Origin of the sequence: Aeromonas sp. 11P (assembly GCF_051920165.1) — a bacterium.
GTDB lineage: Bacteria > Pseudomonadota > Gammaproteobacteria > Enterobacterales > Aeromonadaceae > Aeromonas > Aeromonas veronii.
On record NZ_JBQBDJ010000004.1, the window covers coordinates 1,900,197 to 1,957,867 of the forward strand.

The following is a 57,671-nucleotide window of genomic DNA, read 5'->3' on the forward strand; positions in this document are numbered from 1 at the left end:
GAAGTTACACACAGTGGTGGTACTTTCATAGTCATTGGAGCCATCGCTCTGCATGCTGAACATGCTGTCTACATAGAAAGTCATGCCATCCTTGTTGTAAACCTCCTGACCAATACCAATTTCGGTATAGGTATCGCTTTCGTTGCCCAGACGGCCGACAAAGTTCTGTCGACCGGTTTGCATATCACCGTCTTGGGACACACCTACGCCAGAGCGGAAATAGCCTGTAAAATCAACAGCATTAGCATTCAATGCAGTCATTGACAGAGCGAGGGCAACGGATGTCGTCAGTAGTTTCACTTTCATAGTTATTCCTTTATTCCACTGTTGCATTGTTATCTTGATGAACCGCTTACCAATCCATAGGGAAAGCGCTTTCACTGTCCGGTGGGGATTATAGGAATATCCGTGCCATCACTGACATGACGAAACTCACAAAACTGTAATTATTACATAAGTATTGCTATGGAAACACTTGATAAAAACATCACTAGCAACTTAAGTTGTTGAAATTAAAGGACTCCAAAACAATAAATTTCGTGTTATCGATTACACTTTTAATGGTGATGTCTACACCTGAGATAACCATGGCTCGACCAGACTCATCGCAGCAGACATGACCTCCTCGTGCAGGGCATAGGAAGGCACCGTGAGACCTTCCCGACCCCACAGGGGTGAGCGACAAAAGAGAGAGGAAGAAGATGAGGCACTAAAAAGGCAAGGCCCCTAACGGGTAACCTTGCCTGATGGCCGATGAATTCAGGTTGCCAGAATGTCGATCAATCGATACTGCGGACTGAATGACGGCGAACCAGAGTCGGGCTGAACATATGTGTCGTCTGGGGCAAGGGCCCACCTTTTGCCAGAGCAATGGCCAGCTCGGCGGCCTGGGTCGCCATGGCGATGATGGGATAACGCACCGTAGTCAGACGAGGGCGCAAGTAGCGGGATATCAGTACATCATCAAACCCCACCAGAGATAGCTCCTGGGGAACCTCGATCCCGTTGTCGCTAAGCACGGACAAAGCTCCTGCCGCCATCGAATCGTTATAACAGACGACCGCCGTCATCTGTTGCCCCCGGCTCAACAACTCAGTCATCGCGGCTTCACCTCCCAGCTCATCCGGACTGCCACGGGAGATCAGGCGCTCATCGACCGGGATATTGTGCTCTTGCAGCGCATCCAGATACCCCTGCATGCGATCCTGAGAGTCAGAGATCTGATGATTTGAACACAGAAACCCTATCTTCTTGTGCCCTTCCTGGATCAGGTGACGAGTTGCAAGCCAGGAACCATAGCGATCGTCCAGCGCCACACAACGGGACTCGAACCCTGGAACGATACGGTTGATTAGCACCATGCCGGGAACATAGCTCATCATCTGGATCAGCTCTTCATCTGGCAACATTTTGGCATGAACCACCAAGCCAGAGCAGCGATGCCCTATCAACTGCTCTATTACGTGCTTCTCTTTGGCTGCGTCGTGGTAGCCATTTCCGATGAGCAGAAAATTCCCCGTAGCCTGCGCCACCTGCTCAACTGCCTTAACCATGGTGCCAAAGAAGGGGTCAGACACATCAGCAACAATCAACCCCAGCGTTTCGTTGTTCTGATGGGCCAGGGCTCTCGCGTTCGCGTTGGGGTGGTAGTTGAGTTCATGCATCGCCTTGAAGACGGCATCGCGTGACGCCTGACTTGCCTTTGGCGAATTATTGATGACACGTGAGACTGTGGCGACGGATACGCCTGACAGGATTGCTACATCTTTGATGGTTGCCATGAATTAGCTTTTCCGGTGAACGGTATAAATAAAAACCTGTGCTTTACAGGGTAAGGATACTACCGATATTTCCAATGCCTGACACGGCTTTCATACCAAAAGCGGGAGCATTCTATCAATACGAGCGCCTCGCCGTGTAATCATCTTACATACACCATTCTTCATTATCATGCTAATCGCGGATAAAAACGTGACAAAAGTCACACAAAACAGAGGTGCATCTTCCCGGCCTGCTTTCACAAGCGCAGAATAAGGGTAAGCGGTTACACTAAGCAAAGCCTAATTAAAACGAGCACCAAGGAGAGATTCATGTTGAAGATACTCGTCACAGGTGGAACTGGTTACATAGGTAGTCATACCTGCTTGCAGCTTATCGCTGCCGGGATGACCCCCATCTTGTTGGACAATTTGGTTAACAGTAAAGAAAGTGTACTAGAACGTATCCACACCCTCAGCGGGCAGCGTCCCCTGCACTATCACGGTGATGTGCGGGATGCCGACCTGCTGGATCGTGTGTTTGCAGACCAACCGATAGATGCAGTGATCCACTTCGCAGGCCTCAAGGCCGTAGGAGAATCGGTAGAAAAGCCTCTCGAGTACTATGACAACAATGTCAGCGGCACCCTGGTGTTGCTGCAGTCAATGCGACGCGCCGGGGTCAAGACCTTACTATTCAGCTCATCTGCCACCGTTTATGGTGAGCCAGAGAGCATGCCCATCACCGAGGAAACGCCAACCTTGAGCGCCACCAACCCTTACGGTCAGAGCAAGCTGATGGTGGAGCGTCTCATCAAAGACTTTGCACGATCAGCTCCCGATTGGTCATTGACCCTGTTGCGCTATTTCAATCCGGTGGGAGCCCATCCCAGCGGTCTAATGGGCGAAGATCCCCAGGGCATTCCTAATAACCTGATGCCTTATATTGCCCAGGTGGCAGTGGGCCGCCGTGCCAAACTCGCCATCTTTGGTGATGACTACCCGACACCGGATGGTACCGGTGTGCGGGATTACATTCATGTCATGGATCTAGCCGATGGCCATGTTGCAGCCTTGAAACATACTCTTGGGCAAGCTGGCGTCCATGTGTACAACCTGGGCACTGGGCATGGCTACAGCGTCCTAGACATTCATGCCGCCTTCTCCAAGGCCTGTGGTCGCGAGCTGCCTTATGAGATCGTGCCCCGCCGTGCCGGGGACATAGCGCAGTGTTGGGCCGATCCAACACGGGCTTACAACGAGCTGGGGTGGAAGGCTAATCGCACTCTTGATGAGATGACGGCCGATACTTGGCGCTGGCAATCCCAAAATCCGAACGGTTACCCCCTTCCATGAATGTACAGAACGAGACAGGCCTTCCTATGCAATTTGAACCAACCGATCACCCCCACCGTCGTTACAACCCATTGATCCAGCAGTGGGTTCTAGTTTCTCCCCACAGGGCGAAGCGCCCTTGGCAGGGGCAGCAGGATGAACCTGATCGCACCCAGCGATCCATTCACGATCCGGATTGCTTCCTCTGCGCCGGCAACACTCGCGTCACTGGTGACAAGAATCCAGATTATAAGTCGACCTTCGTCTTTACTAACGACTTTGCAGCCCTGATGGTTGATACCCCGATGGCCCCAGCCAGCGAGGATCCCCTATTCCAGCTAGAGAGTGCACGCGGCACCAGCAGGGTAATCTGCTTCTCACCAGATCACAGCAAGACCTTGCCCGAGTTGTCCGTCCCCTCCCTCACAGCCGTGGTCAACACTTGGTGCGAGCAAACTGCAGAGCTGGGGCGCGACTACCCCTGGATCCAAGTATTCGAAAACAAGGGGACCATGATGGGGTGCTCCAATCCCCACCCCCACGGGCAGATCTGGGCCAACGACTTCTTGCCCAACGAAGCCCTGCGGGAAGATGATGCCCAATGGGAGTATTTTTCCAAACATGGTCGTGCCATGTTGCTCGATTATGCCGAGCGCGAACAGGCTGACGGCCGTCGTACCGTAGTGGAAACGGAGCTCTGGCTGGCAGTGGTACCATATTGGGCAGCCTGGCCCTTTGAAACCCTGTTGCTTCCAAAGTTTGCGGTAACACGTCTACCTGCCCTGACAGCACAACAGCGTGAAGACCTCGCGCTTGCGCTCAAGAAACTGACCAGCCGCTATGACAACCTGTTTCAGTGCTCCTTCCCCTATTCGATGGGATGGCATGGTGCGCCTTTCAATGGCGAGGAGAATGACCACTGGCAGTTGCATGCCCACTTCTACCCGCCACTGCTGCGCTCTGCGAGCGTACGCAAATTTATGGTGGGATATGAAATGTTGGCGGAAACACAGCGTGACCTGACGGCAGAACAGGCGGCCGAACGCCTGCGTTCCGTCAGTGATATCCATTTTCGTGAACAGGTTTGAGGTTGAGATATGAGTATTGAATCCCCACGCAGCGTGACTGAACGCACTTTTTACACCAAGTATGGTTATCACCCTACCCTCGCTATTCAGGCACCTGGGCGTGTCAACCTCATCGGGGAACACACGGACTACAATGATGGCTTCGTGCTCCCCTGCGCCATTGACTATCAGACAGTGATCAGTGCGGCCCCCCGACAAGACAGCCTGATCAGGGTGATTGCTGCCGACTATCACAACCAGCTGGATGAATTTGACTTACGCCACCCCATAGAGCCGCGCCCGGAATACCTATGGGCTAATTATGTGCGAGGAGTTGTCAAATATTTGCTATTACGAGGCTGTCAACTGACCGGGGCTGACCTGGTGCTCAGTGGCAATGTTCCGCAGGGAGCCGGTCTGAGCTCTTCCGCCTCTCTGGAAGTGGCAGTAGGACAGCTTTTCAAAGAGATGAATCACCTTGAGATCAGCCAGGCAGATCTCGCCCTGAACGGACAACTGGCAGAAAACAGATTCGTCGGTTGCAACTGCGGCATCATGGATCAGTTCATCTCCGCCCTGGGTCAGCAGGATCATGCCCTGCTGATCGATTGCCGCAGCCTAGAAACCCGTCCAGTGAGCATGCCGGCCGACATCGATGTGGTTATCATCAACTCGAACGTACGCCGGGGCCTGGTGGATAGCGAATACAATACCCGCAGGGCACAGTGTGAAGAGGCCGCACGGCATTTTGGAGTCAAAGCACTGCGCGACCTGACGATGACCCAGTTCACCGAGCGAGCCAAAGAATTGGATCCTGTCGTCGCTAGCCGTGCACGCCACGTTATATCCGAAAATGAACGAACGCTTGCAGCGGCCGATGCGCTTGCCAATCAAGACATGGTCATGATGGCCGAATTAATGGCGCTGTCCCATGCCTCCATGCGTGATGATTTTGCCATCACAGTACCCGCCATTGATGCCTTGGTCGAGATCATCAAAGAGATCATCGGCAGTCATGGTGGTGTGAGGATGACTGGTGGTGGGTTTGGGGGTTGTGTGGTTGCATTGATTCCACAGTCACTGACTGCAGCAGTGTGCGAACAGGTTAATACTCGTTATCCCCAAGTAAGCGGTCTGGCCCCGAGCATCTATATCTGTAAGCCCTCAGCCGGAGCCGGCCCACTCTGATATGTTCGCTGACGCCTCAATATTGTAGTGGTCACGTATTTCCAGACTGGTCATGGTATAGCCGCCCTGCTAGACGGTGAACGCTCGACTTAGTTGAGTTAAACAACGCTCTCTGTGAGCAGCTGTGGTTAACATGTAGATAATACAATTGAACCAAATTTCAGACATGTGTTATCGCAATGAGCCTAACTCAGGGATTGCTTCGGCAGTCCCCTTTTCCTTTGCTGTAAATGTTCGCTTCATTCAACAATCCTCCGCAACTGCATGTTTTTACATGGCTGCCGCGTTACTCCATTGAATCCACAACTCCCTCCTTTAAGATGTTGCGCTCCCCTCGGTTAATTGACCCAGATCGGTTTTCAAGCAGTGTATCTCGGCTTGCAGACTCTTCGTGTTGCTACTCTGCAGGCTTGCCGTATTATCCTACCAGTAGTCCGATTAGGTATGCCTTAGTCCGATAATGAATCGCCCCCAGTTCCCTAGACACCTCACAGCCTTAAAATGAGGCAACTATTGGAGGTGTTATGACCCGTCAGCGTTATCCAGAAACATTCAAAATCGAAGCCGTTAAACAAATCACCGAGCGCGGACGGCCGGTGGCTGACGTTGCACGCGCCCTTGGGGTATCCAGCCACAGTCTGTATGCCTGGCTCAGGCAGTACGCTAAGCCCGCTGACCAGCAGTTCGAAGAGTCTGCCTTGCAAGCCGAGATCCGCCGCCTGAAAGCCGAACTGCGCCAGGTCACCGAGGAGCGCAATATTCTAAAGGAGGCCGCCGCGTACTTTGCCAGCGAGTCAAGGAAAGGTACGCGTTCATAACCTCCCGACTCGACCGGTATAGTGTCGTTACCCTGTGCCAAACCTTGGGGGTTCACCGAAGTGGCTTCTACGCGTGGCTGAAACAGCCCGTATCGCCACGACAGCGGGAGGACGAACGGCTGATCGGATTGGTCAAACAATCCTGGCTGGAAAGTGGTGCTGTCTACGGCTATCGCAAGATCTATCGCGACCTTCGTGACGCAGGGGAAGCCTGCGGCAAGCACCGTGTGGCCAAATTAATGAGGCGGGAGGGGCTGCGTTCGCAAACAGGCTATCAACGCCGCAAGGGGCGTTATGGGGGTGAAAGCATGCAGGCGGCCCCAAACACGCTGGCACGTCAGTTTAAGGTGCCAGCCCCCAACCTCTCCTGGGTGACTGACATTACCTACATCCGCACTCAAGAAGGGTGGCTGTACCTGGCGGTGGTGCTCGACCTGTTCTCTCGCCAGATCGTCGGCTGGGCGATGAAATCACGCATGACGGCAGACTTGGCGGTGGATGCGTTATTGATGGCCGTCTGGCGGCGCAAGCCCAAGCAGCCGGTACTGGTGCATTCGGATCAGGGCAGCCAGTTTACCGGTGGGGAATGGCAGGACTTTCTGAAGGCTCACAACCTGAGTTGCAGCATGAGCCGACGGGGCAACTGTCACGACAACGCTGTCGCCGAGAGCTTCTTCCAGTTGCTCAAACGGGAGCGGATCAAGCGCAGGATTTACGCGACAAGAGATGAAGCCCGCAGCGACGTATTTGATTATATCGAAATGTTTTACAACCCAATCAGGCGTCATGGTTCCAATGATGGGCTGTCGCCGGTAGAGTTTGAAAGGCAGTTTTTTTTCAGCAACAGAGTGTCTAGAAAACCCGGGGCGATTCATTCAGCTCCAACTACGCGCTCTATGGAGATATGTCTGGCAGGGTGATGAGCACGTTGGAGACCATGGCCCCCGAGCTGGAGGTCTACTCCATCGATGAAGCATTCCTGTCACTGTCGGAGTCGTTTGCCGGGGACCTGACAGCCTATGGACAACAGATCCGGCAGCGAGTGTGGCAGTGGACCGGACTAACGGTAGGGGTTGGGATCGGCCCCACCAAGACCCTCGCCAAGCTGGCCAACTATGCAGCCAAGAAGTGGCCTGCCACGGGCGGCGTCGTGGACTTGCGTGACGAGCTGCGCCGTGCCCGGCTGATGGCTATCACCCCGGTGGATGAGGTGTGAGATAGCGCTACCTGCTGCACCAGCGGCAAACTTGCCGCCGGTGATTTCAGCGATCGCGCCGCTAGTGACGCTGTAAGCGATAGTCTTGCCCACCTCGCCTAGAGGTCAGCAGGATAGCCTCAAATGCATCAGAAAAGTGGATGGTGCCATTGAAGGCATTACGCTTAGCTAATCGAGCGTACGGGCCTAAATCTGACAGCATTTAAGATTTGTTAAAAATCTCATACACCCATTGAGCCAATACTTCCGGTGATGTTGTTTCTTTCCTTAGGCATTCTTCGCCACGATCCTTTGCCACAATGGCCAACTTCCCAGATTCAGAAATTTCAATATATGGAGCACCAAACTCATCAACCTCAATTCCTAAGGGGAATTTCTCATAAGGATTTCCATGTTCTTTTGCGTATTTGAAAAAGTAGTCTGCTAATTGCTCAAGTGTCATCACTACCACCTTTGACTTATTTTATTGGCTTGATGAAGCCTTCCTTAAGCAACTCATCAATACTCATAGGCAATTGATACTGAGTCCCTTTGCCAGGCTTTCCAAACCAAGGTGCCGCGTTTCCGGCATTGACCCCAGGGATCGGTTTTATAACTTCATACTTTTGATATGGTGATTTCAAACTCGAGTCAGGCAAAGCTCGTTGTTCAAATGGCACGTCTTCCGGCGCAACAAATTTACCTTGATCAGTAAAATTACCTTTCTCATCAAAGCGGCCACCATATCGATCAAACGTCTGGCCAGGCTGAAGTTCAGTAACCTTCGGCGGCCCATCAAAACCCCCATCAAAACCATTATTTGCTTTCGTTGGCCAATCAGGACTTCCATCAGCTTTGACCCATCTAGGATCAACACCTAACTTCTCAGCTGTAGCCAACTGAGCTGGGGTCGGATTGACTACTGCTGCACGGACTTTTGAACCTGCAGTTACAGCCTCAGCAACCCCCTCCTTTACTAACTTGGCCGTGATCTTCTCAGTCAGCAGCGCCCCGCCTTTGATTGCGCCTACACCCCCAGCGACCAGCGAAGCCCCCTCGGCCAGCAGTTTGCCATACTCCACACCCGCATTGAACGAGCCGCTGGCTCCTGCCTTCTGGTATTGGGCCTCTGCTGCCTCAATCCGAGCCAAATAACTCTGCTTTACCGCCTCCGTTGCATTACCAAGGATTTCGCCACTGTTGATTAATTCCTTCAACGCACCCAACGTCTGAACAGGATTCAGTCCCAGTTGCACCAACCCTTGTACGCTATCCACCATACCAGCGGGAACACCTGCCAACAGTCCGGCACCATAGCTGGTTTCTTGCAAGAGATTGATGGCGTCCCACTTTGCGCCATGTTGGGCGATACAGAGCAACTCTCCCTGACACGAGGCAAAATCCTGTTCACGGGTCGCTTTCTGTTGGTGGCTTAAGTAGTTATACCGATGCACCGTCTCAGCCCGGTCAGCGCCGGTATCAAAGTCAGCAGCATCTCCTGTAACCGCCGCGGCAGCAAGGCCACCCAGTACCTTGTTAAGGGCAACTTGATACTCTTCGTTGTCTTTAAATGCCCCCAGGCTCCAGTTGCTGGCCAGCTCTGACATGGCGCCACCTGCTGCGCCAGCCTCAAACTTGCCACCGGTGATTTCAGCAATGGCGCCACTTGTGACACCGTGTGCGATGGTCTTGCCTGCCTCACCCAATGCATCGGCTTTATCGCCGATAACCCCAGCCACTGACTTGCCCACTTGCCCCTGAATATTGGCCAGCAGGCTGTCTTTAAACGCATCCCCAAAGCTGCCGCCATTGATGGTGCTGTTGATACCCGCACCAATGGTGGCGTGGCCGGTTACCCGGTTGAAGGTGTCCCAGCTCATCAAGTCCGCCGCACCCGGCTGGGCAAACGGGTTGTTGGCTTGTTTGGCCGCGCTGTCGAGCCCAGCCCACTGGTCAAATCCGGTCAATGCACCAGCGGTCGCTACCGAGGCGGCAAGCTGCTTGATATTGGCGCTGCTGCCAAGGTCTTTGAGTACCGCAGAGAGGTCACCACCGTGCAACACCATGGACTGGGCTGCCTGAGTCGCCAGCGTGGCAAAAGCGGTGTTGGCCATGGCTGTGGTCGCGGCCGTCTGTGTACCCAGCAAGGCAGCACCAGTACCACCCGAAGCGGCCGCCACCGCAATCGCAATCACTGCGGCCACGATGGGATTGAGGCTCTGCTGCTTGTAATCCCACTGCTCATAAGCCTCTTGTACCGCCTCCATCTTCACGCCCGGCATCTGGCTGACCTGATTGACCCAGGCCATGCCCGGTTCGCTTGCCAGCGCCGTGAGATTGGCTTGCAGGGTTTCCCCTTCACGCTGGCCCACTTGCAACAACACGCCCTGGCCTGCATTGATGGTGATGTCAGCACCTTCGAGCTGGTTTTGCCGCTCGGTGGTGGAGCTGGTGCCATTGCCCTGAGCGGTGACGGTGAAGCCCTTCTTCTGCTCGTCTTTGCGGTAGAAGTGCTCGTCGGTCGCGGTTAACAGGTTGAGCTGACCAGCGGTGTCAATAGCAAGGCTATCTATGGCCTTGATATCGCTGCCCTTGAGGGTCATGTCCCCTTGGCTGGACAGGTTCACATTGCCACCGGCGGTGATGGTGGTGCCCTGCGCCGTGACATCTCGCTGCTCTATCTCGGTAGTTTTGGACTTGAAGGTGCCACTGCTCTTGCTCTTCTCGTAGTGGTACTCCTCGTTATCGGCCGTGGTCAGTTGCAGCTCGCCACCGGCTTGCAAGCTGGCATTGCCTTGCGCCTCGATGGTGCTGGCCTGGGCCAGCAGGTTGTTGCCTGCGCTCAGGCTCACGTTATCACCAGAGACAGTGGCGCCAACCTGTGTGGTAGTGCGGTCGATGGTGTGCTTGTTGCCCTGGTGCACATCATCGCTGCTCTGGTTCGCTTCGCTGGCCAGTACCAGGTTATTGCCTGCACTCAGGCTCACATCGCCCTTGGCGTCAGCCGTTGAGGCCACCAGACTCAGGTCATTGCCTGCGTTGAGGGAGAGATTGCCAGCGGCATTGAGCTCGCTCATCAGCTGGTCGATGCGCGAGAAGCGGTTTTGTCCCTCCTCCCAGGTGTGGCGATTTTCAAGGCTGCCGATGGTGATATCGTTACCCGCCTGCAAGGACATATTGCCCCCCGCCAGCAGCTCGGCGGCGGAGAGGTTGATATCCTTGCCCGCTTGCAACAACAGATTGCCTGCAGAGGTAATGCTGGCAGTGTCACCGATGTCGGTGCGGCTAAAACGGGTCTGGTCGCTCAACACATCGGAGAGGATGCCGTTGACATCCACATGACGCTGCGCAGTCTGGGTCTGGTTGGTGATGCTGCCGTTAGCACTGGCAAGGGTCACGTTCTGGCCGGATATCTTTCCCTGATTGAGGATGTCATCCATCGCCAGCAAGGTGAGGTCGCCACCGGCTTGCAGAACGCCTTGGTTGGTCAGGGTACTGCCGCTTTTAAGGGACAGGGCGCCATCGGCCAACAGGGTACCGCTGTTGTTGATGCCACCGGCTTTGAGGTTGATATTGCCTGCTGTGATGACGCTACCCGAGAGGTGGCGCTGGTCAGCCTCGGTCAGATAGAGCTTGGGTGCGAGCACAATCTGGCCGTTGAACCAGACCGGCTCCCACCACACCATGCTGCGGCCAAGCTGCGCCACTTGGGCGGCCGTCAAGGCGACGCCCGGCGTCAATCCCAACTCGCGTTGGTTTTGCGCGGCGTTATCAATCAGCCAACGCATCTGGGCCAAGTCCGAGCCCATCTCGCCATTGATAAAGCGGCGACCCGTTTGCGCCAGTACCGCATCGCGGATAACGCGGGTATCGAAGGCGGCATCCCCCAACAGCTTGATATCGCGCTCCGGGTTATAGCCAAGCTGCGCAAAGAAGTAGTTGGAGCCCAGGAACTTGCCCAGGTCTGTCCAGGTCGGGTTTTGCTCGACAGAGGGCGCGAGCGTCAGTGCGGCGCTATTAGGCAAAGCGCCGGGCTGCGCAGTGTTAATGGTCTGCCAGCTATCCCATTGACCACTGGCCTGCGCGGCGACAGCCAGCGCCTGGTCGATATTGGAGAGGGCCGCATTACCTGCCGAGCCCAACTCGCTAATGAGTGGGTTAACGGCTATCAGGTATTGGCTATCGGGCTTGTCGGTGACCACAAACAGACCATTGCCGCCGCCCGGCACTGGATAATCCGGCAACGGCACCCCGTTGGGTTCGCCCACCGGAGTGAAGATGACCTGCTGAGCATTGGTGCCTGCCTGCCAGGTCGGGCCATTTGGACCATCAACCGCAACATTGGCAAGCTCGGGGCGGGGAGTGGTACTGGAAACCGGCCCCGCATTGGCTTTGATGGTGACGTTGTCAATCATCCCGGCTACAGTGCCGGTCAGATTGCCGCCTGCGGAAATAAGGGCGTTGATGCTACCGCTCTCAGTCTGCTCTTGATGTGTGCCGGTTAACTTGTAGTAGAGCTCTATATCACGCAAGCGCCAGGATTCGGGCTCCCCACCAGAAGTGGTGACATAACCAAAGTTGTTAAGATACTGGTACTCATAATCCGCATACTCAATGTGACTGCCAAGGGCATATGACTTGTTTAGGATCGTGCTTGCCTGCACATTTATATCCCTTCCCGCACTAATCGTGCTTGCATCATTGATGAGTGCGCCAGCCTGAATAGTGAGGTTACCACCAGAAAGAATTGTACTAGCGTTACTGCTTTCTCTTACCTCCTGCGTCTGCTTAGAAAGCTGAAGCTTGAAATTTTCCTCAGATGAGAAACGTACAACAGCATACCAATCATGACTGTTACTTGGACGAAACCCAGCGTAGGCCCACCCAAGCTGATGCTCTGGCAGTCGTTCGTCCCCCGACTTTAAATACAAGTCCAGCGGCAATGGCTGACTTGATGATTCTTGGGTGGTCACAACATCAAACACGGCTCGCTTATTGATAATATCTTGAGCGGACAACCACAGATCACCACTCCCCGCATCAATGGTGCCTGATGCATTAATAAGCTGGCCGCTATTGACCTTGAGTGATGCTCCCCGCTCGGCAAGCAAGGTGCCGTACTGGTTGGTCAGATTGTTGTTGGCGGTTAGCGACAAATTGCCGCCGCTGTAGAAGGTGCCTTCGTTATAAAGCGTATCGCCCGCCCAACCTTGGCCTCCCAAGCTGGCTATCATGCCGGTGTTGCGCAGCGCACCACTGGTATCAAGGCGTAGCGTACTGCCCGCCTGCAGGCTGCCGCTGTTATCAAGACTGCTCGCACCCACTTGCATGGCGCCATTACTGATAAGCTTGCCACGGTTATCGAGCGTACCTGTGGCGGTGACGCGCAGGCCGCTGCCTGCCACCCACTGCCCCTGGTTTTGCCAGTCACCCTGCACGTCCAGCTCAAGCAGGTTCTTGGCGCTGATGCTCCCCTGGCTGACCAGACTGCTGCCGACCTTGAGGGCCAGGTCGCCACCGGAAAGCCATTGACCTACCTGGGTTACGCGTCCGGTGTCGATGCCTAACTTGCTGCCCGCCAGTAACTGGCCACTGCCATCGAGGGTGGCACTGGTGACCAGCAGTTGGCGCAAGCCAAACAGGATGCCAGCACTGCTCAGGTTGCTATTGGCTTGCAGGCTTAACGTGTCGGCACTGATAAGGCCGCTGGTTTGGTTGCTCAGGGTATTGCCGCTGATGTGCAGGGCGCCTTGAGCCACCAGTTGGCCTGCGTTATCAAGTTGCTGCGCGTTGATAATGCCATTGGTCTGGCTGCGCAGTTGCGCCCCTTGGCCGTTGGCGAGGTTATTGAGGGTCAGGGTTTGCGCCCCGGCTTGCCACAGCCCCAGGTTGTCCAGTCGTGTCCCGGTGAGGGTCAGCTGGTTTTGCGCCAGCACGCTGCCACGGTTGCTGGTTTGGTCGGCGTGTAGAGTGATATCGGTGGCCTGCAGTTGACCGCTGTTATCAAGCTGCTGACCCTGATAGCTAAATTGCCCGCCGCTGAGCCACTTGCCTTGTTGGTTGAGGGTGCGAGCAGTGACCTGGCTGTTACCTGCAATGACTTCGCCTTGCTGGTCCAGTTGGTCGGCACCGAGGGTGAGACTCTGCTGCCCCATCAGCGTGCCCAGTTGCTGCAACATGCCTTGTACGGTCAGCGCCACATTGCCTTGCCCCAGCAGCTCACCACGATTGGACAGCGTGTTGGCGGTGATGCGGATATCGCTGTTACTGCTGACACGGCCACCCAACTCGCCATGACCCGTGAGCGTTGCATCGATGGTGCCCGCAGCTTGGGTAACGCCCTGCGCCTGCCAGTTATCTGCGTTGAGCTGCAGCTTGCCGCCTGCCACTAGGTCACCTGGTTGAGTGAATTGGCCAGTGATGACAGTGGCATCAGAGCCTGCTTGCCAGCGCCCCGCTAACTGCAGGGTGGGCGCGGTTACCGCAAGCTGAGTGCCTGCGATGACCTTGGCACTGTCGCTGCCACTCACGGAGGAGGTGGCGTTCAAGGTCAACCCGGCCAGCGCAGCCAGGGTGCCGCCCAGTTGCAGGCTGTCGCCGGTGAGGCTTGCGCTCTCTTTGGCAAGCCAGGTGCCGCCTTGCGCAAGTTGGTTCGCGCTCACATTGAGCGCTTTCTCGGCGTAGAGGTCGCCACTGCCATCGACTCTCTTGGCACTGACCGCAATCTGGTTGGCGTTAAGGCGGCCGTTGTGGTGCAAAGCGCCACTCAACTGCAGGGTGGCATCTTGCCCACTGGTGAGGGAGCCACTGAGAGTGGCATCACTGGCGCGAAGTGTGAGGCCCCCCTTGCTGTAGCCAGTGCCAGCCAGGGTCAGTTGGTTGGCATCAAGGGTCAGGGCATCATCGCTGTGCAGTTGCCCATTGATATTGAGGGTGGCAGCCTTGAGCGTCAGCGGGCCATTTGCTGAATACGTACCTTGCCCGGTCAGGGAGGTGGCATCAATGGTGAGGGCGCTGTTACTGGCGGTGATGCCGGTTTGTCCCTGCGTGACGGTGCCAGCTTTGACACGCAAGACATCCGCGGCCACCCACTTGCCATGGTTGGTCAGTGTAGTGCCCTGCAGGGCAAGGGTAGAGCCTGCTGCTGTCGTGCCGCTGTTGGTGAAGGTGCCGGTGGTAATAGCCAGCGCCAAGCCGCTGATAAGCTGATTGCTATTGAGCAGTTCTGTGGTGTTGAGGGTGAGGTTACCGTCTGCCTGCAGGCGCCCCTGGTTGTCCAGGGTGTGGCTGGTTATCTGCCCTGCTTGAGCGGCCAGCAGCAAGCCGCTGCTGCGCAGTTGCTGCGCCTGAACATCCAGCGATTGGGTTGAGACAGTGCCGCTATTGACCAGGGTGTTGCCCTGATAGCGCAATGCTGCATCGCTGGCCAGGGTGCCACGGTTGAGCAGGGTAGCGATATCAAGCCCCATCTCCCCTTTGGCGGCCCAGGTTCCCTCTTGCACAGCCTCGCGTGCAGTGACCTTGAGAGTGGTTTGGGAAAGTAATTGACCGAGCTTGCCACTGGCTATCTGGTCCGCCTCAAGGGCGACGCCATCCCCTTGCAAGGAGCCATCAAGCGCCAATTGGTTGACCTTGATAGCAACCTCTTGCCCTTTGGTGATGCCACTTAATAACAGCAACTGGCTGCCAATGGTGAGGACACCATCGCTCACCAGCTGTCCAGCTGAAGAGAGCTCTCGCCCGGTGAGCACAATGCCATCACGCCCAAGCAACATGCCACGGCTGTCCAGCCGGTCAGTACCCAGGGTCAGCCGGGCTCCCCCCAGGGTGCCGGTATTGAGCAAAGCCCCTTTATTGGTGAGCGCCAAGGCGCCTTCGCTAACCACCTTGCCCTGGTTGGTCAGGGTATCGCTGGTGATAGTCAACGGGCCCTTGGTCAGTAGTTGCCCAGTTTGCCCATTGCTCAGCTCAGCAAGCACCAGCTCGCCGCTACCATCGGCCGAGAGGGTGCCCTGGTTATCAAGTTGCTCGCCGCGCCAGTCCAGGTGCCCCTGGCTGTGCATGACACCTTGCTGGGTCGCACGCTGCGCATTCACGGCTAACGTTTGTCCCGCAGTGACACTGGCGTCGCTGGTGAGGGTCTTGGTATTGAGCGCAATCTGCTGGCCCTGCATCCTGCCAGACAGAGTGACCTCATCAGCCTCGACCTCGACCCGCCCCTGGCTTTCAAGGGTAGATGCCTTGCCTTGCACCCAGCGGTTACCACTTTTGATGGTCACCGGACCTGCTGCCGCCAGCGTGCCTTGCAGGCTTGCACCGTCACTGGCGGTGATGGTTACCCCGCCACCGCTTTGCTGGCGACCGGCAAGGGCGACTGTTTTGCCTGACAGTGTCAGCTGCTCGGCAGCGCTCACCTCACCTTGCTGGTTCAGAGTCTCTTTGGCTGCCAGCGTAACCGTGCGCGCATCCACCCGACTGTCCGAGAGGGTGACCTGCTTGCCCGCAAGCTGGACAGTGTCAGCAGCCAGCTGACTTTGCGAGAGGGTAACATCACCCGTGGCATTGGCGGTCAGCGCCCCTTGCGCTGCCAACTTGCCACCCAACTCGGCATTGCCCTGCGCATTAACCGTTAATTGCCCCTGCGCTGCACTGTCACGCAGCCGCACGCGGCCATTGGCATCAAGGGTCAAATCTCCTTGTTTGGCCACCACGTTGGCCAGATTGACCCCCACCCCTTGTTCGGTCGAGACCAGCCGGATTTTGCCCGCGTACATCCCGCCCAGCGCGGCTGTGTCGATGGCCACTTCCGGAGCCGGGCCATTGCCAGCCTGAGCAACGATTTCCCCAGTCTGGCGGTCAACCTTGTTGGCACCCGCCACCACATTGACGGTCTGGCCATGCAGTGCGCCATTAAGCTGGACGGCGCGCGCCACCAAGTCGACCGATGCCTGTCTGGTCGCATCCAGTCCCTTGCCACCTACGGTCAGGGTGCCCTGTTTAACATCGAGTGCCTGCAACTGGCCTTGTGCATCCAGTACCGGCTTGCCGGTCGAGAGCGTCACATTGGGGGTATTGATGAAACCGCAGCCATCACAGGTGAGGCCATTGGGGTTGGCCACCACCACACCAGCCTGCTGGCCAGCGACTTCCAGATAGCCTTGCAACTGCGACGGGTTGGCACCCACCACTTCGTTGATGATGAGATTGGCCGCTTGGCCATTGAGGTGGGGGTTGTTTTGAATAAGCCCACCCAGCTGGGTTTGGGTCAGCTGTCCGGTGGCATTATTGAGGATGACGCCCGCCTGGCCAACATTGAAATCCTGATAGAGGTTGTGCGATAACCCGGCGCCGTTGGGGGTGGCAATGTCGACGATGGGCACTCCGTTACCGGCCTGATTGAGGGTGGTATTACCGGTCGCCACCGCAATGCCTTCAGCAAATGCCGGGTGGGCCGGTTGCAGTGCCAACAATGCACATAGCTGATACACCACGGCCCGACATACCAGAGAAAACCGCGGTTCACCTTGCTTCTTCATTGCGCTTGCATCCATCTCAACCATCTTCAATCGTCCATTCACGTCTTGATTGCCATCTCGCGACGCTCGATGCATCGCCATCCTATTGCTAGAACGCCACACTCGCCCGGTAGTAGAGCACCCAGGGATCTGCATTGAGCCAGGCGGGGGCGCTTAACGGAAAGCCCATGCTGACGTTGCCGGTAAAGTGGCGATAGCGTTGCTCCCACCCCACGGCGGTGCCCACCATGCCACGCCACTCATCCCCCTGATTGCCCATGTCCACTTGCCCCATATCCAGCGCCAGCCAGGTACGCCATTGACCGAGCCCGGTCGGGGTAGTTCCTTGCCAACTCAGCTCGTTTCGAAGGTATCCGCCCACATCCCCGCTGATACTCTGCTCTTTGAACCCGCGCACCGATGCCTCGCCGCCCAGCGACAAACGCTCCACGCTATAGAGCCGGTCAGGCGTCCATTGGGCATTGAAGGTCGAGAGCCATCCCCACTGACCACCCGCCGTGCTGTAGCTGCCAAACAGCCCCCATTTCTCAAACTGGGCCTGCGGCCACAAAGCCGAGCGGCCACGGTCGCGGTCCGCTCCGAACCAGTCGGTACCGAGCGTCAAGGCGGGGTTCAAGGTGAAAAAGTGACGCTCTACGCGCGTCGCGAAATTAAGTCCCAGCCGCAGGGAAGAGAGCTGGTAGCTGCTGGTCTCGAGCAGTTTGTCCATGATGAAGTTGCGGCTCTGACGATGAGTCACGCCCAGCACACCGGATATCTTGCTCTGCCCATCGCGATAGAGGGTTCCTGTGGCAGTGCCTGTCGTGGTACGGGTATCACCACGACTTTCATAGACATAGCCGCGAGAGTCGATATCGTTGCGGTAATCGCTAAATTGATAACCGGCATCAAACAACCAGTAGCCATAGGGCAAACTGAAACCGGCCTGCCAGTTGGTGGCGTTGTGGCTGGCTCGCCCATCAGTGCTACTGCCAGCCACCAAGGTCCATTGCTCGGCCAGTGATAGCAGGTTGTCGGCAGTCAACGAAATTCTCCCCTGCTCCTCCCCTGTGCTCTGCTGACCACTGTTGTCGAACTCCAACGCACCTTGTAGCGGTCCCCCCTTGGAGCCCTTCAAATTGACGATGGATTGACCAGGCGCTCGACCTGGCTGGATATCAAGCTGATAAGAGAGCGAACGCAGGCGAGATAGGTGGTCTACACCTTGCTCCAGATCACGCAGATTGAGCACCTGCCCGACCAGGCCAGGGAAGAGGGTACGAGTGATGGGGTCCGGCTCGCCATTAAGCACAATGGCTTCGATGCGCCCTTCAAGCACTGCAATGGTAAGCGTTCCTTTAGCTAAATCTTGCTCTGGCAGGAAGGCTCGGCTGGTGACAAAACCGGCCGCCAGATACCACTGACTGACATCGCGAATAAGGGCATTGATGTGAGAGAGCCCCATGCAGCTATTGAGGTAAGGTGACGCCAACCGGGTTTGCTGGCTGGCAGACAGCTGCGACGCCCCCTCAAAGTGAATGTTGCTCACTTGGAAACAGGGGCCTTGGGCTTGTGGCACTTGTTCGGAAGGTTCACTTGGCAGTGACAGCGGTCGGGCGACCTCCTCGCGTTGGCGAGCCGCCTCCTCCAACAAAGCGCGCTGGCGCTGTTCAATCTCTTGTTGCTCGGCAGGAGATGCTGCAAGCGCGAGTGCACTATGCAGTGCGGATAACGCGAATAACAAAACGGCGCGCCAAACCGACGCCGAGCGCAAAGAAGAGAGAGGACGCATTTATATTAACAACCCACCGACATTATTATTTTTGATGCTTTGCTGGTTACCTACACATGACACACCGTATCCCATAGTCATGTAGCGATAACCCAGCTAACCTGAACGCTTATTTTTAGGCGATTAAATACACCTTGAGCTCAAAAAACAACTTGAAAAAACTGGCGAGGTTCACAAACGTGGAAAATTCAGATGAATCTGACAGAGCAGTCAATATAAGAGATCGTTATCAATAAATAAGTTATTAGCGTAATGGAGGCGTATTAGTAATTGATAGATATGAGGTTATGGTTACGTAAAGTCATTTCGTGACATGAGTTAGCTTAAGGGGATTATTGGGATGGGGGGGCTGGTAAATGACAATGCAACTGTGCCAAAAGTTGACGCATCAATAGCGCGCATTATTTTGATGTATTGGTTAGCAAAGCTTGAGCTTCGTCGCGTATCGCACAATATCGCTGCGTGAGGAGGGAGCGCTTTTCAACTCGCCAACCGCCATATTTTGTTAACCAGCGCCTGGGGCGACGAGGGTCCCAGTTATCGATAGCTTCACGTAATCGCGCATCCAGATCGGCACGCACTGCGTCTATGTCTTTTATGGTTGGCATCGGGAGCGGCTATGAGGAATTCGGTGATAATTGTGGTGCTGGCTACCGGAATCGAACTGGTGACCTACTGATTACAAGTCAGTTGCTCTACCTACTGAGCTAAGCCAGCATCATGAGTATGCTAAAGGATGCTTTGAGTAATGTCATTAGGGCAGACCTCGGTCATTCGACAGAATATTCCGAACGTTCATAATCCATAGCGACGAGATCTGGCATTAATTGAGCCACGAAGCGTGCAAACAGAAAGGCCACACCGTGAGGGCATGGCCTTGTCTATTTAGATGAGGAAGTCATCCAGCTGACGACCTTGCTCGAGTTGCTCAGCCAGGAACTTGGGTGTACGGCCCTGACCGGTCCAGGTTTTCTCTACGCCATTTTCAACATAACGGTATTTCGGTGGACGAGGTGCTCGTTTAGCTTTAGCTGTGGTCGCTGCTGGGACACTGCCTACCAACTCAGTCGGGTCAATCCCTGCGTCAGCCAACATGGCCTGGAACTCAGCCAGCTTTTGCAAACGCTCGGCATTAGCCGCTTGCTCTTTCTCAGCAACCTCCAATCGCTCCAGATAAATCGCTTCAATTTTCTCGTGGACTTCTTTGACTTGCTCCAGAGACAACTCGCGCAGCGCTGCCCGCAGACTGCGCACATTCAACAACACTTTCAGAAATTCACTCATCAACATTCCTCTCAATAGATGGATAACCAAAATAGCCAATTTTATTATACCGGCAATATATATCAACGGACCGGAGACTGTCTTTTTTAATTGATATAGTGCATCAAACGATACCAAACGAGACATTGATGGTGTAAATCGCAGTTAAGATCGAGGCTACGCCCGAGTATTTCACCCCTGGTTTTCTAAATAGTTGCTCCGAATAAAGATCACTGGAGGAAGGGAATTCAGTCCAGTTTGTGCGTTCTCATTAGTCGCCAAACAAAACAAGCCACACCCAAAGGATGGTGTGGTGAAAGCCTCTGCATCAACCCAGAAGGTGAGGGAACCACGGTTAATCAAAGACGTGTTGTATTGAGACCTGGTGGTGATTGGGTGAAGCAACGTGCCTATGATGCAAACTTGAAGGGGTGCTGATCAGATCACTGAGTCATCAAGTTTTCCTGCAAGCTACATCTATTTGGACAACGCCAATTAACGGCCCACTGCGTGAATTAGGACACAATTCCATCACATATCTACAGGGGAGGTCGATGCCTCCCCAGCAACAAGGACCTAAAAATAACCCGCCTCCTGCTTTTTGATGTGACGACCGCAGAAATACTCCGCCTGTGCAGCGTTATCACCGTAAAGCCGGTGGCCACTCATTAGCCATTCGAATACGGTTAGCGCAGTCTCCTCTTGGTCTATACAGTGGTATGCCACACGCCCCAAACCTGGTTCCATTGGAAGTCGCTCAACTTCTTTACAGAAACGAAAGCGCCGCAAGATGCACTCACGCCAGTATTCTGCCACTCGATAGGCAAACCACTCAGGCCTTGCCGCATGTTTACAGTTACTGAATAAGAAGACCATACGCACCAACGTCATGTCGTGAGAGCGACTCACACGACAGACAACACACTCCAACTCTTCAAATAAAGCTCGAGTCTCGGTACTCGATGCCAGCGAGGTTGCTAGCCACTCTGTCGCAATACAAACATCATTAAAATGCCGGGCACCGAAATAGATTTCCAAGCTAACCGCATAACGCGCCGATACTGGGTCAGTCGCCCCCCACCACAATTGCCTTAGAAGCTCCTTCGTCAGAACAGGCTTTAGATCATAATGCGCTAAACCGCCGCATACAGTAGGCATATGCATATACTGCTCAAACTCTGGTTGTGCATTTTCGCCTACTACTTCACTCTTGTTCATTTCCGTCATCTTACTCTCCTGATTTTCCAAAAAGTTGACTACTACCAAAATTACGCTGACCGGGAACCTTTGTTCTGGTCTTCGCTAAATAAGCAGCTCGCAATAAAAACTCGCGAAACACAGGGGAATGTACCGTCGCAGCACGGCGGTCAAATACGTACGCAGGGTTCTTCGGAAAATGCACTAAAGACGCATAGTCCGGATAGGTAAGCCCAAGGGCACTACACCAAGAACGCTGTATCCTAATAGACATATTGTCGTCCTTAGCGTTACGGTAATCTCCCAAGAACGCATAGATGTCTTTATTAAAGAGCAGTACCACGTGGTAATGCTGGCTCTCACTCGTGTCCTGCTCACGTACCCAGATATATGCAGGGAAGGCTGACTGCCCTCGCCTTCCCTTACGGGTATGGTCCGCCAGTAATTGGCTTTTCAGTGATGCAAAGAAACGTGAAATGACCGCTGAGTCCGGCCGAGGAAAGCACAGTGGTATATCAGGCTCCCCCGGCCAATTAGTTTGTGGAAAACGTAAATCAACACGCACGGCAAACACACGTGGATATATATCAAAGCAGCCGGTAATGACCTGTGACAACTTGGTTAAGTAATAGGGTGAAACACTCCCATAACGCTGCTCAGCTGCTGCAAGCAGGTTATTAAGCTCCTCTGGGCTAAGCTGATAGCCCAACGATGAATTCATCTCGCCTCCTTTTCGGCAGGCATGGTTAACCCCATGCCGATTTACATGTAGATTTTGTGGATGAGTCAGGAGTGGCCGTGCAAGTCCACTCATCCATTAAGTGGATGATGTAATTTATTACAGTAGGACGTCAGTGCAGAGGGTATGTAGCCCTAGCGGACATCCCCATTGAGTCAGGACTGAGCAATGCTGCGTAGGCTTTACAGGTCAATAGCCACTTAGTGTGGCTGATATTCCCGTGTAGGGCTGCTGGTATAGAAGAACGTGTTGGTAGACATGTAACGCAAGGTATATTGTTGATAGGTATATTACATATACCGAATAGGTAGAGGTTCAAAACTCTCGACATCCTCAGCACTTTTAACTTAAATGCTACGTAAATACCTTCTTTCATAGACGACAACATACTCTTGAGTTATTACATCTACATTCAGTCACTCAAGGTCTTTAGCTCAATCCAGGTAACTACATCACTTAACCGCCACGCCACAGCTCTTGGCCCCAAAGAAATTTGACGAGGGAATGCACCTTGCTTTATCAAGCGATAAATTGTGGCTTTGGATAACGTGGTCATTTCGGTAACGTCTTTCAGTTTAATGAGTTTCATGGCTTGCTCTCCCGCTATTGGTTCATAGCTGGAGCAGGTCCGTAATAGTTTACGTATGGAACAGGGTTACACCTCATATGGCCTGTTCACAGTCTTGGCTGTTCATCACCTCTAACGCAATCTACTCATACCAAGCCTGCAGAGGGCTGTGCTCGCGATAATGGCTGGAATCAAGAGGGATTGCTCTACTTAAAAAACTCGTGAAAACCATCACAAAAACCAACAATAAAACACACATCAAAAACTACATTGTAGTACTTTGGATTTTTATATTCTGAGGTAATGGCATGGCTGTAAATGGTATAAGGCACAATATCATCCCCAGAGATGATGTATTCATTGATTATCTTTGGTATAGAACCTGTCAGGTTAACAACCACCCGATAACCAAGACACCTGAAAGAGATGAATTAAACAAAAAAACTTCAACACCTAGCCTTTACAGATCTTGCTAAGAAACACATGCAAGAAACTGATGTAAGGAATAAATCAGATTTAAATATTCAGCGATGGATTGATACAATCACTATCGAATTTAAACGAAACTGCTTTCAGCGAAATGACTTCCAATGGCTTGAGGATAATAAAAGACAAACTTGCTATATATGGCGACTACTAAGCCATCTAACTTGGGAGGAATATAGGAGTGGTAATTCAAACGAACATACTCTTAACCATTCTATCCCAATCAATTTTGATGAAAGGAGTGTAAAATGTCATATTGGCATGCAGCATATTGACAACCACACTGTATCAAAGCTAGATATCATCCATTTCATCAACAGACTTAACAGCGACAAAAGCGAGAAGAACATATTTGTTGAATATATCAGAAGCACATCCAATGAGGCATTAAAAAATAAAGAGATGACAAGTTGGTTTGCCAATAATAAAAAACTAAAAACGGAGTGGCTCAGTGAATATCTAACGTCGAATCAATCTGGCTATACCCAGTTAACAATGCCTAGTTCTGTTAGCAGAATGAACGACCTAATATCATTCTTCGATATGTTGTACATACTCAATGAGGACAGATATAAGTGGATGATAATTAATATTAGAAAGGCATGGAATCAGAGAACGTACAGGGAGAGAAATAAAACTAAAAAACAATACAGCATCAATATGAGCCATGATATCGGCTATATTCTTGATCAACTTAGCTTGGCTAGCGATGAAAATAAGAATGCGATTGTTGAAGCACTTATCAGAGCTGAGTATAAAAAACTACCAAGGTGATATATATTACTTGGTAGCATCGCTTAATGCAGCTAGGCTATATTTAATCCTAGCTGCATATAAACCCGAGAGTATATATGGTTACTTTCGACCAAATTTCATTTTTATCACATTGTGAGATACCATATCTGACTCTGGGTCTTGCATAACCTCATCTGCCACTAGCCTCCCCCACTGAATCCATACAAGGCGGGTTTTCTCAGTATGGCGTGAACGATGATAAGTTCTAATCAGTTTATTAATAGGTGTGTGATTCAAGCAAAGTTCAATCACTCTTTCCTCAATATCTAGTCTTTCCGCCCAGTTAGTAGCCGCACTACGCCGTAAATCATGGACAGTAAATGGTTCCATATCAGCTAAACATCTGGCAATGAATCGTCTTAGCGCTCGTGTAATTGAGTCGACTAAAATTGGCTCTATTTCATCATTTTTGGGACGATCAGATTCGAATACGAAATCACCATTGACATACTGCCCCTGTTCCTCAATTACTGATCTCGCTTGAGGAGAAATAAAGACAGTATGAGCTCTACCATTTTTGGTTTCAGGTATGGTCCATATATCATCCTTGATCTGTGAAAAACGCATATTAGCGACTTCACCTCTACGACATCCAGTTAGTATCAATAACTTAATCGCATTCGCGGCAGGTAAAGAAATCGTTGCATGTCGAGAAACGCCACGCCCTCCAGCCGCCAAGCTACCACCACTCCCAAGATCCTCATCAATCGCCTTCCATAGCCTGCGCAATTCGGGGACTGTCAACCATCTCTCTCTTGGCGAACCGGCACTGGCACCAAAATCCTTGGGTCGCAACAGTCTCGCAGGGTTGGCCTCGATCAGGCAGTGAACCACCGCATAATCCAACATCTGGTTCAGCGTGCCCAACCCCTTACGCGTTTCGTCTTTTGTTGCACGCCGAGTGATCTCTAACGCTTGCGCCAAGTGGGCACGAGTCAGATCGATTAAACGAATGTTGCCCAGAGTTTTCTTGAGATGACGATTCCAACGCTCCTGATGACATTGGAGGGTTTTGGGTTTGACGACCTGAGCAATACGCTGTGCATCCAGCCATCGTCCAAGCAACTCATCCATCGTCAGGGCGGTTTCATTTTTAGCCTTTTCACTAGCAACATGCTTGCGTGGATCAATCCCTTTCTTTACCAAGGCAGCCAGTTCTGCATGCTCAAGCCTGGCTCGCGCCAATGACAGCGCCGGGTAATTACCCAGAACAACTGTCGCCTGAGTACCAGCAATCCGATAACGATAGACAAATCGCTTGCTCTTCCCAGCCCTAACTTCAATGGCTAATCCACCGCCATGAGGAGATTTCACCGCATAGCGGGTAATCGAGGCCTCCCCTTGCAAAATCAATGAGGGGATCTCTCGATCCTGAGTTACCGGTTTTCTTGCCATAGCATTCTCTCCCCCCTGTTTGGGGTACCACTTGGGGTACCACAGCAAACATGATATAGGGTGAGACTTCATGAAACTAGCTGAAACCCACAACGATAAAAATAAACATTAAAAACAATGCATTACAATCATTTCATCAACCTTATAAAACCTTCTGAAACACTGCCGACCTTGGCTCCTAAGGGACAGGCCACTGGTTCGACTCCAGTCGGGAGCGCCATATAAAACAAGGGGTTGGCATCATCACGATGCCAACCCCTTGGTCGTTTTTGGCGACAATGAATCCGACCATCCAACCGTAATGACCCTCTCTTTTCTGCGTTCAGAGCATGCGCTCTCTGATAGACTGCTTCTCTTCGGCTTGTCTTTGAGGCCAAGCCCTGTTTCATCTTGCAAAGGAGTGTTGGATGTCCGGATGTTCCTGGTGGGATAGATCCACCGGTTTTGCCTTGCTGACCATTGTGCTGTGGGCTTCACTGGCGGCGCTGACGTCACGGGTCACCAGCGTGTCACCACTGGTGCTGGTCGGGCTGGTGCTGTTTTTCTGCGGGGTCGGGGCCTTGCCGTTCTGGCGCCAGTGGCGAGCCAGCCCGCTCACCTGGCTGATTACCATCACAGCCCTGCTCTTTTATCATTTGCTGCTTTTTATGAGCTTTCGCCATGCCCCGGTGCTGGAGGCCAACCTCATCAACTACCTCTGGCCGCTCTGCATCATTCTGTTCACCCCGCTGTTGTTGCCCGGCCATCCACTCCATGCCCGTCATCTGCTGGCTGGCGCCTTTGGTCTGGCGGGCTCCATGCTGGTGATGGTCAATGGCGAGCTGCAACTGCAGCAGGCCTATCTGCCGGGATACCTGTTGGCGCTAAGTGCAGCTGTCGTCTGGGGAGCCTACTCGGTATTATCACGCCGTCTGCCGCCAGCCCCCGCCGTGGTCACTGCGGCAGCCTGTCTGCCCGCAGGTTTGCTGGCGCTGCTGCTTGCCCGTCTGCTGGAGGGGCCCCTGCCGCTCGCGCAGATCCCCACCAGCGACTGGAGCCTCATCATCGGGCTGGCGCTGGGCCCGATGGGGGCGGCCTTTGTGACCTGGTATCTGGCACTGCGAGATGGCGATCCACGCCGGATCGGTGCCCTTGCCTACCTGACACCTCTGCTGAGCACCTTGCTGCTGGTGTTGCTCAATGGAGAAACGCTGACCTCGCGCCATCTGCTGGCCGGTGCACTTATCATGGGAGGCGCCCTGCTCGGTATGCTGGGCCAACGCAACAGAGCACTGGCATCCCCAGCCAGTTAAGTCGGTAAAATAGGGCCACCTGACCATGCTGTCATAAAAACGCCATCATCCCTGTTTAGGCTCGGGCCACGCTCCCCCATGGTCTGTGCTGACAGGAATTACCCCGTGAAAATCGCCCATTACGCCACCCTATCCTCCCTTGTTTTGCTACTGGTTGCGGGAGGACAGGCGCTGGCCCTCTACCACGGCTGGCAGCAGCTCGCCCATACCAATCAGGCCCAGCATCAGCACGAGACGCTGCAGCAACTGGTAACCGTGACCCTGCAAAACAGCCTGCGTGACTACCTCAACAGCGGCGATCCGCAACAACTGACAGCAGCGGAGAAGATCCGTCAGCAAGCGCTCTCCTCGCTGGCTGCGAGGGATGATGCCGTGGCGGCCCCGCTCAGGCAGCAACTCGAACAGATGGCGCAGCGCATCGCACACGACTATCAGGCCGCAGGCAAGCTCTCGGGCAACAGCCAGCTGCTGCTGCAAAATGCGGAGAGTGAGCTGGGCAGCCAAGCCATGGCGCTGATCCGCTATGGGGAGCAAGGCGCCAGCACAGAACAATCTGCCGCAGCACAGCAATATCGCCGCGGTGCGGCCGAGATCCTGGCGGGCCTGCCGCGCCTCGCCCATTTGCGCCAAAGCTATATGGAGCAGGGCAATGAAAAGCTGCTCGAAGGGATCCGCTTCGAGCTGGAGGCACTGCAAAAACAGGCGCAAGCGCTGCAAGCTCTGCCACTGCTCGGCCTGTATGAAGAGGCGCCCGCCGATGAGTTCACGCTGGGGGAGCCGGTGCGCAAGGAGCTGGGAGAGCAACCACGCAGCGAATTACGCTCGCTGCTGGGCCGCTATCCACAGGAGCTGGCCAACAGCCGCACGGCGCTGCAACAGCAACAGGCTGGCCGCCAGACCGTGCAGCAAGACATCATGGCCATGTTGCAAGCGACCAGACAGATGGGGGAACAACTTGCCCGCGAACGGCAAGCCGTCAATCAGGAGCTGGCCACCATCCTCGGCACGCTGGCGCTCTGTCTGGTGATAGTCGCCCTGCTGTTTGCGCTGGTGCAACGACGCTGGCTGCTCACCCCCTTGTTGCGACTGCGCGGAGCCTTTATGCAGCTCGATCAGACGGGGCAGGCCGAGCCGTTGCCTGACGGGCGCGATCGCAACGAGCTGGCCGATATCGTTGCCAGCTACAATCGGCTGATCGATCGCCTGCAATTGGACCAGCAACAGAAAGAGGGGCAGCTGTCAGCGGTATCCCTCAGTCTGCAAGGGATGGTCAGCCAGGTTGACGAGATCCACCACAGCACCCGCACCACCGAACAGGTGGTCGACGAGAGCGGCCAGATGATGGATGAGCTGAACCAGCTGGCCGGAGAGGTCCATCAGGTCGCCGCCGACATCGCCCAGCATGCCCACCATAACGAACAGGCGATGAGCCAGAGCGAAGATCTGGTGGGGAGCATGCTGTACGCCACTCATCAGACCGGACTGGCGATTGACGAGAGCGATGAAGCGCTGCAAGCCCTTACCCGCTCGGTTGCCGATGTGACGGCCATTGTCGATGTGATCGGTCATATCGCTCAGCAGACCAACTTGCTGGCCCTCAACGCCGCCATCGAAGCGGCCCGCGCAGGGGAACAGGGACGCGGTTTTGCCGTGGTTGCCGATGAAGTGCGCCACCTCTCGGCCAATACCCAGCAATCCCTCAACCAGATCACCGATATTCTGGGGCGCCTGACTCAATCCGGCGAACAACTTGGCACTGTACTGAACCGGATCACCAGCGAATCAAGCCGCCAGCGGGCGCAGGCGGAACAACTGCGCCAGACTACCCAGGCAGTGAGGGAGATCGCCCGCAACACCGCAGTGATTGCACTGCAGGGCGCCGACAACGCCAAGAGTCAGGAACACAAACTGGCCAGTTTTGCCGATCTGATCGCCCGTATCCATCAGCATGCCCGTCAGGTGAGTCAGCTCTCGGTGCAGGTCTCGTCCCATATCCACCATCAGGCGCAGCAGATCCCCCGCATCCTCGGCCAGCAAGGCTGAACCCTATTCGCCCCAAATCTTTGCCAGCTCACTTTCCCTCGACCAGAGGGAAAGTTTTTTTGTAGCACAAAATTATCTGTTATCGGCAGGTTAACTGACACCTCTTCCCCCGTACCGGATGAAAAACCGCACTGGCGCTGGCTGCGGCCTCAAGAAAACGCTCTCATCACCGCGATACCTGCCATGAGGCTGTTTACGACCTTGCCCATGATTATTTGCACTCGGTCATACTTTTGAAACGTTGAGGGAACTTTTCATTGATATTTCGCACCGCGAACGTACTCTTGGGGTTGTCCGATAGCCAAGAATCGGAACATAAAAAAACAACATGTGATGATCAGGACTGCCAACTACAGATGTGCCAAGACATCCGGGTTTGCAGGTAACCAAGACAAGATTTTTTGCCCTTCGGGGTTTTGATTGCAATGCCAATACCGAGCGGTAGGCCCGATGCCAACTGCCGGAAAAAAAGCTAAGTCCATAAAATCAGGAGCAATAAAAATGGAAAAAGTGATCTTCAAGCGCGCCGCTTTGAGTGCCGCTGTGGTAGCCGCTCTGGTCGCCCCCGGTATGGCGTTGGCAGCTCAGGACATGATGAGCCCGGAATACGGCCAGTCCTATGAAACCTTCGTTAAAGACTCCAAACTGACCGGCGGTCTGTTCTACTTCCAGCGTGATCGTCAGCGCATCGATGGTGACCCGACTGCAGCCAAGAAAGAAGGCAAATACCAGTCCAACCTGAGCCATTCCACCGTTCAAGCCGCTCTTAACTTCAACTCCGGTTATGCCTGGGACACAGTAGGTCTGGATCTGGGCGGCTTCGGAGCCTATGACCTGGCCGTTACCGAAAATCACCCGGTCAACCAGGAAAACGAATTCTCCTTCGCTGGCCGCACTTGGGGCAACAACGCCAAAGATGGCTCTCCTGAAGGTGGTTTCAGCCTCTCCAACGCAGCGATGAAGCTGAAATTCCTGGACGGCGGCATCACTGCCAAGGGTGGTTATACCCAGCTGTATGTCCCTGGCCAAATCGGTGTTAACTGGTCTTATCAGCCGGGTACCTATCGTGGTGGTCAAGTCGAAGGTAACTTCGGTGGCCTCTACCTGACCTACGCCATCGCTGACGAGTACAAGGCCCCCTGGTACAAAGAAACTCAGGTCTTCTCCCGTGCCAAAGCGTGGATGGATCCGTTCGCTGATGAAAACGTCATCGACTACATCCACGGTATCGCAGCCCGTTACACCTTCGAAAATGGCACTGCAGTGACTGGTTCTTTCGGTCAGTCCGAAGGCTACATGGATAGCTACCACTTCAAACTGGCTCACAAGTTTGACGTACTGGGCGGCCTCTCCACCAGCTACCAGTTCTACGGTTCCGAGACCGAGACCTACACCAAGGGCGCTTCCCAGATCGAGACTTATGATGGTCTGGCATGGCAACAAGCTCTGACAGCTGCCTGGGGCATGGGCCCGTACGGCTTCCGTCTGGAAGGTCTGTGGACCAAGGCTGAAGGTGCGGAAGGCAACTACCTGCCCCGTCTGACCCGTGGCTACGCCAACTCCCAAGGTGCCAACGAAATTTGGTGGGACTCCCGCTCTGACTGGAACGCAAACAACGAGAAAGCACTGTTCTTCGGCGTGACCCGTTCTCTGGATGACCTGGTTGGTGCTCCTGGCTGGTCCGTCGGTGTATCCGGTGCTTACGGTTGGGATATCGAAACCGGTCAAGGCAAGAAAGCAGCCAACGGTGAAGATACCGAATGGGCAGCCAACTTCGATGTCACCTATACCGTGCAGGATGGCAAGCTGAAAGGCACCCTGTTCAAACTGCACTACACCGACTACAACAACGACATCAGCCAGGGCGGCGGTTGGACCGATTACCCCAACATCTTCGCCTCCGAGCACGACGTCAAGTTCCACATCATCATGCCGCTTACCTTCATGTAATCAGGCAATACGATGTCAGCAAACCGGGCCACTTGGCCCGGTTTTCTTTTTGCCGGTTGGCAGGCTAACATGCGAGCCGGATAAGGATTTTATCCGCTCACCAGCCCACACGCTTTTATCAGCAGTCACAAGGACGCCATCATGCCCCGTTTTGTTCTGATCACCGGTTGTTCCAGCGGTATTGGCCTCGCCGCCGCACAGGCGCTGGGGCAGCACGGTTTTACCGTGATCGCCTCGGCGCGCAAGGCGGAAGATGTGACCCGTCTGCAGCAACAGGGATTGCTGGCGGTACAGCTGGATCTGGCGGACCCTGCTTCCATCGAGCTGGGTGCCAGTGCGGCGCTCCATCTGGCAGGCGGGCGCCTCTATGGCCTGTTCAACAATGGCGCTTATGGCCAACCCGGGGCGCTGGAAGATCTGCCCACCGAAGCGCTCAGGGAGCAGTTCAATACCAACCTGTTTGGCTGGCACCATCTGATCCGTCAGGTGCTGCCGCCGATGCTGGAGGCCAAAGAGGGGCGGATAGTGCAGAACAGCTCGGTGCTGGGACTGGTTGCCATGAAGTATCGCGGCGCCTACAACGCCAGCAAATTTGCGCTGGAAGGCTATAGCGATACCCTGCGCCTCGAACTGGCGGGTAGCGGGGTACATATCAGCCTGATTGAACCGGGCCCCATCGATACCCGTTTTCGTGCCAATGCCCGCAGCGCCTTCTTGCGCCACATCGATCCGGCCCAGAGCCGTCATCAGTCGGCCTACCGCCAGACCCTGACGCGGCTGGAAAAAGAGGGGGCCACCAGCGGCTTTACCCTCCCAAGCGAAGCCTGCATCCCGCCGCTGCTCCATGCGCTGACCCACGCCCATCCCAAGGCACGCTATCCGGTGACCACTCCGACCCGGCTGTTTGCCTTCCTGCGACGGGTATTGCCCACTCGCTGGCTCGACAAACTGCTGGCCAAATCAGCCTGATCCCGTGATGGACGGCAAACATCCTGCCGCCCGGATTGGGTTAGCTGTATAGCGGCGTAATCCAATCTGCCAACCTAGTTTGTCCCTCTCTTCAATAGTGCTCGCCATTGCTGTAGTAGGCACTCTTGACCAAAGGGATCACCTGCACCACCACATAGATCTGCTCCCCCAGCACCCGTTTCAAATGGCGCGTGATAAGGCGCGCGGCGGCGTCCTGCATCTCTTGTGGCCGCTCGAACCAGTGCAGCTCGACAAACGGAAAACCCGTCTCTGGCTCACCGTTGCGTATCCAGCAACTCTCCACCCGCTCCATGGTGACAAACTCCGGCTTGCCACCGGTCAGCTCGCAAAGCTCGGCCAGCAGCGGGCCACTCACCTGTTGCAGGGTATCGAGCGTCACGGCGCGAAAACGAAGATGGGGCATGGCAAACCTCTTGGTTATCTGAAATGAGGACTTATCATAGGGGTTATTGTCAGCAAGAGAAGTCACCCGGCGCACATTAAGGATCCCCATGAGATTTCATCGCACCTTCTTTGCCTTTCTGCTCTGCCTGCTGCTACCGCTGCACGCCTTTGCCGATCCCGCCTTCTATCGGGTGAGCAAGGGCAACCAGCAACACTGGTTGCTGGGCTCCATCCATGCGGGCAAGCCTTCCCTCTATCCTCTGCCCGAGCCGGTGGAGCGTGCCTGGCTGCAGAGTCGCGCATTGGTGATGGAGGTGGACATGAACAGCATCACGCCGGATCAGTGGCAACAGACCGGCTCCCTCACCCGACTGGTGGATGGCAAGCCGCTCAAGGATCATCTGCCTGCCGAGCTCTATCAACGCACCCTGATGGCAGGTGCCCGCTATGGCATCGACGAGGCGACCCTCGCCACCCTGCGCCCCTGGTTTGCCGCCATTACCCTGACCCAGACCGCCATGGCCCGCTCCGACTTCAACAGTGAACTCGGGATAGACCAGCACTTTGCCACCCGGGCCGCCAAAGAGGGCAAACCGGTGGTGGGCTTTGAAACCCTGCTGGAGCAGCTCGGTTATCTGGCCAGCGTGGGTGACAACCAGACCCTGATGCTCGCCAGCACCCTGGATGAGCTGCCGATGCTGGAGACAGGTTTCGCCGCCGTAATGAAGGCGTGGCAGCAGGGAGATGAGGCGACGCTGATCAATCTGCTCAAGGAGGAGATGGCCCCGCCCGCGCTACAGAGCTGGATGGAGCAGACCCTGCTGGCCGAGCGCAACCACAACTGGCTGAAAAAATGGTCCACCCTGTCCAACGAGAGCTTTATCGTGGTAGGCGCCCTGCACCTTTACGGCGAACAGGGGTTGCTGGCGTTGCTGGAGCAACAAGGGTGGCGCATTACCCCGCTCACCACACCGGGCCCTGTGCAGGCTCGGTAGCAAGGAGTCCAGTGAGAACGATCACAGATCGCGCTGGTTATTAAACAACCTGCAAGGGAGTTGATCGGGATCATCCCGGACGGGGCAAAGAGGTATTTATCATGCCTGTCATCAACCGGGTGACAGGAGCAATAAAATGGACTTTTGGCTGGACCTGATGTTTGGCAACAGCGTGGGATTGATGTCGATGCTGGTGATTATCGGCACCTTCTTGCTCATCAGCTCTTACGCGGCCTACTTCATCTACAAGGTGATGCACTCGCAACCGCCTCATTCACAGCAACCCCATTCTCAACAGCCCAAAGAGGGCAAGTAATCCTCTGACCACAGGCGGCAGTTCACACTGACCGCCTGTGCTGTTTTATGGTTCGCGGCGGTGATTCCCGGGCCAGACTGCTGCAGTGTCCATGCCGGGTGCCCCTTATCCCCTGACCCTTCCCCCGTTTTCTGTGCCGGTTGCGGCCGTTATAATGGCCCCCACTTTTTCTTATGGGGAGCCTGCCGTGTCTCATAACGACGAACTCTCGCTATTTATGAATGAAGTGGCCGACGTGCGGCCCATTCGCAGCGACAACATCCATCCCCATGCGGCCAAATCCGCCCCGACCGAGGCGCAGCTCGCTCGCCGCCAGGCTGCCACCGCGCAGCAACTGGCCCTCGACCACCTCACCATGGAGGCCATCGAGATGCGCGATCCGCACGAAATCGTCGGCTTCAAGCGTGATGGGGTGCAGGAGGGGGTCTACAAGAAGCTGCGGCTCGGCAAATACGAGCTGCAGGCCAGCCTGGACTTGCACCAGAAAACCCTCAACGAAGCGCGCCAGACGCTGGTGCAGTTCATTGCGGATTGTGAAGCCCGGGATATCCGCTGCCTGCTGATCCTGCACGGCAAGGGGGAGCGCAGCACCCCGCGCGCCCTGCTGAAAAGCTATGTCAGCGCCTGGTTGCCACAACTGCCCGCCGTCATGGCGATCCACAGCGCCGAGCGTCGCCACGGCGGGAGTGGTGCCCTCTATGTGCTGCTGCGTAAAAGCGAACGCAAAAAAGCGGAAAACCGCGAACGGCACCAGAAGCGGCTCGGCTAATCCGCGTTTCGCCCCCACGCCTTTGACCCGCCTGCGTGAAGGTGGTCAACGATGCAGCGGCGGTGTTAGCATCGAACGGCCCCGATCATGCCAGGTACGGGGCGGCATACCATCAGGGACGATAACAAGGACAATCCCATGTCATATCAAAAGCTTGAACAACATCAGCAGCAGATCCACCGCTTTAGCCACCTCGCCGCCATCTGCGGCTGGGATCAGGCGGCCATGATGCCGGAAGGGGGCAACGATGCCCGCGCCGAAGCGATGGCAGAACTCGGTCTGCTGATCCACCAAAAGCGCACCGCTCCCGAGCTGGGCGACTGGATTGCCAAGGCCGAGAGCGAACCGCTCGATGAAGTGCAACGGGCCAATCTCGGCGAAATCAAGCGCCAGTGGCAAGATGCCAGCCTGCTGCCCGGTGAGCTGGTCGAAGCGCTGTCGCTCGCTGGCAGCAAGTGCGAGCACGCCTGGCGCAGCCAGCGCAAGAACAACGACTGGGCCGGTTTTGCTCCCAATCTCGAGGAGGTGGTGAAACTCTCCCGTGACGTGGCGCAACTGCGGGCCGATGCGCTTGGCGTGCGCCCCTACGACGCCATGCTGGCGCTCTATGAACCGGGCATGACCAGCGCACGGCTCGATCAGATCTTCGGCGATTTGGCCAGCTGGCTGCCGGCTCTTATCCAGACCGTGAGTGAACAGCAGAAGGGCGATGCCCTGCTGCTGCCGCAAGGCCCCTTCCCCATCCCGACCCAGCAGGCGCTCGGTCAGGAGGTGATGGGACAGCTCGGCTTTGATTTCGCCCACGGTCGCCTCGATGTGAGCAGTCACCCCTTCTGTGGCGGCGTGCCGACCGACGTGCGGATCACTACCCGCTACAACGAGCAGGAGTTTGTCTCCAGCCTGATGGGCATAGTGCACGAGACCGGTCACGCCCGTTACGAGCAGGGGCTGCCTCGTCATCTGCTGGGTCAGCCGGTGGCCGAGGCCCGTTCCATGGCGATCCACGAGAGCCAGAGCCTGTTTTGTGAGATGCAGCTGGGCCATCATCCGGCCTTCCTCACACTGCTGGCGCCACGCATTCGTCACCACTTCGGCGAGCAGGCGGCATTTGCACCGGACAATCTGGCCAAGCTCTACAGCCGGGTCGAGCCGGGCTTTATCCGGGTCGATGCGGACGAGGTGACCTATCCGGCCCACGTTATTCTGCGCTACGAGCTGGAGCGCGATCTGGTGGAAGGGAAGATCGAGGTGGCCGACATCCCCGAGCTGTGGGATGCCAAGATGCAGCAGTGGCTGGGGCTCTCCACCACGGGCAACTACCGCAATGGCTGCATGCAGGATATTCACTGGACCGACGGCTCGTTCGGCTACTTCCCGAGCTACACCCTGGGCGCCATGTATGCCGCCCAGCTGCGTTTTGCCCTCGAGAAAGAGCTGGGCAGCATGGGGGAGGTGATCGCAGCGGGCCGCTTGCCGGAGATCTTCGGCTGGCTCGGGCGCAACATCTGGTCACAGGGGAGCCTGCACAGCACCGACGAGCTGGTGCGCCGCGCCACTGGTGAAGCGCTCAACCCGCACTGGCTGCGCCAGCATCTGGAACAGCGTTACCTGAAGTAATGAGCGCAGTAAGCTAACAGCAGAACGGGGCCCTTTTTAGTTAACCACTACAGGGCCCCGTTTTTATGGCGGTGCATGGCACAGCACGCCGTCACGGCAATGCTGTAAAAAGAGAGGGTTCAGAGGGGGTCCGGGGAACCCAGCAACTCGCGCAGTTGCAGGATATTGCCCTCAGGGTCGAAGGCATTGCGCACCACAAAGCCGGGCCCCGTCCACTGCTGTGGCAGCAGGCCGCCGCCGAGATCCGCCGCCTTCGCTTCTGCCCAGGCGAGGCTGGAGACGGTGAAGAACAGCTTGATAGCCCCCTCTTCCCGCAGCGCTGGCGGACTCTTGATAACGACTTGCCCGGCATAAGGCTCGGGAATGGCGTGGATCAGCAGCTGGATATCGCTGTTTTCCAGCACTACCAACTGCTCATCCTGACTGCAGACCACCATCTGCAGCAGGGTACGATAAAAGTGGGTCAGCAGGCCCGGATCCTTGGCATAGATCAGGGCACCGGCGCGAGCGGGGCCAGGCATGGAGCACTCCTCAACAGTGAACGACTGGGTGGACAGATCTCCACCATCTCACAGTTGCGCGCCCCATTCGATCCTTTTTAGCGTCTCGCCAGCCTCACTGCACAAAGTGCCATTGCCGCAGTGCCAGTGTCGGAGGCGGCCCCTGATCGTCCCCCAGATCTGCCATGCCCAGCGCCTCGTCATAGTGCACCCCGCCCGCACCGCTCTCGGTCAGGTGCTTGGCACGCACCGCCCCGTACAAACCGCCACTTCCGCTGATCTTCATCTCGGTCAGCGGGGCATAGAGGGCGGCATAGAGCGGGGTATTGCCCGACAGCTTGATCCCATCCTTGCCGCTATACGCGGAATAGATGGAGATAGCGGGCGTACCGCCAGCGGTCAGCCCCTGTTTGGCTGCCGTCACCTCGGCACCGGCCCCGAGATCGACCTTGCCGCTGACGATCAGGGTCAGACAGCTCCCCTCGCTCACCGTCAACTTGTTGCTGCCAGTCATGGTGAAATCCTTGTCGATCAGCAGCACCACATCCCCCTTGATGGTGAGACTGGCATCGGCTCCCATATTGAGGCTGTCGAGCTTGTAAACGGTCTGCTCCTTGCCAAACAGCTCCCCCTTGCCGGGTAGCGGCAGCCCGGGCTTATGCTGGTTGCTGCTGGTGACCGAGCCGGTGGAGGGATCCGTGGTCAGCACCATCTGCTGGGTGGCCCCAAGCGTCAACGGGCCATTCAGCGGCAGATTGGCCAGCTTGGGAGAGTTCGGCAACGCGGTCACATTGAGCGGGTCGCACACCTGCCCGGCAACAGGCGGTAGCTTGGGATGAGTGCGGTATTGGGGATCCAGATACTTCTGGTTCGCCTGATCGTTAAAACTGCCCGCACCGCCATAACTGAGTTTGCCGCTGTCGATGCTGGTACCCCAATCCATGGAGACATTGCCATTGACCGCCACCTGACCACCGATGCGCCCCCCTTTCAGGGTCAAACTACCGCCACCTTTCACATTGCCGGAGACCCGGACAATCTTGTCAGAAGAGGGGGAGATAATGACGTCGCTCCCGGCATTCACGTTGCCGGAGATGGGAGAAGATCCGTTCAGGGTCACGGAGCCGGTCGCCCGTACATCGCCCCAAATTGGCGAATTGCCGTCGAGCACTACATTGGCCTTGTCACTGACGGTCGCCACCTTGGCATTCTGGTTAATGTTGGTGCCGCCATATTTGCCCTTGCGCGAGTCGTAGCTGTCGATAAAACCGCTACCGGAGAGGCTCAACCCTTCACACGCCACCACCGAATCCTGAAAGATGAGATTGCCGGGCTCACGCTTGAGGGCAAACAGGGCATTAAGGCTGGCATTTCCCTCCAGATAGCGGCCATGGCTCTGCAACGCCAGCTTGCTCCCGGCGGAGGCATCCAGCTGATCTATGCTGAAGCGGCTGCCCGCCATGGCCCCTTCGCCCTTGCTTGGCACCTTCTGCACCAGTTGAGCCCACTCTATCCGTGGTTCAGCGCCAAGGGCCTGATGCAGGGCTCGATAACTCTCGTTCATCCCCTGTTCGGCACTGAGCTGTGCATTGATCTTCTTGTGAAAATTGCCGCTCAGGCGAGTCTGCAACTGGTTCTCCTGAATGCTGGTAAACACCAGCAGACTCGACAGCAGGCTCACCACCAGCACCACCAGCAGTACGGCTCCCCGCTGCCCCTGTAATCCCTTGTTCATCCCGCTCCCCCTGCTGTGGCGTTGGCACCGGATGTGGCCAACGCTGCCGCCCAGACCGCCTTGCGGCGGGCCACCTGCACCTCTACTCCCGGTGCCAGATAGCTCGGCAGCCCTTCGGGCAAGATGCGGATATTGACCAGTGCACCCTGCTGGCCGAATTCAAGATCCTGAAGATGGGCAAGCAACAGGCGCGGGCCATCTCCGTCATCGCAACTGAGTACCGGCGGCGTGAAGCGGTACTGCTCGGTAAAATCGGCGGTTTTCTGGTTGCCAAGGCAGGAGAGCACCTGATTGCCCCCCTCTACCTTGAAGGCCAGCGTCAGGCGATCAGGGGTCACGGCTATCAGCTGATCCGCCTGCTTGATGCTGTTGGTAAAAGTGAGGGTGGCAAAGCGCAGCACTTCGTTCGCCTGCTCCAGTGCCTTACTCTGTTCGACCGTGCTCTTGATCGGGGCATAACCGGCAAAAATCGCCAGCATCAGCATCAGACCGAGCACCATGGAGATCATCAGCTCGACGAGACTGACGCCTCGTTGCCGTGAGAGGACGCTCAGCATAAAGGCGGAAATCCTGCGTTCAGCTCCACCCGCTTGGCGCCGGAGACCCGCTCATCCTGCCACTCGATAGCGACCACAAAGTTGTCGCTATAACGGTTCGGTAGCACCAGCCGGTGGCCCTCGTGCAGGGTGAAGCGGGCAAGAAAATCGGCCTGGGTGAACCGCTCAGGCTTGCGCTGCACTTCGCACAGCGAACTCCAGATCTGCTCCACGCTGTTGCTCGCCTCGATCGTGGCCAGCGTGCTCTGCAAGCTGTAATGCGCCTGCTGCAACGAGACCACCTGCCCCTTGGCGAGACCGAGAAACACCATCACCGCCAATACCATGGAGACCATGATCTCCACCAGATTGAAGCCCTGCTGGCGGGCAAGTGCGGCGTGTCTCATGAGCAGCGCCCTTGCAGCAGCTGGCCGCTCGGGGCCACGCAGAGCACCCGCTGCTCACCGAGGCGATTGGCCAGAATGATCTCGGCGTAGCTGCTGCTGCCGGTTGGCGCGATCCGGATCGGGTCAAACGGCTTGATCACCACTCCGCCAGCAGGTGCTGCCGCCTGACGCAGCAACTTGCTGTCAGCCATCACCTCCCAGCCACCGTTCTCGGTGCCCTGCAGCACCACCGGCAGGGTCAGCTTGACCGCTTCGCTGCGGGCAAAGCGGTAGGCTGAAGCGAGTTCGGTCGCACTGCGATCGAGCCGTTCGGCCGCGAGGCGCTGGCTCATGGAGGGCAACCCGACCAATAGCAAGATGGCAGCGATGCCGACCGTGATCATCAACTCAATCAGGGTAAATCCGCGCACATTCATCTTATGATCCCCAGCAGTCATGGCGATTGGCCGCGCGATAACCGGTCTGATCGAGGGTCAGGGTGCCGCACTCATCCTGTTGTCGCGTCGTTGGAATGGCTTTGAGCAGGTAATCGCCAGCATCTTGCTGGCTGTAGCTGAACTGGTAGAAATCCGTGTTGGAAGGGGTGGCAAACGTGTCGGGATAACGGCCCTGTTGGGTATAGATACGTTCGAGGGCGAGCGCCTGCTCCAGCAATTGCTGCTGTGCTTCGTAACGACGTCCCTGTTGCAGATAACCCTGATACGCTGGCAACGCGATGGCCGCGAGAATGCTGACAACCGTCATGGCGATCAACAACTCGATCAGACTAAACCCCCGGCAATGGGGCCATGCCTTACAGTCGTTCACTTATCATCCTTGGCAAGTGTTGTTATTGGTCGGCCCTGGGCCGCAGATCCGATGACTTAATAATCACCAAAAATTAACTGACTCAATTGAACAACACAAAATCGCCACACTCAATGTAAAAAAGATAGTTATGTGATCTGTTATTAATTTTTAAGCAGTTTTCGTCGCCACTAATCTCGCTAAGCAAATAAAGCTAAGCCAATCGTGCCTCCGACCCGTCCGTTATGCCCCCTTCTGCCGAGCCGCGATACATGGACAACAACGGAGCGAAGAGTGAAACCCGGCCGTGCAATGAAAGAGTAAAAAAACTTCGGCCAATTTTTGCTATCCCTGTCCGTTTCTGGCTAGTCACAGCCCCTGAGCCCCCTTACTCTCTTACCATCTATTCCAGCAAAGCCGCCAACACCATGAATGCAAAGCCCAGCCCTGAGTCGTCACCGGATGAGGTGATCAACACCCTCAGCCGCGAACAGTGTCACGCCGCACGGCTCGCCCGCGACGCTCGCTTTGATGGCCGCTTCTTTACCGGCGTGCTCTCGACCGGCATCTACTGCCGGCCAGTCTGCCCGGCACGGCCACCGCACGAGCATAATGTGCGCTACTTCCAAAGCGCAGCGGCCGCCGAACAGTATGGGCTGCGACCCTGCCTGCGCTGCCGCCCCGAGCTGGCCCCCGCCGCCCTTGGCGATCTGCCGGTTGAACTGGCACGTCTGCTGGCACGCATCGATCGCGGCGAGCTGGCTGACGGCACGCTCTCTGAATTGGCCGAAGAGGCCGGGATAAGTGAACGCACCCTGCGCCGCCAGTTCGAGCAGCACCTCGGCGCCTCGCCAAAACAGGTGGAGCAGACACGCCGCCTGCTGCTTGCAAAAAGGCTGCTGACCGAAACCGGGCTGCCCATTACCGACATCGCGTTTGCCGCCGGCTTTGCCAGCATCCGCCGCTTCAATGACGCCTGGCTCAACGCCTACGGACTGGCCCCGCGCACCCTGCGCCAACAGGAGCAGCACGATGACGCGCCAGAGCACATGAGCACGCAGCCCCGCGGCGCAACCCTGACGCTGCAACTGCCCTATCGCCCCCCGTATGACGTGGCGGCCATGCTGGCATTCTACCGGCTGCGGGCGATCCCCGGGCTGGAGCGGGTAGATGGCGAGGTGTATGAGCGGCGCTACCGGGTCGGCGATCAGGTCGCGCTGGTGCGCATCGCGCAGGGCAAGGGGCATAGCCTGCAGCTTACCGTCCATGATCTGCCGCTCGCAGCACTGCCCGATCTGCTCTATCGGGTGCGCCGGATGTGGGATCTCGATGCCGATATGCAGCGGATCGGCGATCTGCTCGGTCAGGATCCGCTGCTCGCCAGCTTGCAGGCGCGCTGGCCCGGCGTACGGCTGCCAGGTGGCTGGGACGAATACGAGGTGATGCTGCGCACCATCGTCGGCCAGCAGGTCTCGGTCAAGGGGGCCATCACCATACTCGGGCGACTGGTAGCCCGTACCGAGGCGCAATTCGGGGTGGCGCAATTGCCGACCCCCGCCCAGCTGTGCGAACTCGATCTCGACGGTATCGGCATGCCCGGCAGCCGCATTCGCACCCTGCGGGGAGTGGCACAAGCACTGGCCAGCGGTGAGCTGACCCTCACTACGGCCAGTGACGAGCAGTTGCTGGCGCTACCGGGTATAGGCCCCTGGACGGTCTCGTACTGGCGGCTGCGCTGCGGGCTGGACACCGATGCCTTCCCCGCCTCCGATCTGGTGCTGCAAAAAGCGCTGGGGGGTGGCACCAAGCTGCCGGTGAAGGAGGTGTTGGCGCAAAGCGCCGCCTGGCAGCCGTGGCGCAGCTATGCGGCCAGCTGGCTGTGGCACGCCATGAGTGAAGCGCCCGATTTGCTACTCCGTGCCACTGGCAACGAAAACCAGCCAGATAACCCACAACAGGAGATAACCCCATGATCCGCTACGATATCCTGCCGACCCGCTGTGGCGATCTGCTGGTCGCCATCAATGAATCTGGTCTGGTACACGTGGACTTTGTGGCGGGCCTGCGGGCACTGCCCGATATGAGTGGCTGGCAGCAAGATCACGGGGCACTGGCCCCCTTCCTCGCCGAATTTGACGCCTATTTTGCCGGTCGCTTGCAGCGCTTCTCCCTGCCCCTTGCCGCCCGTGGTACCGCCTTTCAGCAGGCGGTGTGGCAAGCGTTGTGCGACATCCCCTATGGCGAAACCCGCAGCTACAGCGATATTGCCCGTGCCATCGGCAAGCCCGAGGCGGTTCGGGCTGTGGGCGCAGCAAATGGCCGCAATCCGCTCTCGATCATCGTCCCCTGCCATCGGGTGATCGGCCAAAACGGCAGCCTGACCGGCTATGCGGGGGGATTGGAGATTAAAAAGGTGCTGCTGGCGCTGGAGAGGGGCAATTAAAGGAGGGTAGGCAGAGAACCTGCGATAAAAAATTGCCCCTTTTCCAGATGGAGAAAGGGGCTGTTTGATCAGCGTTTCAGGCTGCCCATCACATGCATTTCGCAGCGGTTACAGTCAAAACGCAGGCGGAAGGTGTCCTTACCCATCTTGAGTTCCAGCGGCTCGGCCTTGAGACCTGGCACCTCGTTCGGGCAGAGGTTCTGGCTATAGCGGATGCAATGCTTGGTGATCATCAGCACCACTTCCCGCTCCTCCTTGTTCGCCTCATAGGCAGGGGCAATGCGCTCCACCCCGTGTTCGCGGAAGAACTGCTCGGCCGCGCTGTTCAGCACATTGCCAAGGTAGGAGAGACGGTGCTGGGGATAGTTGATATCCCGCAGGGCAATGCGTCGCTCGGGGCGCTGGTAGCTCGCCACGCGTGCCGCCTCCAGCGCAGCGATGCCATCCCGGCGCAAACCGTTGAGCTGTGATGCGGCGATAAATAGCGGGTGAGTGAATGCCAACTCAATCTTGCGCGCCACAAACAGGGTATTGCCGAGTTTGCCAAGCTGATCCCGCGCCTGTTGCAGCGCCCGCTCCGGGTTGTCGGCAGGTTGTTTGTCACAGGGAAGCGTCACCGCGGCACTGATGCCCTGCTCGTCGGTGAGCGTGAGGATCACGCCCTCATCGCACTCAGCCAGCACCATATCGACCCGGATGCGGCGATCCGCGCTCGCCTTCTCCAGCATCTTGCTGAACGCCTGATCGTGGTTGCGGTAGATTTCAGTCCCCACCTTTAGCCCAGGCATGCGTTCTGACAGGAGTAACTGCTTACCTTCGACCTTGTTGAGGCGCATCCCCACCAGCTCGTTGTTCGGCTTGAAGAAGCCCAAACCGTCGCCGTTGTTGAGGGTGACCTGTTTGCCGTCGATCTCGATACCGTCACGGGTCACCTTGGTGACCCGTCCCAGCGGTTCACCCACATATTTCGGGCTTTTGGTGGAGTCGATCCCCTGCTGGCGGCCATGGAGGAAATAGTCGGTGCTGCCACGGTTGAAGCTCTTCTTGGGGTCAGGCGTGAAGCTGTAGCTGCAACGACCCGCCGAGGCGGCGACCAGATCGGAGCGACTATCGAGAATGGCGTCCAGCTTCTGGCGATACCAGGCGGTGACGTTTTTGACGTAGTCGAGTCCTTTGAGGCGCCCTTCAATCTTGAAGGAGCGGATCCCAGCCTCGATCAAGACCTCCAGGTTGTCTGTCTGATCCATATCCTTGAGCGACAGCAGATGGCTGTCGGCCACCAGCACTTCACCGTCCGGCTTTTGCAGTGAGCAGGGCAGACGGCAGAGCTGGGCACACTCGCCACGGTTGGCGCTGCGGCCGGTACGGGCATGGCTGATATTGCACTGGCCACTATAGGAGACGCAGAGCGCGCCGTGGATAAAAAACTCCAGCTGCACATTGGTGGCGGCACTGATCTCGCGGATCTGCGCAAGAGACAGTTCGCGCGCCAGCACCACCTGAGAGAAGCCCACATCCTGCAGAAACTTCACCTTCTCCGGCGTGCGGTTGTCAGTCTGGGTACTGGCATGAAGCGCGATGGGTGGCAGATCGAGCGCCAGCAGCCCCATATCCTGGACGATGAGCGCATCGGCACCAGCTTCGTAAATTTGGTGGGTCAGGCGCCGGGCCTGCTCCAGCTCGTGATCGTGCAGCAGGGTGTTGAAGGCGACAAAGACCTGGGCTCCGAAGCGATGGGCGTGGCGCGCCAACGCTTCGATATCCTCGATGGAGTTGCCCGCCGCACTGCGGGCGCCAAAGGCAGGGCCGCCCATATAGACGGCATCGGCACCATGGTTGATGGCCTCGATGCCGTAGGCGAGGTTCTTGGCCGGAGCCAGCAGCTCCAACCGGTTGTTGTGGCTTAACGGATGCTTGTTCTGGTGCATGGTCTCGGGATCAGGGCGGACAGCAAATGGGCGCTACTCTAGCCCATTCACCACCCGCGTGCCTTGATCCCGCTTAAGGTATCCAAAAAATGCAGGATTAGAGAACCACCTTGATTGCCAGCAACAGATCGCCCACGAGAGGACTAAAGCACCACCTTCAAGGCCAACCCAAGCAGCACCAAGCCGCTCACCTTGTCGATCACAAAGGATTTTGCTTTAAGCCAAGCCAGTACAGGCCCACGCGAGAGCACCAGCGCCACCAACACGTACCAGACTGCGTCGATCCCGCCCGCGGTGAGCATCATGATGCCCCCTTCGCTCCAGCCGGTATCGGCCCGCACAAACTGGCTGAACAGAGCGATGAAGAAAACTGCCAGCTGGGGGTTAAGGAAGGCAACCATAAAACCTTCAAAGGCCCCCTGCCGACCGCGCAGCTGGTGAACCTCTTCACTCGCGTCACCACTGGCTGGTTTTGCCAGCAGGGCTTTCACCCCAAGCCAGGCAAGAAACGCAGCACCGCCGTAGCGGATCAGATCAAACAGGATAGGGGTCTGGGTGATCAGAATGGAGAGGCCAAGTGCGGTGACCAGCGCATAGATACCAACCCCGAGGCCGTGTCCGAGCGCGGTGGCGACGCCGTGCCCTTGCCCGCCCTGCACCGTGTTGCGGATGATCAGCGCCAGACTCGGCCCCGGGCTGATGGCGCCCATCACGCAGATTGCGGCCAGTGCCAGCCAACTCGTCAGTTCCATGCATTTCCTCTTTATATGCTCGATATGATGACCTGCATTCAGGGTACGGGCTGAGCCATTATGCCAGTAGTGAAAGTTATGAATAGATTCCATAACCAATGGCTATGGCACCACACAACTGACTGGGGCTAATCGCCCGAGATCGAGCAGCTTTCGACTCTCGCCAACGGTACGTTGCAGGTGATCCCGCAGGAAGGGGTAGGCCAGCTCGCGAAACCAGCGGTGGGCCGGATCCTGATGGTGGCGCTGATGCCACAGCAGATGATACTGCTGGTCGCGGGTAGCAAATGGCAGATCGACAAAGGTGAGCTCATGGCCGCAGGAGAGCTGCCAGGCGATATGAGCCGGAGTGGTCATCAGGCAATCGGTGCGCAGCAACACCTCTACCGCCGCCTGAAAGAAGGGGACTCGGGCAAACCAGCGCCGACTCAGTCCCTGCGGCGCCAACACCTGTTCCACCGGGCTGTCCTTGTCACCACCGCCACTCACCTGCAGGTGAGGCCAGGCGAGATAGTCATCGAGACTCAGCGCCTTGCCTGCCAGCGGATGGTGACGTCCCATCAGCACCGCCAGCCGATCTTCCCCCTGATGCAGACCACGGATCTGCTCCGGTACCTGCTCGGTGATGGTAGAGACCAGATCCAGCTCGGACTGCCACAGCTGCGGCAGCTGACGTTTGTCCCACAGGCTGTACTCCAGCGCCGCCAACGGCGCCTCTTTGGCGAGCGCGGCACAGATATCGGGCAGGATATGCTGGGCCACATAATCGGAGGAGGCGAGCCGAAATACCCGCTCGCAGCGGCTCGGGTCAAACCCGGGGGCCTCGTAGAGCCGCTCCAGCGCACCGAGAGAATCCGCCAGCTGGGCGGCCAGCGCTTCGGCTCGCGGCGTCAGCAGCCAGCGTTGCCCCTCCCGCACCAGCAACTCGTCATCAAACTCGCTGCGCAACTGGGCAAGCTGCTTGCTGATAGAGGGCTGACTCAGGTGCAACAGCTCGGCGGCGCGGCTGATATTGCGGGTCTCCAGCAGCACCTTGAGGGTCGGCAACAAGTTGAGATTGGCTCTGAGCAAGGAGATACCCTCATCGGTGGCGAAACGCCTATCTTAGGGCAGAGGAGTCCCGCGTTTTAAGCAAAATTTCCTGCCATGTTCAGCGCGTTGCAGCCCTTTGCGACCAGATGGCACAGCAGATCCCCCCGCACATAACCATGACCACAAGATGACAGTGGTTGTCTCGTACGGCATAATTGCACGATTTTCCGCCCGCGGGCGATCCACTTTAAGAAACGGTAACAAGATGAAATACGCCAATATCACCGGCTGGGGCAAATGCCTGCCTCCCTCCGTGCTGACCAACGATGACCTCAGCACCATCATGGATACGTCAGACGAGTGGATCTATCCGCGCACCGGCATCAAGGCCCGCCGGATCTCCCATGTCAGCACCTCGGATCTCGCCACCCTGGCCGGTCGCCGCGCGCTGGCCTGCGCCGGTCTGGAAGCGAGCGATCTCGATGGCATCATCCTGGCGACCGCAACCCCGGACAACCTGCTGCCAAGTGCCGCCTCTGCGGTGCAGAAGAAACTGGGCGCCGTCAACGCCGCCGTGTTTGACCTCAACGCCGCCTGCACCGGTTTCGTCTACTCCCTCTCCGTCGCCACCTCGCTGGTGCAGACCGGCATGATGAAGAAGGTGCTGGTGATCGGCGCCGAGCGCCTCACCTACCTGCTGGACTGGGCGCGCCGCGATACCGCCGTGCTATTTGGCGATGGTGCCGGGGCCGTAGTGATCGAGGCAAGCGAGCAGGAGTGTGGCCTGATCGCCAACAAGCTGGGCTGCGACAGCGAAGCGCGGGAGATCCTGCACGTACCGAACTTCGGTACCGATCGGGTGCGTTTTGCCGATATCGATGGGCTATTCACCTTCAACTTCGAAGGGCCGGAGATCTTCAAACGCGCCGTGCGCGGCATGGGTGAGGCCACCAGCACTGTGCTGGCGCAGGCCGGTATTGCGCCGGAGCAGGTCGACCTGATCGTGCCGCACCAGGCCAATATCCGCATCATCGAGACCCTCGCCAAGCGGATGAATGCGCCGATGGAGAAGGTGATGGTCAACATCGAAAACTACGGCAACACCTCCGCAGCTACCGTGCCCATCGCCCTTTGCGAAGCGCTGGAGCAGGGCCGCGTCAAGCCGAACTCCTATCTGCTGACCGCCGCTTTCGGTGCCGGCCTGACCTGGGGTGCCGCCATCATCAAGTGGGGCGATCGTGTTACCCCTATCAGTAAGTGCGATGCCGAGCTGCCACCGTGCGACCAGAGCGCACTGGAACTGATTGCTCACGCCGTCGAAGGGTGCCAGAAGGCTCACGCCAACGAGGCTTGATCCTCATCAGGAGCCTGAATCCTCAGGCTCCTTCTCTCCTTTTCATCCCCACCTGGCTCTGCCCCCACCTCGCAAGCCGCTTGATACGGTAATCGCTGATACAAACAACTCCGATTTGCAGCCAATTAATTTTTTTCCGCTAACCTTATTGTGCCAACTATAAATAAAGAAAAGAGCGTCAAGGGGCACCATGACTGTTTCGGTCCCGCGCCTTCACCTCTTACCAAATAATTGCACAGGGATAAGCTACGTATGGCACAACACAAAAGTGGCGTGAACACACCGCTTTGGGAACCGGTTTGCTGGATTTGCTGCATCGGGCTTGCTCTGCTGAGCTGCCTGTTGCTGCAGCTCGCCGATGCGCTGTCACCTCTCTACCTGCTGCTCAATGTGCTGGTTGCTATTGCTGCCGCGCTCTGGACATCGAGTCACTTCCACCAGCACACACTCCGACATCGTGCAGGAGAGGAACAAACCGTCGCAACCGATCCTCTCGCCCACTCCATCATCGGGCTCGAACAGGTGTGCGAGAAGGCACTCCCCATCTGGTCCCAGCAAATTGAAAGCTCTCGTCAACAAACCGAAGCCGCGATGATTGACCTGACTCAACGCTTCAGCGGCTTGGCCAACAAGCTGGAAGAAGCTGTCAATGCTTCTCATCTGGCAGCGGGAGAACTGGGTGATGCCAATTCCCGTGGCATGGCTGGAGTCTTAAGCGAAAGCCAGCAGCAGCTCAATGAAGTGGTTGCCATCCTGCACTCCGCCCAGGCCAATCGGGACGCCATGCTGGGTGAGATAAAAAGCCTGACCACCTACACCATAGAGCTCAACACCATGGCCATGGATGTGGCCAAAATCGCCTCCCAGACCAACCTGCTGGCCCTCAACGCCGCCATTGAAGCGGCTCGTGCAGGGGAAGCAGGCCGTGGCTTTGCTGTGGTCGCTGATGAAGTGCGTAACCTCTCCCGCCTCTCCAGCGAAACCGCCCAGAAGATGACCGACAAGGTGGATACCATCAATACTGCTATCGGTCGCGCCTTCCAGATTGCCGAAAATGCTGCCGCACGGGATCACGCCTCGGCGCTCAATTCGGAGCAGACAATCGAACAGGTGCTGGCCCGTTTTCGCCATGCCACTGACAGCCTGGCGGAATCCGCCTCCCTGCTGCAAAACGAGAGCACCGATATCCATCGCGAAATCTCCAGCGTCATTGTCTCGCTGCAATTTCAAGACAGGGTCAGCCAGATCCTCAGCCACGTCAGACAAAACATGGAGAGCCTCTCCAGCCATCTGGTTGCTTCGGAGCAGAGCAGCAATGCGACAGGGCCAATCCAGATCGATGCCAATCGCTGGCTGGCAGAGATGGAACTCTCATACGCCACCGACGAACAGCGCAATATTCACCATGGTCGCACCACCCGTTCTGTCAACGCGCAACCAAGCAGCGCCGACATCACATTTTTCTAGGAGAGATATATGGGCAAAACGATCCTGATCGTGGATGACTCGGCAACTATTCGCCAAGTCGTGGGCATGACCCTCAAGGGAGCCGGTTATGAGGTCATGGAAGCCTCTGACGGCAAAGATGCGCTCAACAAACTAGATGGCAAGAAGATCAACCTGATCATCAGTGACGTCAACATGCCGAACATGGATGGCATCACCTTCGTCAAAGAGGCCAAAAAGCTGGCCAACTACAAATTTACCCCTGTCATCATGCTGACCACCGAGTCTCAGGACAGCAAGAAGCAGGAGGGACAAGCCGCGGGGGCCAAAGCCTGGGTGGTCAAACCCTTCCAGCCCGAACAGATGCTGGCCGCAGTCGCCAAGCTCATCATGCCGTGATCCGGAGCACATCATGCAACTACAGAGTGAGCTACTCGACAACAAGGTAGTGGTGACCATGCCGGACGAGATCACCATTTATGCAGTCAGCGAGCTGAAAGATGCTCTCTCGCCCTTATTGCATCAGGGGAACGAACTGGAGCTGAATCTGGCGGCGGTATCCGAGATAGACAGCGCTGGGCTGCAATTGCTGCTGGCCGCGAAGAAAACCGCTCTGCAGCAAGGCTCCTCCCTGGCGCTGGTCTGGCACAGCCATGTTGTGCTTGAACTGCTGGAGCTCTGCCAGCTCTCGGCCTTTTTTGGCGACCCCACCCTCATCACCCATGGCGAACGGCCCTGAGCCACCATGACAAGGAGTCACCGTGAGCATCGATCTTGATCAGGCTTTACAAACCTATATCGCCGAGGCACGCGAGTTGCTTGAAGAGATGGAGTCAGCCCTTTTATCACTGGAATCTGACCCTGACAATAGCGAGCTGATTGGTGCCATCTTCCGTGCTGCTCATACCATCAAGGGGTCGGCTGGCCTGTTTGGTCTGCAACCAATCGTCGGGTTTACCCATATCGTCGAGGATCTGCTCGACCAGATCCGCAATCAGCAGCTCACCGTCACTTCTCCTCTGATCAAGGATCTGCTGGAGAGCTGTGACCATATCCAGACGCTCATCAGTGTCGTTGCAGAACAGGGCTGCACGTTAAGCGATGGCGATGCCAACCAGGATGAACGGCTGAGGCTCACCCTCACCCGTCATCAGTGCGTCCCCCATGCCACGCTGCCAGATACTGTACATACGCCGGAACCCAAGATCGAAAAAGAGGGAGGGATTACCAGCTCCGCCTCCCTGTGGCATATCTCCCTGCGTTTTGGCCCCGATGTGCTGCGCAATGGCATGGATCCGGCCGCATTTCTGCGCTATCTCGGCACACTAGGAACCATATGCTCGGTGGAGACCATCCATCAGGCGCTACCGGATTGGGAACAATTCGATCCGGAGAATTGCTACCTCGGCTACGAGATAGACTTCGACTCTCAGGCAGACAAGGCGGCCATCAGCGATGTCTTTGAATTTGTTAGAGATGACTGCCAGATCACCATCTTGCCACCCCACAGCAAGATCGCCGAGTTCATCAACCTGATCGAGTCGCTGCCGGAAGATAACGCCATGCTGGGGCAGTTGCTGGTCAACACCGGCGCCCTGACCGCAGAGGAGTTAGCAAGCGGTCTACAGACACAACAAGCGACCCCGGCAGAACAAGCGCCCAAACTCGGAGAAATCCTGATTGCGCAGGGTGCCGTCAACGAAGCCGTCGTCGATGCCGCCCTGAAAAAACAGAACCAGACCAAGGAGAGCAAGAGCAAAGAGGGCCGTTACGTCAGGGTGCATGCCGACAAGCTGGACGATCTGATCAATCTGGTCGGGGAATTGGTAGTCGCCAGTTCAGGAGCCAATCTGCTGGCCCAACGCACCCGTGAAAGCCAACTGCAGGAAGCCACCTCGGTCATTGCCATGCTGGTGGAAGAGATCCGCGACAGTGCACTGCGCCTGCGCATGGTGCCTATCGGCGATACCTTCAACCGCTTCCAGCGGGTGGTGCGCGATGTCAGTCAGGAACTGAACAAGGATATCACTCTGGTGATCTCCGGAGCCGAGACTGAACTGGACAAATCGGTGGTAGAGAAGATCGGCGATCCGCTGATGCATCTGGTCAGAAACTCGATGGATCACGGCATCGAATCGGCAGAGCAACGGCTGCTGGCAGGCAAATCCCCCCGTGGCACCCTGAATCTTAATGCCTATCACGACTCCAACAGTATCGTCATCGAAATTCGGGATGATGGAGCTGGTCTCAACAAAGCCAGGATCCAGCAAAAAGCCATCGAGCGCGGTCTGATCAGCCCAACCACCACGCTGACGGATCAGGAGATATACAACCTGATCTTCGAGCCGGGATTCTCTACCGCCGAGGCGATAACCAACCTCTCCGGTCGCGGGGTGGGCATGGATGTCGTCAAACGCAACATCACTGCCCTGCGCGGCACAGTCGATCTGGACAGCATCCCGGGAAAAGGAACCCGTGTGCAGATCCGCCTGCCACTTACCCTTGCCATCATCGACGGCTTCCTGGTGAGAGTCTGCGACACCCACTATGTCATTCCCCTCGATATGGTGATCGAGTGCGTTGAATTGACCCAGAGTGCACTGTCCGATACCCAGGGTCGCAATTACATCAATTTGCGTGGCGAGGTGCTGCCCTTTATCCGCCTGCAACACTACTTCGATACCAATGGCAGCAAGGGGCGGCGCGAGAACATTGTCGTGGTCAGCCATGCAGGCAAAAAATCCGGACTGGTGGTGGATGAACTGCTGGGAGAATTCCAGACCGTCATCAAACCGTTGGGGAAATTGTTCCAGCGCCTGCAGGGCATCAGTGGCTCAACCATTCTGGGGGGGGGAGAGGTCGCCCTTATCCTCGACATTCCTTCGCTGATCCAGCACGCAATCACTCAGGAATCCTGTCAGCTCAACAGGTTGACAGTGTCGCGCAACCTGCCTCAATCCAGCATCAACTGAGGGGACCATCATGTTAAAAAATTCCACCATCAAATTGCGTCTTATCGTACTGCTCTGCATGCTCTGCCTGCTGCTGCTGGCCGTTGGCAGCCTCGGGTTATACAACATGCAGAGCAGCAATACCGGGTTGCAGCGCGTTTACAACGACAGGGTGGTTCCTCTCAAGCAGCTGAAGACCATTTCCGACAGCTATGCCGTCTCGATCATCGACAACCTCAATAAGGCCAATGCGGGGCTGATCCCGGCAGAAGAGGCTTTAAAGCAGATACAACAGGCCCAGCAGACAATCAAAAACGAGTGGCATCACTACCAGTCCACCACCCTCACACCGGAAGAACAGCGCTTGTCAGCCGAGGCGACGACCCTGTTCAACGCGGCCGATACCGATATTGGCAAGCTGGAGAAATACCTCGCCACCCAGCACGGCATGATTACTGGCATGCTGAACAATTTTGATGGTTCTCTCTATGGCTCCATCGACCCGATAGGCAACAAAATCACCGAGCTGGTGAACCTGCAGCTCAATGTGGCCAAGTCGGAATATACCGCAGCGCAATCCTGGTATGACGTGATGCTGATAACCATGGCGGTAGTTATCGCGGTCGGCATTGCACTCGCCGCCTGGTTTGGCACCCTGCTGATCAAAAGCATCATCACCCCCATCGAACAGGCTCTGCGCGTGGCCAATAGTCTGGCCGATGGCAATCTGGATGTATCGATCCAGATAGACTCCAACGATGAAGCGGGTCAGCTCTTGATGGCGATGGATAACATGGTCAAGAAACTGGGGGCCTTGATCACGGATATCGAGACGCTGGTCACTGCCGCCGTCGAGCAGGGCGACTTCAGCCACAAGATTGCACTGGAGGATCGTCAGGGATATATCAAGCGGGTATCCGAGCTGTTGAATCGCCTCTCCCATGTGACAGATACCAGTCTGGAAGATGTGATGCGCATCGCCACCGCACTCTCCAAGGGGGATCTGACCCAGCGGATCGATGAACCCTACCCCGGTATTTTTGGCCAGACCAAAGATGGCCTCAACCAGACCATCACAGCGCTGACCAATATCATCGAAGAGGTACGCAACGCCGCCGACAACCTGACCAATGCCTCCAATCAGGTGAGCAATACAGCGCAGGCATTGAGTCAGGCTACCAGCGAGCAAGCAGCCAGCGTTGAAGAGACCAGTGCCTCTATCGAACAGATGAGCGCAAGCATCAATCAGAACACCGAGAACGCCAAGATCACCGACAGCATGGCCAGCAACTCGGTGCTGGAGGCCACAGATGGGGGGCAATCCGTTCAGCAGACGGTGACCGCCATGCAGCAAATCGCCAAGAAAGTCAGCATCATCGATGATATCGCCTACCAGACCAACCTGCTTGCCCTCAACGCCGCCATAGAGGCGGCTCGCGCCGGAGAGCATGGCAAAGGCTTCGCGGTGGTTGCCGCCGAGGTGAGGAAACTGGCAGAGAGAAGCCAGATCGCAGCGCAGGAGATTGGCGAGCTCTCTTCCGACAGCGTCAGCAAGGCAGAGCGGGCTGGCAACCTGCTGGAGAGGATCGTCCCCTCCATTCGCAAGACCTCTGACTTGGTACAAGAGATCAATGCCGCCTCAGGTGAACAGGCCAGCGCAGCCAACCAGATCAGTCTGGCCATGAGCCAGCTTAATCAGGTGACACAACAGAATGCGGCCAGTAGCGAGGAGTTGGCAGCCACGGCCGAAGAGATGAGCTCACAAGCCAGCGAACTGCAGCAAACCATGGCCTTTTTTGCTCTGGAAAAAAGTGCGCAACTCAACACCAGGCCCCATGAAACCGGCCACAAGGGCATGCCTCCCAGAGGCAGTTTCATCGCCCCCCCACAACGGGCCAGCCAGCCCAATCAACCATCATCCCATTCCATTGATGACGCGGATTTTGTCCGCTTTTAACCGGAGGCGACCATGTATACATCCACCGACATCACGGTGCCATCAGCGGCCGCTGACGAGAGCAGTGGCGATGCCCAGTACCTGACATTTCTGATCAACAACGAGATGTTCGCCATCAATATTCTGGGGGTCAAAGAGATCATCGAATACGGCAATATCACTCCGGTTCCGATGATGCCGGGTTTTATTCGTGGCGTAATCAACCTCAGAGGAGCGGTAGTGTCGGTCGTAGACTTGAATGCCCGCTTTGGCAATGCACCTTCGGTCATCACTCGCCGCAGTTGCATCGTCATTATTGAGGGGATGGCCCCGCAGGGCGATGAACCTGTAGGTCAGGATATTGGCGTTGTGGTGGATTCCGTATCGGAAGTACTGGGTATCCCACAAGCAGATATCGAGCCCCCACCCAGTTTTGGTGCCCGCATCCGGGCCGATTTCATCAGCGGCATGGGCAAGGTCAACGGCAAATTCGTCATCCTCATCGATACCGGGAAAGTGTTGTCACTCGATGAGATGGCTCAACTCAACGAACTGGCCCAGCCACAGGCAAGGTTGCCACAAGGCAACCTGCAACCCTCCTGAAAAGGCCTCCATACTCCACAACATGCAGCATAAGGAAACGCTCATGACCCAATCACTCTTAGGAAAACTCTTCGGAGACAATGCCACCGAAGTGAGGCAGCGGACCCAGTTACTCGACGCAATCGGCCAGCTGCAACACGCAGTTCTGGCAGAGCAGGTTCCAGCACCACTCGATCTTTCCGGTATGGATAGCCCCTTGCGTGAAGTAGGACATGCCATCAACGAGGTGGTCACCTTGCTCAGTGACAAGCTGGAGCAGAGCCGCAACGACATTAAAAAGAACCAGGTGCTGCTCCATGAGAACCAATTGGTTCGCAAAGCTCTCGACTGCGCCAGTACCAACGTGATGATTGCCGATACCAACCTCGACATTATCTATATGAATGAGGCTGTGACCGGCATGCTCAATCAGGCTGAAACTGACATCAAGAAAGAGCTATACAGCTTCAACGCCAATCAGCTGATGGGCGCCAACATCGACAGCTTTCATAAAAATCCCGGCCATCAGCGCGCTATGCTGGCCAAACTCAACAGCACCTACCGCACCCAGATCCAGCTGGGGGGACGCACTTTCTCCCTGATCGCCAATCCGGTCTTCAACGATACCGGTGAACGGTTGGGGTCCGTGGTCGAATGGGCCGACAGAACCAAGGAAGTGATGATAGAGAAAGAGATGTCCGACATCGTGCAGGCCGTGATTAATGGCGAGCTGCACCGCAGGATGGAACTTGCTGGCAAGAGCGGCTTCTTTCAGGCGATGGGAGAAGGGATCAACCAGATTGCCGAAGTGATCGACAGCACCCTCAACGACGTCATCCGGGTCGTGCAATGTCTGGCAAAAGGTGACCTGACCCAACAGATTGAGGCGGACTACCCCGGCGTCTTTGGCACCACCAAGGATGCGCTCAACAAGACCATCGCTTCGCTCACCAACATCGTCACCGAAGTGCGCGGCGCCTCTGACAACCTCTCCAGTGCCGCCGAGCAGGTAAGCGCGACCGCCCAGTCGATCAGCCAATCCAGTAGTGAACAGGCCTCCAGCATGGAGGAGACCAGCGCCTCCATCGAACAGATGAGCGCCAGCATCAACCAGAATACCGACAATGCCCAGGTCACCGATGGCATGGCCAGCAAGGCAGCCAAAGAGGCCGTAGAGGGAGGAGAAGCGGTCAAACTGACTGTGGATGCCATGAAGCAGATCGCCAGACGGATTGGCATCATCGATGACATCGCCTACCAGACCAATCTGCTGGCACTCAACGCAGCTATCGAAGCGGCGCGGGCTGGCGATCACGGCAAAGGCTTTGCCGTAGTGGCGGCGGAGGTACGCAAACTGGCCGAACGCAGCCAGGTTGCAGCACAGGAGATTGGCGAGCTGGCCTCCAGCAGTGTCGAGATGGCGGAAAAAGCAGGTCGCCTGCTCGATCAGATGGTTCCTTCCATCAACAAGACCTCGGATCTGGTACAGGAGATCAGTGCCGCTTCGGTTGAGCAATCCACTGGTGTCAGCCAGATCAATCAGGCCATGAACCAGCTGAGTCAGGTTACCCAGCAGAACGCCTCTTGCAGCGAAGAGCTGGCTGCCACAGCAGAAGAGATGAGCAGCCAGGCTGAACAGCTGCAGCTGGCCATGGAGTTCTTTACCCTGGAGGTCCACGCCAAAGAAGGTAAAGCAGCCACCTCGCATCTTCACCCCAATACCCGAGGACGCTTCATGAACGAGAGCAATGCCAACAGTCGGGAACGAGCCGCCACAGTCCAACGCCCCATCGGCGATGGCGATTTTGTCCGGTTCTAGTCACGGGAGAGGCGTTGCCTCTCCCATCTCCGACAACACAGGTAGAGGGACAGTTTTTTGTATCAAACCCAGCTGCATGATGATGAGTTCTCCCGTTTCCAACGCTGGCTTCATCAAACGGCGGGGATAGAGCTGTCTCCGGCCAAGAAGGCGCTGGTAGCCAGCCGCTTGGCGAAGCGACTCTGCCACTATGAGCTGGATAGTTATGACGACTACTTCCAGCTCATCATGAACGATCGCAGCAGCGAACTGCAGCTGGCGCTCGATCTCCTTACCACCAACGAAACCTACTTTTTCAGGGAGCCCAAACACTTCGAGTTTCTGACGCGGGAGATAGTCTCAGCGCTCCCGCCCGAGCAATCGCTGCGGGTCTGGAGCGCTGCCAGCTCATCCGGCGAGGAGCCCTACAGTCTGGCCATGACCCTCGCGGAAAAACGCAGCACCTTCAACTGGGAGATCCTGGCCTCCGATATCTCGTCCCGGGTGCTGGAACAGGCGATGAGCGGTCGCTACCCCATCGAGCGGGCGCAAAATATTCCACTGCCCTTTTTGATGAAATATTGCCTCAAGGGTGTGGGCCTGCAGGAGGGCATCTTCATCATCGATCGCAAGTTGCGGGACAAGGTGCAGTTCATGCAGATCAACCTCAATCAGGATCTGCCGGACATCGGCATGTTTGACGTCATCTTCATCAGAAACGTGATGATCTACTTCAACAAGGAGACCAAAGGGCAAGTTTTGCAGCGGCTGGTCCCCAGACTCAAACCCGGTGGCTACCTGCTGGTGAGCCACGCCGAGAGCCTGCATGGCCTGCACCACGGCCTGCAGCTTGTCTCTCCTTCCATCTATCAGAAGAGATAAGTCATGACTCGGGAGGTGATCCTGCAACCGGGAGAGCTCTTTTTTGGCAAGGAGGATGTGGTGGTCAGAACCGTACTGGGCTCCTGTATTGCTATCACCTTGTGGCATCCGGAGCAGAAACAGGGAGGAATGTGTCACTACATGCTGCCAAGTCGGCGCAATCCCTCTGCCAAGCTGGATGGGCGCTATGCCGATGAGGCCCTCGCCTTGCTGCTGCAAGCGGCCAGTCACTATCCCGCCCCCATCCATGAATATGAGGCCAAGCTGTTCGGGGGTGGCAACATGTTTACCGAGCCTCAATACGCACAGAGCGACAACAATGTCGCCACCAAAAATATTCAGGCAGCCTGGCAGCTGACCCGACACCTTGGCCTTGATATCAAGGCTCATCATCTTGGCCATAGCGGCCACCGAAGCTTGCTCTTTGAGCTCAGCAACGGCAGTGTCTGGCTCCGTCATCATCGTCTGCCACATCAACGGGAGTCGCGAGAATGAAGCAGATCAGGGTCATGCTGGTGGATGATTCCGCCGTGGTCAGACAGGTATTGCAAGCGGTGCTGGAGCAGGAGCCTGATATCCGGGTGATCGCCACAGCATCAGATCCCCTGTTTGCCCAGGAAAAACTGAAGAAAGAGTGGCCTGACGTCATCGTGCTCGATGTGGAGATGCCCCGTATGGATGGCATCACTTTTCTCACCAAGATCATGGCAGAGCATCCAACCCCGGTGGTGATCTGCTCCTCCCTCACCGAAAAAGGGGCCGAGACAACCTTGCAGGCAATGGCTGCCGGCGCGGTGGACATCATCACCAAACCGACCATGGGGATAAAAAGCTTTCTGCAAGAATCTGCCCACGACCTAGCCATGGCGGTACGTGCTGCGGCCCAGGCCAATCTCAAGCGCGTGGGCAAGCCCTCCTCTGTAGCAGTCAGCACCAAGCTCAACGCGGATGCCATGCTGGCGCCCAACCAGCACGCCATGGCACAAACCACCGAGCGGCTCATCGCCATCGGCACCTCGACCGGCGGCACCCAGGCACTGGAAGCCGTGCTGACTGCCTTGCCCCGGGTCAGCCCCGGCATTGTCATCGTGCAGCACATGCCGGAGAAATTTACCGCCATGTTTGCCGAGCGGTTGA

At 56.5% G+C, this 57,671-nt stretch carries 45 protein-coding genes, 1 tRNA gene and 3 pseudogenes (2 of these 49 cut by a window edge); 27 read left to right on the forward strand and 22 right to left on the reverse strand.

The window, feature by feature from the left end; all coding sequences use genetic code 11:
• Positions 1 to 312 carry the start of a maltoporin gene (locus tag ACTG1P_RS08650; RefSeq protein WP_440002291.1) on the reverse strand. The gene continues 975 nt to the left of window position 1, outside the view, so 312 of the gene's 1,287 nt are visible here — the first part of the coding sequence; the start codon lies at positions 310 to 312; its stop codon lies beyond the left edge, outside the window.
• A 467-nt stretch (positions 313 to 779) separates the two neighbouring features.
• Positions 780 to 1,781, reverse strand: coding sequence for an HTH-type transcriptional regulator GalR (galR, locus tag ACTG1P_RS08655; protein ID WP_255912808.1), 1,002 nt, complete (start codon positions 1,779 to 1,781; stop codon positions 780 to 782).
• A 312-nt stretch (positions 1,782 to 2,093) separates the two neighbouring features.
• Between galR and galE the strand changes: the two genes are divergently transcribed.
• From galE to ACTG1P_RS08680, 5 genes and pseudogenes are all read left to right on the forward strand, one after another.
• Complete coding sequence (galE, locus tag ACTG1P_RS08660; RefSeq protein ID WP_255912838.1) at positions 2,094 to 3,113, forward strand: UDP-glucose 4-epimerase GalE; 1,020 nt, start codon at positions 2,094 to 2,096, stop codon at positions 3,111 to 3,113.
• A 26-nt stretch (positions 3,114 to 3,139) separates the two neighbouring features.
• Positions 3,140 to 4,180: a galactose-1-phosphate uridylyltransferase gene (gene galT, locus ACTG1P_RS08665; RefSeq protein ID WP_362774687.1), complete on the forward strand. Its 1,041-nt coding sequence runs from the start codon at positions 3,140 to 3,142 to the stop codon at positions 4,178 to 4,180.
• A 9-nt stretch (positions 4,181 to 4,189) separates the two neighbouring features.
• On the forward strand, positions 4,190 to 5,347 hold the full coding sequence (galK, locus tag ACTG1P_RS08670) for a galactokinase (RefSeq protein WP_265784293.1): 1,158 nt from the start codon (positions 4,190 to 4,192) through the stop codon (positions 5,345 to 5,347).
• A 524-nt stretch (positions 5,348 to 5,871) separates the two neighbouring features.
• A pseudogene (locus ACTG1P_RS08675) lies at positions 5,872 to 7,018 on the forward strand (IS3 family transposase); the annotation flags it as partial.
• Between the two features lie 12 nt (positions 7,019 to 7,030).
• Positions 7,031 to 7,378 (forward strand): annotated as a pseudogene (locus ACTG1P_RS08680) (Y-family DNA polymerase); the annotation flags it as partial.
• A gap of 205 nt (positions 7,379 to 7,583) precedes the next feature.
• Here the strand turns inward: ACTG1P_RS08680 and ACTG1P_RS08685 are convergent.
• From ACTG1P_RS08685 to ACTG1P_RS08725, 9 genes and pseudogenes are all read right to left on the reverse strand, one after another.
• Complete coding sequence (locus tag ACTG1P_RS08685; protein WP_094697156.1) at positions 7,584 to 7,823, reverse strand: hypothetical protein; 240 nt, start codon at positions 7,821 to 7,823, stop codon at positions 7,584 to 7,586.
• Between the two features lie 16 nt (positions 7,824 to 7,839).
• A complete protein-coding gene (locus ACTG1P_RS08690) occupies positions 7,840 to 16,896 on the reverse strand; it encodes a two-partner secretion domain-containing protein (protein ID WP_440001025.1) in 9,057 nt (3,018 codons plus the stop codon).
• An 88-nt stretch (positions 16,897 to 16,984) separates the two neighbouring features.
• Positions 16,985 to 18,424, reverse strand: a complete 1,440-nt coding sequence (locus ACTG1P_RS08695; RefSeq protein ID WP_440001026.1) for a ShlB/FhaC/HecB family hemolysin secretion/activation protein — start codon at positions 18,422 to 18,424, stop codon at positions 16,985 to 16,987.
• An 884-nt stretch (positions 18,425 to 19,308) separates the two neighbouring features.
• Positions 19,309 to 19,384: transfer RNA gene (locus ACTG1P_RS08700), tRNA-Thr, on the reverse strand.
• A 168-nt stretch (positions 19,385 to 19,552) separates the two neighbouring features.
• On the reverse strand, positions 19,553 to 19,951 hold the full coding sequence (locus tag ACTG1P_RS08705; RefSeq protein WP_440001027.1) for an H-NS family histone-like protein: 399 nt from the start codon (positions 19,949 to 19,951) through the stop codon (positions 19,553 to 19,555).
• Positions 19,952 to 20,248: 297 nt separating this feature from the next.
• Positions 20,249 to 20,344, reverse strand: a pseudogene (locus ACTG1P_RS08710) (IS5/IS1182 family transposase); the annotation flags it as partial.
• A 162-nt stretch (positions 20,345 to 20,506) separates the two neighbouring features.
• Positions 20,507 to 21,157, reverse strand: coding sequence for a hypothetical protein (locus ACTG1P_RS08715; RefSeq protein WP_265784294.1), 651 nt, complete (start codon positions 21,155 to 21,157; stop codon positions 20,507 to 20,509).
• Position 21,158: 1 nt separating this feature from the next.
• Positions 21,159 to 21,848 (reverse strand): inovirus Gp2 family protein, encoded by a 690-nt coding sequence (locus ACTG1P_RS08720; RefSeq protein ID WP_440001028.1) that lies wholly within the window; start codon positions 21,846 to 21,848, stop codon positions 21,159 to 21,161.
• Between the two features lie 430 nt (positions 21,849 to 22,278).
• Positions 22,279 to 22,455 carry a helix-turn-helix transcriptional regulator gene (locus ACTG1P_RS08725; protein WP_128297591.1) on the reverse strand — a complete coding sequence of 59 codons (177 nt, stop codon included), beginning with the start codon at positions 22,453 to 22,455 and terminating at the stop codon, positions 22,279 to 22,281.
• Positions 22,456 to 22,917: 462 nt separating this feature from the next.
• Between ACTG1P_RS08725 and ACTG1P_RS08730 the strand changes: the two genes are divergently transcribed.
• Entirely contained in the window at positions 22,918 to 23,694 is a 777-nt protein-coding gene (locus ACTG1P_RS08730) for a hypothetical protein (protein ID WP_440001029.1), read from the forward strand.
• An 81-nt stretch (positions 23,695 to 23,775) separates the two neighbouring features.
• Here the strand turns inward: ACTG1P_RS08730 and ACTG1P_RS08735 are convergent, their stop codons facing one another.
• Positions 23,776 to 25,110, reverse strand: coding sequence for a tyrosine-type recombinase/integrase (locus ACTG1P_RS08735; protein ID WP_440001030.1), 1,335 nt, complete (start codon positions 25,108 to 25,110; stop codon positions 23,776 to 23,778).
• A gap of 407 nt (positions 25,111 to 25,517) precedes the next feature.
• Between ACTG1P_RS08735 and ACTG1P_RS08740 the strand changes: the two genes are divergently transcribed.
• From ACTG1P_RS08740 to ACTG1P_RS08755, 4 genes are all read left to right on the forward strand, one after another.
• Positions 25,518 to 26,402 carry a DMT family transporter gene (locus ACTG1P_RS08740; protein ID WP_440001031.1) on the forward strand — a complete coding sequence of 295 codons (885 nt, stop codon included), beginning with the start codon at positions 25,518 to 25,520 and terminating at the stop codon, positions 26,400 to 26,402.
• A 105-nt stretch (positions 26,403 to 26,507) separates the two neighbouring features.
• Positions 26,508 to 28,445 (forward strand): methyl-accepting chemotaxis protein, encoded by a 1,938-nt coding sequence (locus ACTG1P_RS08745; RefSeq protein ID WP_440001032.1) that lies wholly within the window; start codon positions 26,508 to 26,510, stop codon positions 28,443 to 28,445.
• Between the two features lie 501 nt (positions 28,446 to 28,946).
• On the forward strand, positions 28,947 to 30,395 hold the full coding sequence (locus ACTG1P_RS08750; protein WP_206900371.1) for an OprD family outer membrane porin: 1,449 nt from the start codon (positions 28,947 to 28,949) through the stop codon (positions 30,393 to 30,395).
• Between the two features lie 141 nt (positions 30,396 to 30,536).
• Positions 30,537 to 31,364, forward strand: a complete 828-nt coding sequence (locus ACTG1P_RS08755; RefSeq protein WP_421267292.1) for an SDR family oxidoreductase — start codon at positions 30,537 to 30,539, stop codon at positions 31,362 to 31,364.
• Positions 31,365 to 31,455: 91 nt separating this feature from the next.
• Here ACTG1P_RS08755 and ACTG1P_RS08760 read toward each other — a convergent pair whose 3' ends face one another.
• Positions 31,456 to 31,788, reverse strand: coding sequence for a DUF1904 family protein (locus ACTG1P_RS08760; RefSeq protein WP_181223292.1), 333 nt, complete (start codon positions 31,786 to 31,788; stop codon positions 31,456 to 31,458).
• An 88-nt stretch (positions 31,789 to 31,876) separates the two neighbouring features.
• Between ACTG1P_RS08760 and ACTG1P_RS08765 the strand changes: the two genes are divergently transcribed.
• The 4 genes from ACTG1P_RS08765 (at position 31,877) to ACTG1P_RS08780 (ending at position 35,466) form a co-directional block, all read left to right on the forward strand.
• Entirely contained in the window at positions 31,877 to 32,764 is an 888-nt protein-coding gene (locus ACTG1P_RS08765) for a TraB/GumN family protein (protein WP_440001033.1), read from the forward strand.
• A gap of 136 nt (positions 32,765 to 32,900) precedes the next feature.
• Entirely contained in the window at positions 32,901 to 33,080 is a 180-nt protein-coding gene (locus ACTG1P_RS08770; RefSeq protein ID WP_005338733.1) for a DUF3149 domain-containing protein, read from the forward strand.
• Positions 33,081 to 33,267: 187 nt separating this feature from the next.
• The gene (gene smrA, locus ACTG1P_RS08775; RefSeq protein ID WP_440001034.1) at positions 33,268 to 33,849 is read left to right on the forward strand and encodes a DNA endonuclease SmrA; all 582 of its coding nucleotides are present in this window, start codon (positions 33,268 to 33,270) and stop codon (positions 33,847 to 33,849) included.
• A 138-nt stretch (positions 33,850 to 33,987) separates the two neighbouring features.
• Entirely contained in the window at positions 33,988 to 35,466 is a 1,479-nt protein-coding gene (locus ACTG1P_RS08780) for a carboxypeptidase M32 (RefSeq protein ID WP_440001035.1), read from the forward strand.
• Positions 35,467 to 35,585: 119 nt separating this feature from the next.
• Here the strand turns inward: ACTG1P_RS08780 and ACTG1P_RS08785 are convergent, their stop codons facing one another.
• From ACTG1P_RS08785 to ACTG1P_RS08810, 6 genes are all read right to left on the reverse strand, one after another.
• Positions 35,586 to 35,987, reverse strand: a complete 402-nt coding sequence (locus ACTG1P_RS08785) for a glyoxalase/bleomycin resistance/dioxygenase family protein (protein WP_440001036.1) — start codon at positions 35,985 to 35,987, stop codon at positions 35,586 to 35,588.
• 94 nt (positions 35,988 to 36,081) lie between these two features.
• Positions 36,082 to 37,701, reverse strand: a complete 1,620-nt coding sequence (locus ACTG1P_RS08790; RefSeq protein WP_440001037.1) for a DUF7305 domain-containing protein — start codon at positions 37,699 to 37,701, stop codon at positions 36,082 to 36,084.
• Positions 37,698 to 38,258 carry a PilW family protein gene (locus ACTG1P_RS08795; RefSeq protein ID WP_440001038.1) on the reverse strand — a complete coding sequence of 187 codons (561 nt, stop codon included), beginning with the start codon at positions 38,256 to 38,258 and terminating at the stop codon, positions 37,698 to 37,700. Before ACTG1P_RS08795 ends, ACTG1P_RS08790 begins: the two co-directional genes overlap by 4 nt.
• The gene (locus ACTG1P_RS08800) at positions 38,252 to 38,644 is read right to left on the reverse strand and encodes a type IV pilus modification PilV family protein (protein WP_120414906.1); all 393 of its coding nucleotides are present in this window, start codon (positions 38,642 to 38,644) and stop codon (positions 38,252 to 38,254) included. Before ACTG1P_RS08800 ends, ACTG1P_RS08795 begins: the two co-directional genes overlap by 7 nt.
• Positions 38,641 to 39,060 (reverse strand): GspH/FimT family pseudopilin, encoded by a 420-nt coding sequence (locus ACTG1P_RS08805; RefSeq protein ID WP_440001039.1) that lies wholly within the window; start codon positions 39,058 to 39,060, stop codon positions 38,641 to 38,643. The genes ACTG1P_RS08800 and ACTG1P_RS08805 overlap by 4 nt, the downstream gene beginning before the upstream one ends.
• Before the next feature lies 1 nt (position 39,061).
• Positions 39,062 to 39,451 (reverse strand): type IV pilin protein, encoded by a 390-nt coding sequence (locus ACTG1P_RS08810; protein ID WP_005343572.1) that lies wholly within the window; start codon positions 39,449 to 39,451, stop codon positions 39,062 to 39,064.
• A gap of 407 nt (positions 39,452 to 39,858) precedes the next feature.
• Here ACTG1P_RS08810 and ACTG1P_RS08815 point away from each other — a divergent pair, with 407 nt between their 5' ends.
• Together ACTG1P_RS08815 and ACTG1P_RS08820 are read left to right on the forward strand one after the other, a co-directional pair.
• Positions 39,859 to 41,403, forward strand: a complete 1,545-nt coding sequence (locus ACTG1P_RS08815) for an AlkA N-terminal domain-containing protein (RefSeq protein WP_440001040.1) — start codon at positions 39,859 to 39,861, stop codon at positions 41,401 to 41,403.
• Positions 41,400 to 41,873, forward strand: a complete 474-nt coding sequence (locus ACTG1P_RS08820) for a methylated-DNA--[protein]-cysteine S-methyltransferase (protein WP_440001041.1) — start codon at positions 41,400 to 41,402, stop codon at positions 41,871 to 41,873. The genes ACTG1P_RS08815 and ACTG1P_RS08820 overlap by 4 nt, the downstream gene beginning before the upstream one ends.
• A gap of 68 nt (positions 41,874 to 41,941) precedes the next feature.
• Here ACTG1P_RS08820 and ACTG1P_RS08825 read toward each other — a convergent pair whose 3' ends face one another.
• From ACTG1P_RS08825 to ACTG1P_RS08835, 3 genes are all read right to left on the reverse strand, one after another.
• Positions 41,942 to 43,801 (reverse strand): peptidase U32 family protein, encoded by a 1,860-nt coding sequence (locus ACTG1P_RS08825; RefSeq protein WP_440001042.1) that lies wholly within the window; start codon positions 43,799 to 43,801, stop codon positions 41,942 to 41,944.
• A gap of 143 nt (positions 43,802 to 43,944) precedes the next feature.
• On the reverse strand, positions 43,945 to 44,553 hold the full coding sequence (locus tag ACTG1P_RS08830; protein WP_440001043.1) for a LysE family translocator: 609 nt from the start codon (positions 44,551 to 44,553) through the stop codon (positions 43,945 to 43,947).
• A 102-nt stretch (positions 44,554 to 44,655) separates the two neighbouring features.
• On the reverse strand, positions 44,656 to 45,624 hold the full coding sequence (locus tag ACTG1P_RS08835) for a LysR family transcriptional regulator (RefSeq protein ID WP_440001044.1): 969 nt from the start codon (positions 45,622 to 45,624) through the stop codon (positions 44,656 to 44,658).
• A 226-nt stretch (positions 45,625 to 45,850) separates the two neighbouring features.
• On the opposite strand from ACTG1P_RS08835, the gene ACTG1P_RS08840 reads away from it, so the two are divergent.
• The 11 genes from ACTG1P_RS08840 to ACTG1P_RS08890 all read left to right on the forward strand — a co-directional run.
• Positions 45,851 to 46,939: a ketoacyl-ACP synthase III gene (locus tag ACTG1P_RS08840; RefSeq protein WP_129504613.1), complete on the forward strand. Its 1,089-nt coding sequence runs from the start codon at positions 45,851 to 45,853 to the stop codon at positions 46,937 to 46,939.
• A gap of 252 nt (positions 46,940 to 47,191) precedes the next feature.
• Positions 47,192 to 48,406 (forward strand): methyl-accepting chemotaxis protein, encoded by a 1,215-nt coding sequence (locus ACTG1P_RS08845; protein ID WP_076493850.1) that lies wholly within the window; start codon positions 47,192 to 47,194, stop codon positions 48,404 to 48,406.
• A gap of 9 nt (positions 48,407 to 48,415) precedes the next feature.
• The gene (locus tag ACTG1P_RS08850) at positions 48,416 to 48,784 is read left to right on the forward strand and encodes a response regulator (protein WP_005338778.1); all 369 of its coding nucleotides are present in this window, start codon (positions 48,416 to 48,418) and stop codon (positions 48,782 to 48,784) included.
• A 13-nt stretch (positions 48,785 to 48,797) separates the two neighbouring features.
• On the forward strand, positions 48,798 to 49,124 hold the full coding sequence (locus ACTG1P_RS08855) for an STAS domain-containing protein (RefSeq protein WP_440001045.1): 327 nt from the start codon (positions 48,798 to 48,800) through the stop codon (positions 49,122 to 49,124).
• Positions 49,125 to 49,146: 22 nt separating this feature from the next.
• On the forward strand, positions 49,147 to 51,357 hold the full coding sequence (locus ACTG1P_RS08860; RefSeq protein WP_440001046.1) for a chemotaxis protein CheA: 2,211 nt from the start codon (positions 49,147 to 49,149) through the stop codon (positions 51,355 to 51,357).
• A gap of 10 nt (positions 51,358 to 51,367) precedes the next feature.
• Entirely contained in the window at positions 51,368 to 53,293 is a 1,926-nt protein-coding gene (locus ACTG1P_RS08865; RefSeq protein WP_440001047.1) for a HAMP domain-containing methyl-accepting chemotaxis protein, read from the forward strand.
• A 12-nt stretch (positions 53,294 to 53,305) separates the two neighbouring features.
• Positions 53,306 to 53,875, forward strand: a complete 570-nt coding sequence (locus tag ACTG1P_RS08870; protein ID WP_440001048.1) for a chemotaxis protein CheW — start codon at positions 53,306 to 53,308, stop codon at positions 53,873 to 53,875.
• Between the two features lie 43 nt (positions 53,876 to 53,918).
• Positions 53,919 to 55,673 (forward strand): methyl-accepting chemotaxis protein, encoded by a 1,755-nt coding sequence (locus ACTG1P_RS08875; RefSeq protein WP_150995889.1) that lies wholly within the window; start codon positions 53,919 to 53,921, stop codon positions 55,671 to 55,673.
• A 57-nt stretch (positions 55,674 to 55,730) separates the two neighbouring features.
• Entirely contained in the window at positions 55,731 to 56,534 is an 804-nt protein-coding gene (locus ACTG1P_RS08880) for a CheR family methyltransferase (protein ID WP_005349557.1), read from the forward strand.
• 3 nt (positions 56,535 to 56,537) lie between these two features.
• Positions 56,538 to 57,029: a chemoreceptor glutamine deamidase CheD gene (gene cheD / locus ACTG1P_RS08885; protein ID WP_058059429.1), complete on the forward strand. Its 492-nt coding sequence runs from the start codon at positions 56,538 to 56,540 to the stop codon at positions 57,027 to 57,029.
• Positions 57,026 to 57,671 carry the 5' portion of a protein-glutamate methylesterase/protein-glutamine glutaminase gene (locus ACTG1P_RS08890; RefSeq protein ID WP_440001049.1) on the forward strand. 413 nt of this gene lie beyond the right edge of the window, so only the first 646 of its 1,059 coding nucleotides appear in the window; its start codon is at positions 57,026 to 57,028; its stop codon lies beyond the right edge, outside the window. The genes cheD and ACTG1P_RS08890 overlap by 4 nt, the downstream gene beginning before the upstream one ends.

Bases quoted from the DNA above. Each gene is read 5' to 3' on its own strand.
- galR (WP_255912808.1), bottom strand. From the start codon at position 1,781: ATGGCAACCATCAAAGATGTAGCAATCCTGTCAGGCGTATCCGTCGCC.
- galT (WP_362774687.1), top strand. From the start codon at position 3,140: ATGCAATTTGAACCAACCGATCACCCCCACCGTCGTTACAACCCATTG.
- galK (WP_265784293.1), top strand. From the start codon at position 4,190: ATGAGTATTGAATCCCCACGCAGCGTGACTGAACGCACTTTTTACACC.
- ACTG1P_RS08685 (WP_094697156.1), bottom strand. From the start codon at position 7,823: ATGACACTTGAGCAATTAGCAGACTACTTTTTCAAATACGCAAAAGAA.
- ACTG1P_RS08690 (WP_440001025.1), bottom strand. From the start codon at position 16,896: ATGAAGAAGCAAGGTGAACCGCGGTTTTCTCTGGTATGTCGGGCCGTG.
- ACTG1P_RS08705 (WP_440001027.1), bottom strand. From the start codon at position 19,951: ATGAGTGAATTTCTGAAAGTGTTGTTGAATGTGCGCAGTCTGCGGGCA.
- ACTG1P_RS08715 (WP_265784294.1), bottom strand. From the start codon at position 21,157: ATGACGGAAATGAACAAGAGTGAAGTAGTAGGCGAAAATGCACAACCA.
- ACTG1P_RS08720 (WP_440001028.1), bottom strand. From the start codon at position 21,848: ATGAATTCATCGTTGGGCTATCAGCTTAGCCCAGAGGAGCTTAATAAC.
- ACTG1P_RS08725 (WP_128297591.1), bottom strand. From the start codon at position 22,455: ATGAAACTCATTAAACTGAAAGACGTTACCGAAATGACCACGTTATCC.
- ACTG1P_RS08730 (WP_440001029.1), top strand. From the start codon at position 22,918: ATGCAAGAAACTGATGTAAGGAATAAATCAGATTTAAATATTCAGCGA.
- ACTG1P_RS08735 (WP_440001030.1), bottom strand. From the start codon at position 25,110: ATGGCAAGAAAACCGGTAACTCAGGATCGAGAGATCCCCTCATTGATT.
- ACTG1P_RS08740 (WP_440001031.1), top strand. From the start codon at position 25,518: ATGTCCGGATGTTCCTGGTGGGATAGATCCACCGGTTTTGCCTTGCTG.
- ACTG1P_RS08750 (WP_206900371.1), top strand. From the start codon at position 28,947: ATGGAAAAAGTGATCTTCAAGCGCGCCGCTTTGAGTGCCGCTGTGGTA.
- ACTG1P_RS08755 (WP_421267292.1), top strand. From the start codon at position 30,537: ATGCCCCGTTTTGTTCTGATCACCGGTTGTTCCAGCGGTATTGGCCTC.
- ACTG1P_RS08760 (WP_181223292.1), bottom strand. From the start codon at position 31,788: ATGCCCCATCTTCGTTTTCGCGCCGTGACGCTCGATACCCTGCAACAG.
- ACTG1P_RS08765 (WP_440001033.1), top strand. From the start codon at position 31,877: ATGAGATTTCATCGCACCTTCTTTGCCTTTCTGCTCTGCCTGCTGCTA.
- ACTG1P_RS08770 (WP_005338733.1), top strand. From the start codon at position 32,901: ATGGACTTTTGGCTGGACCTGATGTTTGGCAACAGCGTGGGATTGATG.
- ACTG1P_RS08780 (WP_440001035.1), top strand. From the start codon at position 33,988: ATGTCATATCAAAAGCTTGAACAACATCAGCAGCAGATCCACCGCTTT.
- ACTG1P_RS08785 (WP_440001036.1), bottom strand. From the start codon at position 35,987: ATGCCTGGCCCCGCTCGCGCCGGTGCCCTGATCTATGCCAAGGATCCG.
- ACTG1P_RS08790 (WP_440001037.1), bottom strand. From the start codon at position 37,701: ATGAACAAGGGATTACAGGGGCAGCGGGGAGCCGTACTGCTGGTGGTG.
- ACTG1P_RS08795 (WP_440001038.1), bottom strand. From the start codon at position 38,258: ATGCTGAGCGTCCTCTCACGGCAACGAGGCGTCAGTCTCGTCGAGCTG.
- ACTG1P_RS08800 (WP_120414906.1), bottom strand. From the start codon at position 38,644: ATGAGACACGCCGCACTTGCCCGCCAGCAGGGCTTCAATCTGGTGGAG.
- ACTG1P_RS08805 (WP_440001039.1), bottom strand. From the start codon at position 39,060: ATGAATGTGCGCGGATTTACCCTGATTGAGTTGATGATCACGGTCGGC.
- ACTG1P_RS08815 (WP_440001040.1), top strand. From the start codon at position 39,859: ATGAATGCAAAGCCCAGCCCTGAGTCGTCACCGGATGAGGTGATCAAC.
- ACTG1P_RS08820 (WP_440001041.1), top strand. From the start codon at position 41,400: ATGATCCGCTACGATATCCTGCCGACCCGCTGTGGCGATCTGCTGGTC.
- ACTG1P_RS08825 (WP_440001042.1), bottom strand. From the start codon at position 43,801: ATGCACCAGAACAAGCATCCGTTAAGCCACAACAACCGGTTGGAGCTG.
- ACTG1P_RS08830 (WP_440001043.1), bottom strand. From the start codon at position 44,553: ATGGAACTGACGAGTTGGCTGGCACTGGCCGCAATCTGCGTGATGGGC.
- ACTG1P_RS08840 (WP_129504613.1), top strand. From the start codon at position 45,851: ATGAAATACGCCAATATCACCGGCTGGGGCAAATGCCTGCCTCCCTCC.
- ACTG1P_RS08845 (WP_076493850.1), top strand. From the start codon at position 47,192: ATGGCACAACACAAAAGTGGCGTGAACACACCGCTTTGGGAACCGGTT.
- ACTG1P_RS08850 (WP_005338778.1), top strand. From the start codon at position 48,416: ATGGGCAAAACGATCCTGATCGTGGATGACTCGGCAACTATTCGCCAA.
- ACTG1P_RS08855 (WP_440001045.1), top strand. From the start codon at position 48,798: ATGCAACTACAGAGTGAGCTACTCGACAACAAGGTAGTGGTGACCATG.
- ACTG1P_RS08865 (WP_440001047.1), top strand. From the start codon at position 51,368: ATGTTAAAAAATTCCACCATCAAATTGCGTCTTATCGTACTGCTCTGC.
- ACTG1P_RS08870 (WP_440001048.1), top strand. From the start codon at position 53,306: ATGTATACATCCACCGACATCACGGTGCCATCAGCGGCCGCTGACGAG.
- ACTG1P_RS08875 (WP_150995889.1), top strand. From the start codon at position 53,919: ATGACCCAATCACTCTTAGGAAAACTCTTCGGAGACAATGCCACCGAA.
- cheD (WP_058059429.1), top strand. From the start codon at position 56,538: ATGACTCGGGAGGTGATCCTGCAACCGGGAGAGCTCTTTTTTGGCAAG.